Below are 57,671 nucleotides of genomic sequence, written 5' to 3' on the forward strand. Positions count from 1 at the left end.
AACGGCTTCATCGAAAGCTTCAACGGCCGATTGCGGGACGAGCTGTTGAACGAGACGCTGTTCTCCAGCCTGCCCCAGGCCAGAGCCGCTCTCGCCAAGTGGCAGCTCGACTACAACACGGCCCGGCCGCACTCCAAGCTCGGATGGCAGACGCCAACGGCCTTCGCCTCAACGTTCCACCCGCGGCGGGATCAGACGATCCTCACCATCAACGGCTCCGCGTCTGCCCCCGCCGCTCCGCACGCCCGACAGGGCAAATCCAACCGTCAGAACGAACTGAAAGCTGGATAGAAGTTGGGGGCAACGTCAAGTTTTCCTGACGATCTGCACGAAGGCGAATTTGCTCGTCCGATCAATAGCGACATAAAGATACCGCTTACCCTCGGCAGTATGCACTTGGGGTAGTCGTCGAGCGGCAGCAACGTATGCTGGCGGAAGGCGATGATTAGGGCCTCTTCCTCGACCGACAGAACCGTCGATGTCGGCTCCCTCGGGCCGGCCGGCGGATCAGCGACCGAGGCCCGCTTCTTCCACTTGGCAACGGTCTTTTGATTGACCCGTTACGCTTCTCCAACGTCCTGAGGCGTTCTTCCATTAAAGCCCGCGATCAAACACCTGATCATTGCCGCCCCAGATACGCGTGGCAAGAATATCGGCGACACGTTTGTGCCCGTCCCCCGAAAGGTGCCCCGCTGCATCCAGGAAATACATTCGATCGGACGGCAACGCGCCCGAGAGATTGATGAACTCTGGCAGGTCGAGCTTGTTCATTTCCTCTTGATATCGGCTGTATATAGGTCTCATCCTGGTAAGGTTTGCCTTGAATTTCGGGTCGTTCAAGAGGTTGTCGACATTGACGTCCGCGTCATAGGGCGTCGGGAGATAGACGACATGAAAAGGGGTTCCCTGCTTACGTCCGAACGCAACCGCGCTCTCTATACTCATGATCGAATGACGCACGGCCAGATCAAGGCTTTCATTCGACGAACAGGGTGCAGCCGCATTGTTCGAAAACGTCTCCACAAACAACTCAGCCAGAAAAGGAAGCATGCGTTTTTTTGACGTTGCCGCAGGGTTGAGCATGCAGTCGTGGTATAATTGATAACCGGCACCAGCTATGATAACAAAATCCGGCTTCGCTTTCTTCTTTTGCAAATCATACCAACGTAGAACGCTGTCGGCGACAGGTTGCGCGACGCCGGCATAATTCTCGACGCGGACGTTCTTTAGGCGTTTCTCGAGATGGGCCGCAACTGTCTGGTTGTCGGCGACTCCAAAGCCGAATGCCGTCGATGATCCGAGCAGAAAGCCAACGGAGCTCGCCTTTTCCGGCGTGAGTTGTCCGTTGGAGCGCATGCCATCGGGCTCCACATTGGTGGCCACCGATTGATACGCGTTGACAATCCCGCGTATTCCCGGTTCGTCATAGGATGTAATTTTCGGTAATGGCCGCAGGATATCCTGAGTCGATCCTGGTTCGACTTCTTCAGAATTGAAAGCTAAGGATATCTTGTTGCCGATGTAGTTTTTAGAGATGATTAATAAAGGGTATGAAATATCCAAGAATCCATTGATCAGGCATATAACGATAAAAATCTGAAATAGACGGACCGAGGTTGAGCGGATCCTTGATGTGGTCGTCGGCTCAGGCGAACGATCACTCATATCAGTCCATCTCATGACGCGAAATATAGTCGGTGGCGAGCGAGGGGTCCTGATCGGCCTTCAGCATCACGGCGTTGCCGACCACCAGCCGGTCCATGCCGGTGGCCATGAAGCACTGGAACGCCTCGGCCGGGGTGCAGACAATCGGTTCATTCCGGACATTGAAGCTTGTGTTGATCAGCATCGGGCATCCGGTCCGTCCCTCGAATGCCTTGATGAGGGCGTGATAGCGGGGGCTGTGCTCGGCGTGAACGGTCTGCAGCCGGGCGGAAAAGTCGGTATGCGTCACCGCCGGGATGGTGGAGCGAAGGAGATGTTGATCCTTCAGCCCGTGCTGCACTGCCGCTTGCTCCGGCGATATCCTGCGGTGCTTCTCCGCCACCGTCGTCACGGTCATCATGTAAGGCGAATCCGGCGTGGTCATGTCGAACCAGTCAGCCGCCGCTTCCGCCAGAACCGAGGGGGCGAAGGGCCGGAAGCTCTCGCGGAACTTGATCTTGAGATTGAGGGTCTTTTGCATCTCCGGGGCGCGGGGGTCGCCTAGGATGGAGCGTTGACCGAGCGCCCGCGGGCCGAACTCCATGCGGCCCTGGAACCAGCCGACAACCTCGCCCGCCGCCAGCGCGGCGGCGGTCTCATCGAACAGCCTCTCGTCCGGCACGAGGGTGAACGCGGCGCCGGCGGCCGCAAGCGCGGCGTCGATCGCGCCGGGCGAGAAGTCCGGGCCCAACGCGCTGGCGTGCATGGCGTCCGGCCGGCGCGGCTGGCGCGGCGCCTTCGCGTGCAGATGATACGCGGCCAGCGCCGCGCCCAGTGCCCCACCGGCATCGCCGGAGGCGGGCTGCACCCAGATGTTCTCGAACGCGCCTTCAGCGGCGATCTTGCCATTGGCCACGCAGTTGAGCGCCACGCCGCCTGCAAGGCAGAGGTTCCTTTGCCCGGTTTCCCGCGCCAGCGCCCGCGTCAGGCGCAGCATGATATCCTCCGTCACCTGCTGGATCGAGGCGGCGATGTCCGCATGAAAATCCTCGAGCGGGCTCTCCGGTACGCGCGGCGGGCGGCCGAACAGGGCATGGAACCGGGCATTGGTCATGCTGAGCCCGGTGCAGTAATTGAAGTAGCGCTGGTCCAGCCTGAAGCTGCCATCCTCCTTCACGTCGACCAGATGCGTGCGGATCAGCTCGGCAAAGCGTGGTTCACCATAGGGGGCGAGGCCCATCAGCTTGTATTCGCCCGAGTTGACGCGGAAACCGGCATAGGTGGTGAAGGCGGAGTAGAGCAGCCCCAGCGAGTGAGGGAAGGCGAGGTCTCGGATGATCTTCAGATCGGCGCCGCGACCGATCGCGACCGACGTGGTCGCCCATTCGCCTACCCCGTCCATGGTCAACACCACAGCCTCCTCGAAGGGCGAGGGGTAGAAGGCGGATGCCGCGTGGCTGAGATGGTGCTCGGAGAACAGCAGCGCGTCCGGCGCGAAGCGGCCGGGGGCGAGGTCGTTCAGTTCCTTCATCAGCAGCGAGCGCTGGAACAGCTTCTCCTTGGCCCATATCGGCAGGCCGGCGCGGAAAGTGGCGAAGCCTCTCGGCGCGAAGCTGAGATAGGTCTCCAGTATGCGCTCGAACTTGAGCAGCGGCTTGTCATAGAACACGACATGGTCGATGGCCCCACCCGCCGCCGCCTCAAGGCAGAAGCGGGCTGCGGCGCGGGGAAAATCCGCGTCCTGCTTCTTGCGGGTGAAGCGCTCTTCCTGTGCGGCGGCCACAACCACGCCGTCGCGGATCAGGGCGGCGGCACTGTCGTGATAATAGGCGGAGAGTCCAAGAATCTGCATGGGGGGCTTCGGTCAGAAGGGGCGGGTGAAGTCCGTCTCGGCGGGCTCGCGCTCCGTCCAATAGGTGCTCATCTTGCGGTCGAAACCCTGGGAGATCGTGTTGCGCCCGCACAGGCGCAGCAGCGCGGCTCCGGGCGTGAAGAAGAAGTAGTAGAGCAGGAACAGCGCGACAAAGCTCGTCACGGCATGCATGGCCTTGCCGAACCGGGTCCAGAGCCGGTTGGGAACCGCCAGCACGCGCGGCGCGGCGATGGCGATCACGGCGAGAAGCAGGGCGGCAAGAACCAGCGGTACATGAGGTGCCTCGCCGCGCCACAGCGGCAGAAAGGCGAAAAAGCTGAGGATGCCGCACCAGGCGAAACCGAAAATCCTGTCGCTCACGTCGCCTCTCTCGCCAATGTGCATGCCCAGCGTCGGGCGCGGTGGGGCCTAACCCTGGCCGGGTGGCGCAAATGCGGCTCCAGCCGTCGACCCCGAGCGATGGAGGACCTTTTAAAGGGTAACAAAATCTGAGTATACACCCAAGCTTGCGGGGTCGAGATGTTCGGCGGGGGTGGTATGACGTTTTTCAACGATCTGTTCGGGTTTCTCTTCAGCAAGAGATCCCGGCTTGTGCTCATTCCGTTTCTGGCGGTGATCCTGCTGTTCGCCGCCGTGTTCGTCGTGCTGGCCAACTCCGCCTGGTCGCCTTTCGTGTACGCGGTCTTCTGACCGTGACAGCGCGAAAGCCTCCGCTGGTCCGCTTTCTGTCCGCAGCCGGGCTGGTTCTGTGCGGCCTCTTGCTGGCCTGTGTCGCCGGCGAGGTTTTGGTGCGTGTCGCCACGGCCTCGCAACAGAATTATCTGATCGAGATGTGGCGCTACGCCACGCTGCTCAAGCGACAGAGTGCCGACCCGGCCATCGGCCACGAGCACGTTCCCGGCGCCTCCGCCTCGTTGCAAGGGGTCGACGTGTCGATCAACTCGCTCGGCATGCGTGGACCCGAGCCGGATCTGGCGACGCCCGGCAAGCAGAAGGTTGTCATCATCGGCGATTCCAACGCCATGGGTTGGGGCGTGTCGGAAGCAGACACCCTGCGCGGGCAGCTGGCCGCCGATCTCGGCCCTTCGGCCGAGGTCATGACCACCGGCGTCGGCAACATGAACATGACGCAGATCGTCGCCAACTGGCTCCGCTACAGCGGGACGGTCCGTCCTCAGACTGTCATTCTGCTCGCAACGGTGCGGGCCCCCGCGGTTCAGGAGGGCGAGGGGGCGGGCTGGCTGGTCCGTCACAGCCAGCTTTACGCGCTGCTTGTTTCATTCGTGCAGATCGCGATGCAGAACACTCCTGGCAAGGAGGCGCTTGTGGACCATTACAAGACGCTCTGGTCGGGCGGGCGGGGTTTCGTGGCGATGGAGGCGGCGCTAGACCGGCTGAAGGCCAACCAGGCGACGGAGGGCTACCGCGTCATCGTCATGCTGGTGCCTGAGCCGCACAGCTACCAGCCCTATCTGTTCGGCTTCACCAGCGATGTCATGCGGAGCGAGGCCGAGAAGCGCGGCTGGACCTTCATTGATCCGCTGCCCGAGCTGGCGCAGAGGCCGGCCGAGAGCTACTGGGTGACCAATAGCGATGTGCATTTCAACGCTGACGCTTTCCATATCATGGCGGAGCTCCTGAAGCCCTATCTGGCAGCCCCGCGCGAGTAGCCATACATGCTGTTCCAGCTGCCGTCGTTTCTTCTGTTCTTCCTGATTTTCTGTGCCCTTTTCGCCTTTTGCCCCGCCCGCTTTCGGCTCAGCTTCGTCACTGTCGCCAGTCTGATTTTCTATGCTTGGTGGTATCCGCCCGCCGTGCTGCTTCTGATTGCGTTGATCGTCGGCTGTTGGCTGATGCTGCGTCTGGTCTGGCACGACCGGCGCTGGCTGGTGCTGTGCGTGGTCGTGGCGCTGATCCCGCTCGCCCTCTACAAATACGCGGACTTCCTCTTTGCGACCGTCGAGAACCTGACCGGCATTCCCACGCCGCGCCTCGGCTGGGCGCTGCCGCTCGGCATCTCCTTCGTCACCTTCACCATCATCAGCTACGTGGTGGACACCGCCCGCCAGCCGGAGGAGAAGCCGCCGGCCTTCTGGCCGACGGCGGTTTATCTCACCTTCTTCCCCCATCTCATCGCCGGGCCGATCCTGCGGGCGCGCCATATCCTGCCTCAGCTGCCGCAGCTGAGGATCGCGCGCGCCGACCTGATGCCGAACCTCGCCCTGTTCACGGTGGGGATTCTGAAGAAGGTGCTGGTGGCCGATCCCGTCGGCGCTTATGTCGACAAGGCCTATGCCGCGCATGCCACCCTGTCGGGTTGGGAGGCGGTGGCGGCGATCTTCGGCTTCACCATCCAGATCTACTGCGACTTCAGCGCCTATTCCGACATGGCGATCGCGCTGGCCGGCATGCTTGGCATCGCCTTTCCGGAGAATTTCCATTCGCCTTATGCGTCCACGTCGCTGACCGAAATCTGGCGGCGCTGGCACATGACGCTGAGCTTCTGGCTGCGCGACTATGTGTTCAAGCCGCTGCACAGCCGCTTGCACAAATACGCCCGCCACCTCTCGCTCGTGCTCACCATGGTGCTGTCCGGCCTCTGGCACGGGGCGGCGTGGACCTTTGTGTTCTGGGGGCTGGCGCAAGGGCTGGTCATGATGGCCGAGACGGTCACTGGCTATGGCCGCTTCGCCGCCAAGGCGGTCGGCTGGAAGCGGGGGCTCTGCATCGGCCTCACCTTCCTGGTGTGGACCTATCTGACGGTGTTCTTCCGCTCGCCGTCGATGTCGGTCGCCTACGACATCGGTGTCGCCAGTTTCGGGCGCGGCGGCTGGGACCGTTGGCCGGAAGCGGCCACCGTGCCGGTTCTGCTTGGCCTCGGTCTGCTGCTGCTGCACCCGCTCGACCAGATCGACAAGATACGCTCGTCGGCGGCGCGGGTGCCGGTGGCGCTTGCCGCGCCGGTGCTGCTCATGCTGTGCCTGGGCTGCGCGGTTATCGCCTCGATGCAGCCGACAAATTTCTACTACTTCGATTTCTGAGAGACAGTTTGAGAACAGGTTGAAGCAGCCGGCTGTGCGTGATTCACGTTCGAATCTGGACCTGAGAGAGCCGTGGCCGGATGACTGGATTTGAGCGGCGAGCCAAGCGCTACCCGACCGATTTGACGGACGAGGAGTGGCGGGTCATCCAGCCTTTCCTGCCATCAGTTCCGAAACGCGGACGCAAGCCGACAACCGATCTGCGCGAGGTGCTCGACGCATTGCGCCACCTTGCCCGGACGGGTGGCGGCTGGTGGATGTTGCCGAACGACTTTCCGCCCTAGCGGACGGCATATTGGTGGTTCCACCGCTTCGCGCGCCGCTTGCTGTTCCGCACGATCCACGGCGTCAGGCTGAGGCTCCACCGCGCGTGCGAAGGGCGCGAGCAGGGCCCGTCCGGTAGCGCTGGTTCGCGATGACGGGCAGCGCCTCGACGTCTGCGAGGCCATGATCGATGTGGCCCTCGGTAGCCGCATGTTGTGCCGGATCGTCCACCTCCTCCTCACGGGGAGGGGGCGCTCGCACCGTTGACGCGCCTGGACCTGCGCGTTTGGTTCTGTCGCCAAGATCAGGCCCCACGACGCCCGACGACCAAGCGATGTGCCGTGCCATCCAGCGGCACGCGAAACACGCCATCGACGCGCTCGATTGGTACGCCGTCGAGCCGCGCGGCGACGTTCGTACGGTCGTCCTCCGCCGGTCCGACCACAATGTCGTAGGGCGTGCCCGCAATCGTCACCCGCGCCTCGAATCCCGACCAATCCTCGGGAATGCATGGCGACACGGTGAGGTTCACGCCTTCCTTCCGGATTCCGAGAATGCCCTCGATGCCGGCGCGGTACATCCAGGCGGCCGAGCCGGTGTACCAGGTCCAGCCGCCGCGCCCGGCATGGGGCGCGACGGAGTAGACGTCCGCCGCCAGTACATAGGGCTCGACCTTGTAGGTGGCGACCTGCCCCGGTGAGGTGCCGTGGTTTATGGGATTGAGCAGCGCGAACAGGTCGTGCGCCTTCGTGCCGTCGCCGAGCTTGGCGAAGGCGAGGATCGCCCACATGGCGGCATGGCTGTACTGCCCGCCATTCTCCCGCAGGCCCGGCGGGTAGCCCTTGATGTAGCCGGGGTCGCGCGGTGTGTCGTTGAAGGGCGGCGTGAACAGCAGAGCGATGCCCTCTTCGCGGCGCACCAGATGCTGCTCCAGCGAGGCCATGGCCTGCATGGCGCGCACCGCATCGGCAGCGCCCGACAGCACCGCCCAGGATTGGGCGATGGAATCGATGCGGCACTCGTCGCTGCCGCTGGTGCCGAGCCACGAGCCATCATCATAGGTGGCGCGGCGGTACCATGCGCCGTCCCAAGCCTTGCGCTCGATCGCCTCGCGCACGGAGGCTGCATGCGCGCGCCAGCGCGCGGTGCGGACGGGATCGCGCGCCTCGGCGAGCGGCGCGAACATCTCGACCGTGCGGATGAACAGCCAGCCCAGCCACACGCTCTCGCCCTTGCCGCCCTCCCCAACCCGGTTCATGCCGTCGTTCCAGTCGCCGGTGCCGATCAGTGGCAGGCCGTTGGCACCGGTGAGTTCCACGCATTGGTCAAGCCCGCGCGCGCAATGCTCGAACAGCGAGGCGCTCTCATGCGATTGCATCGGCTGGAAGAATGCGTCGTGCTCCCCGGCTCGCAATGGCGGTCCCTCCAGGAACGCCACGTGTTCGTCCAGAACCGGCGCGTCGCCCGCCGCGGCGATATAGGTGGCGGCGGCATAGGCCAGCCAGACCCGGTCGTCGGAAATGCGTGTACGCACACCCTGGCCGGAATGCGGCAGCCACCAATGCTGCACGTCGCCCTCGACGAACTGCCGGGCGGCGGCGCGCAGCAGATGGCGGCGGGTCTCCTCCGGCTGCGCGAAACTCAGTGCCATGCCGTCCTGCAACTGGTCGCGGAAGCCATAGGCCCCGCTCGCCTGATAGAAGGCCGAGCGTCCGCGGATCCGGCAGGCGATGGTCTGGTACAGCAGCCAGCCATTCAGCATGATGTCGGTGGCGCGGTCCGGCGTCTTGACCTGCACCGCGCCAAGCAACCGATCCCAATGGTCGGTGACGGTCTTCAGCACGGCGTCAAGATTGGTCGCGCGGTAGCGGGCGATCAGCACGCGCGCCTCGTCCGCTGTGCGGCATTGGCCGAGCGTTGCGACGATTTCCACAGTTTGTCCGGGTTGCAGCACAACGGTGCTCTGAAGCGCCGAGCAGGGATCCAGCCCGGCGCCGGTCTTGCCGGAGAGCGGCACCTTGCCCATCAGCGCGGCAGGCGCCGAGAGCTCTCCATTCCGGCCGAGAAACTCGGTGCGGTCGGCGGTCCAGGCGGTCTGCATGCCGCCGAGATCGGCAAAGGCCACACGCCCATGGCTGATCGCGCTCCACGCGTTTCGAGCAAACATTGCGCCGGTGGCGACATCCATCTCGGTGGCGATAAACGGTGCCGACGCGCCGCGCATGGTGCCGAGCACCCATTCGACATAGGCCGTCACCGTGAGGCGGCGCACCCGGTCGGAGGTGTTGGTCAGCTTCAGGCGCGCGATCTTGATCGGGTCGGCCAGCGGCACATACTGCAACAGGTCCAGCGCGACGCCGTTGACCTCGTGCGAAAAGCTGGAATAGCCGAAGCCATGGCGGGCGATGTAGCTGCCGCCGTCGCGAATGGGCAGCGCGGTCGGACTCCAGACATCGCCGGTCGCCTCGTCGCGCACATAGATGGCCTCGCCGATAGGGTCGCCGACCGGGTCATTCGACCATTGCGTCAGCTGATTTTCGCGGCTGTTCTCCGCCCATGTATAGCCGCTGCCGTCCGCCGAGACCTGGAAGCCGAAACCGCTGCCGGCGATCACGTTGATCCACGGCGCCGGCGTCGTCTGCTCGCCGCTGAGCTGGACGACATATTCGCGGCCGTTCTTGTCGAAGCCGCCCAGCCCGTTGAAGAACTCCAGCGATAGCTCGGCCGGTGCCGCCATCGGCGCCGGAGTGCGGCGGCGGGGGGTGACCGCCGGGCGCGTCGCGAAAGCCGGAATATAGGTCAGCTGGTTGGCGATCGAGCCACGACGCGCCGAGAGCACGACGCGGGCGACCGATTGCAGCAGCCCGCGCCCTTCCAGGCTCATCAGGTCGGTGCGCAGCACATGAACCGTACCCTGCCCCTGCTCGTCTCCAAAGCGTGGGCGCGACTGGCTGGAGCGCACGGCGGTCTCGATGGCGATCTGCAAATCCTGCACATAGGACGACGCGTGCTCGTTGAGGATTACCAGATCGACCGCCAGCCGCTTCATGCTCCAATATTCGTGGGCGCGCAGCAGTTGGCGCACTTGCGCCATGTCCTCGAGATCGTCGATGCGCAGCAGCACGATCGGCAAATCGCCGGATATCGCATGCTGCCACAGCGACGACTGCGGCCCGGCGCCGCGCACGATGATGTCAGAGGGCACGCGGAACCGGGAATCGGCGTAGATGATCGGCGCGGCAAGCCGCTGGAAGTCGGCGGCTTCCTCGGCTTTCACGTCGAGATGGCGCAGTTGCACCTGCGCCTGCGTCCACGCCAGCGTCTTCGCCCGCTCGAAGGCGTTGCGGTCATGATGCTTGTCGACGAGGTTGAGCAGCTCCTCGCGCGAGGAGGCCGCCAGCGTCCAGAAGGCCACGCGCACGGTGCGGCCGGCGGGCACCTTCACGCGGTGGCGCAGCGCAAACACCGGGTCGAGCACGGTGCCGACCGTGTTGGATAGCGGCGCCCCCTCGCGGATGACCGCCGCTTCGCCCGGCTCGCGGTTGCGGCCGAGAAAGCGGGCGCGATCGGTCTCATATTGCGGCGGATCCAGCATCTCGCCCTCGATGACGGCGAAATGCGCGGCCCAGATTTCTGCCTCATGCGGCGAGCGCCGCCGGCGGGTGGCGATCAGCGCGCCGAATTCCGGGCGGTGCTCGGTCTCGACGAACATCTTGGCAAAGGCCGGGTGCGCATTGTCGGTCGCCGGCGTCGCCAGCACCAGCTCGGCATAGGAGGTGAGCTCGATCTCGCGCGCCCTCCGGCCGGTATTGGTCAGCGAGACACGCCGCACCTCGCCATCATCCTCGCCGGAGACCAGCAGATCCATCGTGGTGGTGAGCGAAGGGCTTCGGTGGATGAACTCAGCGCGGTCCTCGGAGAACACCACCTCGTCATGCTCGGCGGCAACGCCGAAGGGCTGGGCGCCGGCCGACCAGAGATCGCCGCTCTGGCTGTCGCGCAGGAAGATGTGCGAGCCTTGCGCGTCGCGCGTCGCATCCTCGCGCCAGCGGGTTACGGCGATGTCGCGCCAGCGGCTGAAGCCGGTGCCGGCGGTCGTCACCATCACCACATAGCGGCCATTGGAGAGCAGATGCGTCACCGGCGCGCCGCCCGATGGCGGCTTGAGCGAGCGCACGTTCGGCGTCTCATTGGCCTCACCCCTGGCGGAGGCCTTCACCTCTTCGGCGCGGGGATAGGCGACGATCACGTTGCGCGGCATGCGCTCCTGCAACAGCAATTCGCTGGCCTGGATAATCGGCTCGCGGTGGAAGCGCGCGCGCATCGTTCCACCGTGGAGCACATTGGCGATGGCGACGATCGTCATGCCCTGGTGATGGGCCATGAAGTTGCGGACGATGGCGACGCTGGCATCGTCCGGCCGGCGGGCCGGCGTGAAGTCCAGCGCCTCGTAGAAGCCGTAGCGTCCGTTGGCCCCCATATCGGCGAGCCGGTCGAAATTCGCCCGCGCCCCTGAGGGGTCGATCATGGCCGCCAGCCCCGTGGCATAAGGCGCGATCACCAGATTGTCCGACAGGCCACGCTTCAGGCCGAGGCCCGGCACGCCGAAATTCGAGTACTGGTAGGTGAATTCGAGATCGCGTGCGTTATAGGCGGATTCCGAGATACCCCAAGGCACGCCGAGCCCGTGCGCATAGCTCTGCTGGCGCGCCACCACCAATCGGTTGGTCTGTTCCAGCAGGCTGCCGGTCGGCGCGCGCATCACCAGCGAGGGCATCAGGTACTCGAACATCGAGCCGGACCAGGACACGAGCGCGGAACCGCTGCCGAGCGGCGTCGCGGTGCGTCCGAGCCGGAACCAGTGCCTTGTCGGTGCATCGCCCTTGGCGATGGCGAACAGGCTGGCAAGCCGGGCCTCAGAGGCCAGCAGGTCGTAGCAACTCGGGTCGAGGCAGTTTTCGGGAACGCTGTAGCCGATGGAAAGCAGCTTGCGATCGGGATCGAGCAGGAAGGCGAAATCCATTGCCAGCGCCATGTCGCGCGCGGTTTGGGCGATGGTGCGCAGGCGGTTCCGCAGGGTGCGGGGCGCATCCGCGAGATAAAGCCGATCGCGCTCGTGCTCGGCCACTGCCACGCGCAGGCGCTCGGTCCAGAACACAAGATCAGGCACGCCGCTCTCGTCGGCGGTCGGCGCCAGGTCGGCAGCCAGACGCGACGCCTTCTCGGAGAGCCGTATCAGTGCCGGCGTCGAGGCCTCCAGCCCCTGTCCGCCGTGCAGCAGCTCGGTGATCTCGCCGAACAGGCCGTCCAGCTGGCCGGCGCGCTCGTCGGCCGCTATCACTGGCGTCGTGCCCAGCGCTTTGTGTGCCAGCGCGATGGCATCCGCCATGCCGGCTTCGGCCTCATGCGAGAGAGGTGCGGCGATCCACTCCTCGCAGGCGACGGCGACGACGAGAAGATGGCCGGCGAGATTGCCGCTGTCGACCGAGGAGACATAGGCCGGCTCCAGCACCCGCAGGTCGCGCGTGCCGTACCAGTTGAAGAAATGACCCCTGAAGCGCGCCAGGCGCTGCATGGTCGAGAGCGTCGCCTCCAGGCGCTCGACCGTCTCCATCGTCCCGGCCCAACCGAAGTCGCGCGCCGCTACCGAGGACATGAGGTACAGCCCGATATTGGTCGGCGACGTGCGGTGAGCGACCACTGGCTTGGGGTCCTCCTGGAAATTGTCCGGCGGCAGCATGGTCTCGGCCGGGGTGACGAACGTCTCGAAAAAGCGCCAGGTGCGGCGGGCGATCAGCCGAAGAGCGCGGGCATCAATGGGTGAGACCGCCAGCGTCCTGGCGATGGGCGGCGAACGGCTCGCCCAGAAGGCCAGCGCGGGCGCGGCCAGCCACAGCGCGGCGAAGGGGAGGATGACCGGCCACGACGCCGGCGCCCAGGCGAGAGCGCCAAGCGTCATTGCCAGCCCGAGCGCGGTACCGCCCTGCATCCCGCGATAGAAGCCCATGAGATCGAGGCGCGGCTGCGCGCCCGCTACCGCCGCCGTGGTCCATTCCAGCAGGTGCTTATGGCTGACGAACAGCCGGAAGAGCGTGCGTACCACCGCATCTCCAAGGCGCCAGCTTTGATCGGGGAGAAAAGTGAAGGTGAACACGGTCTGCAGCAGCGCGATCCGCAGATCGTCCACCAGCGCCGTCACATGGCTGAGCAGCCGGATTCCGACCCCGCGCGGCAGGATGGAGAACAGCGCCGGCAGAAAGGCGGGGATCGCGATCGCCGCGATGAGCGCGAGCACGGCATGAACATTCCACGGCGCCGGCGCCAGCCAGCTCACGCCCAGCGCCGCCAAGGTGAACGGCGCCACCAGCGAGCGGCGCAGATTGTCCAGCATCTTCCAGCGGCCGAGCGCCGGCACCGCATGCGCGCCGGAACGAAGGCCAAACACCCAGGGCAGCAACTGCCAGTCGCCGCGGGTCCAGCGGTGCTTGCGCTTGGCGATCACGTCGTAGCGGGAGGGAAAGTCCTCCACCACCTCGACATCCGACGCCAGACCCGCGCGGGCATAGATGCCCTCGAACAGATCGTGGCTCAGCAGCGCGTTTTCCTTGATGCGCCCGGCGAGCGAGGCCTCGAACGCGTCGACATCATAAATGCCCTTGCCGGTGTAGGAGCCCTCGCCGAACATGTCCTGATAGACGTCCGACACGGCCGCCGCATAGGGGTCCATGCCGCCGGGGCCGGAATAGACGCGCTGGTAGAGCGAGCCGTCACGCCCGATCGGCAGCGAGGCCGTCACGCGCGGCTGCAGAATCGCGTAACCGCCTGTGACGCGCTGCTCGGCGACGCTGAACAGCGGCCGGTTAAGCGGGTGGGCCATCTTGCCGACCAGCCGCACCGCCGCATCGCGCGGCAGGCGGGTGTCGGCGTCGAGCGTGATGACGTAGCGCACGTCGGCCGGGGCCTGTGGCGGCTGGCCGTTGAGGGCGATGAAGCTCGTATCGGTGGCGCCGCGCAGCAGCCGGTTCAACTCATGCAGTTTGCCGCGCTTGCGCTCCCATCCCATCCATTTGCCTTCGCCCTGGTTCCAGATGCGGTGGCGGTGCAGCAGCATGAAGCGGGGCCCCGACAGTGCCGGCCCGTAGCGGCGATTAAGCTGCGCGATCGCCGCCGTGGCGGTGGCAAGCAGGGCCTCGTCGCCCGGAACCGTTTCCTGGTCGGCATCCATGCCGTCCGACAGCAGCGCGAAGGCGAGATCGCCGCTGGAGCCGGTGAGATAGTGGACCTCCAACCGTTCGATCTGCTCAAGCAGATCGGCTTCGCTGGTGAGGAGCGTCGGCACGACCACCAGCGTGCGCAAGGAGGTCGGAACCCCGGCCGCGAGTTCAAGCCCCGGCAAGGGCGAGGCACCGAACGAACGCGCCACACCCCGGTTGACCAGAGCGCTGGCCGCATCCGACGCCGGCAAGAAGGCCAGCAGTGCCAGCAGCAGCCAACCGGCGGGGGCCCCGGAAACGCCGAGCCAGAGGCCGGCGATGAGAAGTAGGGCCAGCGTGGTGAGCAGCACCGCCACCGCGTAGCCATGCACACCGAACGGCGCGTTCAGCCGGGCAATCCACAGCTGTGCCGGGGGGCGAAAGCCGATGCTCCTTTCCAGCGCGACGCGACCTTCAGCGATCAGGTGATAGCCGGGATCGCAGGCGCTCGGCGCCGCGCCGGTTGCACGGGCTTCGGCCCGGGCCCGACCCGCGCTAAGGGCACGGTGCGCAACGTCCAATTCGCTGACATGGGAGCCGCGCGCGAGTTGCTCGATGGCGCTGCGGTAGAGATTGCGGGTGGCGAAATCCATCTCGTCGAAGCCGCTGGCGCCTCTCAGCGTTTTGTCGACCAGGCTGACGCTCTCAAACCACTCCGCCCAATCGATGTCGGAGATCGAGCGCATGCTGGTGATGACATTGCGCACCGTGACATTCGACGCCCCCTGCCTCTGCTGGGCGTGCTGGACCACCTCGTCGATCGAGGAACCCTGCAATCTCAAACGCTCATCGAGCCATCCGAGCGCCGGGGTCGTGCGCGGGTCCTGGTCGCGCAAACGCTTGGCGAGTTGCGCCGCGAACAGTTCCGACAATGGCTCGCACGAGCGGGCCACGATATCGCGGTCGTGCGCGAAGCCGGCAAATCCGGACTCCAGCACCCGGTTGGCCAGCGCGTCGGCCTGCGCCCGCGCCTCACGGCCGACCATGATTTGGTCGGTCAGCCGGCGCAGGTTCTCGATCAGCACGATCCGCAGCGTGATCGCCACCGCCCAGAGCTCGCCGATCGAGAGCGGCTCGACGGTTTGATAGGAGGCAACAAAGCGCCTCAGAGTGTTTGGATCGACGTGGCTGTCAGTGTGAGCGACAAACGCCCAGGCGAGGCCGAAGACACGGGGGTAGCCGGCGAACGGGCCTGCGGCGAGCTTGGGCAGCTGGCGGTAATAGCCCGGCGGCAGGTCGTCCCGGATCTCGCGGATCTGCTCCTCGACGAGGTGATAATTGTCCAGCAGCCACTCGGCTGCCGGCACGACCCCGTTTCCCTCCTCCAGTTCGGCCGCGCTGGCGCGATAGGCGGCCAGCAGCACCTTGGCGTTATCGTTCAGGCGGCTTTGCAAGGAGACGACGATCGGCGGCCGCGGCGAGACCGTTTGAGCAACCGCAAGGCTTTCGGCATGCTGTTCCAGCCGCTCGACGCCGAACAACTCCTCCCGGACAGGCGCAGTGTCGCTCCAGGGTGCGCACGGACGGCGGTCAAGGACCGCGCGGAGTTTTGCCAGCATGATCGCCTTTCGGCCCGGCATCGCGCCAGGGAGAACGGGGCGGAACGGGACCATGTCTTTAAGCCGGAGCCTCGGGTGAGGTTCCGGTTAGGCGAGTGAGGGGCGGTGTGATTGTCGCGGCGCCACGTTACAGCATTTCGCCGGGTCGTGGCGAAGTCATCGCCGTCGGCTTCGCCGCATCCGATATCCGCCTCGGGAATGGCGGGAGGCACTTGCCCCCTGGTCGAATTGGGCGAACACGGATCGCCAAAGCTCTGGCCCCTGTCGACGGCCGTGGAGACACCGGGCCGGCAGGAATGGCCTCCTCGGGCGCGGCGTCGCGGCCGCTCAGCTTTGGTCTCATCCGTCCGCAGGCACGCGGGGGCCGGCCATGAGGCAATCCACGAGATGGCCTGCAGCGTCGGTGCCCGGCGTTCCAAGGTCCGCCATGACGCTCATATGGTCGGTGCCGGCGAGCGTGCGTTGACAAACGCGGCTGTCGGCGGCGATCGCCAGATGCGAGCCGAAGGCGTTCATCTGCTGGTGAAACGGCGCCGTTTCCAGCTCCCCGACCAACAGCCGGATATCTGCACCGGCCGTGTAGGTCCGGGCCAGCGGGCTGAAGGCGCGGATCTCCTCGTCGGTGAGGTCGATCAGATCCCGCAGGAACGAGTGCTTCAGCGGTGCGAGATCGTAGATGCCGCTGATCAGAACGGCACCGGCGACCGAACCCGCCGGGGCGCTCGCGTCGAGCAGCAGGGCGCCGAGTTGGGCACCGGCGGAATGGCCGCTGATGGTGAGCCGTGAAGCATCGCCGCCATAGGCGCCGATATGCGCTGCTATCCAGTCCCGGGCCTGACGGATCTGCGCGACGAGCGTCGCCATCCGCACGGAAGGCATCAGGGCGTAATCGACAATCACCGCGATCGCCCCCGCCCGCGTCACTGTCTCGGCGACGAAGGAGAAGTCCTCCTTGGCGAACATCCGCCAATAGCCGCCATGAATGAACATGTGCACGGCGCCGGTCGCCAGATGCGGCGGCGGCAGGAACAGATCGAGCCTCTCCGCCGGGGAGGGGCCATAGGCGATATCCGGGTGCATCGGCAGCCGTGCCCGCGTCACGGCGCTGCGCGCCGCATAGTCGGCCACATGACGGTCGAAATCCGGCACGACGTCGCGGGTTCGAAAGGGATCGGCCATGGCGGCGCATTTTCACTTTCAGGAGGAGGCGGCGAGACCAGGCGTGCCGGGCCATTCTGGCGGCGGCCGTGGCCTTGGGTCGCCCAGCTGTGCACGGGCGGTCGGCATCGGGACGTGACGTCGCGGCCGGAACCGGCGAGCGCGCCGCGACGGGCGCGGGGCCGGCGACGGGACATGATCGGCTCCACTCCACCGGTCAGGGCGCCGTGCCCCCTCGCGCGGCGCAAGGGGCTGGACTCGGCCGAATAGACCTTCGTGCGCCACCCGGGTCGCCGAGACGTCAGCCAAAAGCCCCTCCCATGTTTCTGGTATAATGTATTCTTGCTGATCTATTCGCCTAGATAAAATCGTATATGATATCGTATTGAGTGGTGGAGAGGATCGTGCTAGCTGTTGATCTCTGTCAAGGGGCAACGCATGCGCAGTTCGAAACCTCACGCTACTTCCCGCTACCTCGCCGGAGACGGGGGATCGACGCCGGCGGTGCATCGCGGTGCCGGTCTGGCCGATGAAGTCTATGAGGCGATCTTCGCGCGTCTTATGGCGCTGAAGATTCCGCCCGGCGCCCGCATCACCGTTGATAATCTGGTGCGCGAGCTGGACGTGTCGCAGACGCCGATCCGGGAGGCGCTGGGACGGCTTGAGGGCGAGGGCCTCGTCGTCAAGACGCATCTGGTCGGTTACAGCGCCGCGCCGCAGATCACCCGCGCCCGCTTCGAGGAGCTCTACGATCTGCGCCTGCTGCTGGAGCCGGAAATGGCGGGCCGCGCCGCGTCATCCATAACCGAGCCGGCGCTCCAGGCGCTGACGGCTGCCGCCGGCGTCAATCTGCGCGGCGGCGGCAAGGATGAGCGCGCGCGCTACCCGCAATTCGCCCGCCAGGATGCCATCTTCCATGACATGATCCTTGAGATCGGCGGCAACGGCCTGGTGCGGGAAACGCTGGCGCACCAGCACACTCATTTTCACATCTTCCGCCTGATGTTCCATGCGCTCGTGACCGAGGAGGCGCTTGACGAGCATGAGGCCCTCCTCGCGGCCTTCGCCGCCCGCGATGTCGACGCCGCACGTCATGCGATGCGCGCCCATCTCGAGCGCTCGCGCGACCGCCTGTCGCCGGCCTTCGACCAATGAACGCCGCTCAAGCCCATGTCCCCGCGCCCGACGGCGGGCCGGTGCTTCGGGCCGAGCGGCTCGGCAAGGCATTCGGCGGCGTCACGGTGCTCTCGGAGGTGACGCTGGACATCCGGCCCGGCGAGATCCACGCCATCATCGGCGAGAACGGCGCCGGCAAGTCCACGCTCATGCGCCTGCTCTCCGGCTATCTCCAGCCGAGCGATGGCGAACTGCTGATGGATGGCGCGCCGATCCGCTTCCACACGCCCTCGCACGCGCAGTCGGTCGGCATCGCGCTGGTGCACCAGGAGATCCTGCTCGCAGAGGCGCTGACCGTCGCTGAGAACATCTTCATCGGCCGCGAGATCGCCCGCTTCGGCCGGCTCGACGAGCGCGCCATGCGCGAGGCCGCCGCCGCGCAGCTCGCCGCCATCGGCTGCAGCGTGTCGCCGCGCGCGCGGGTCGGCGACCTCTCCATCGCCAATCGGCAGCTGGTGCAGATCGCCAAGGCGCTGCTCGGCACCCACCGCGTGGTGATTTTCGACGAGCCGACGGCCGTGCTGACCCATGAAGAGGTCGACCCGCTGCTCGACATCATTCGCGCGCTGAAGCAGCGCGGCGTCGCCATTCTCTATATCAGCCACCGGCTGGACGAGGTGGAGCGGCTGGCCGACCGCGTCACCGTTCTGCGCGACGGCCGCATGGTCGGCACCTATGAGGCCGAGGGCCTCACCCCTCAGCGGATGGCCAGCCTGATGGTCGGGCGCGAATTCGCCAGTCTCTATCCGCCCAAGCTTGAACCGGAACTGGGCGAGCCTGCGCTCGAGATCGCCCACGCCCATGTGCCGGGCTTCGTCAACGACGTGTCGCTCACCCTGCGCAAGGGCGAGATTCTCGGCCTTGCCGGCATGATCGGCGCCGGGCGGACCGAACTTTTCGAAGGGTTGCTCGGCCTGCGGCCGGCCAGCTTCGGCGAGGTGCGCCTGCACGGCCGGCCGGTGCATTTCCGCTCCCCGGCCGAGGCCGCGCGGGCAGGGCTCGGCTATCTCACCGAGGACCGCAAGGGCAAGGGCCTGCTGCTCGGCGAGCGCCTCGCGCCAAATCTGACTCTGGCGGCGCTGGACCGGGTGCACCCCTTTGCCCGGCTCGACCTGGCGGGCGAGGCGCAGCAGCTCGACCGGGCCGTGCGCAGCTACGACATCCGCCTGCGCAGCCGCGACGCCCGCGCCGGCCAGCTCTCCGGCGGCAACCAGCAGAAGCTGCTGCTCGCCAAGGTGATGCTGAACGATCCCACTGTCCTCGTCATCGACGAGCCCACGCGCGGCATCGACATCGCCAATAAGAGCCAGATCTACGCCTTCATCCAGTCGCTGGTGCGGGAGGGGCGCTCCTGCATCGTCATCTCCTCGGAGATGCAGGAACTGATCGGCCTGTGCGACCGCATCCTGGTTATGCGCTCCGGCCGGATCAACGGGGAACTCTCCGGCGACGCCATGTCGGAGAGCAATGTCGCGCTTTACGCCACCAGCAGCGTGGCGCGTGAACGCGCCTTAGAGGAAAACGCCCATGGCTGATGTCGCCGCCGCGCCCCCGCGCGCCCAGCATAACTGGTCCATCGGCTGGGGCGATGCCGGCCCCTTCCTGGCGCTCGCCGCGCTGGTGGCGATCGGCTACCTCATCAATCCCGATTTCCTGTCGGCCAACAACATCGCCAACGTCGTTACCCGCAGCGCCTTCATCGCCATCATCGCGATCGGCGCGACCTTCGTAATCTCGTCCGGCGGGCTCGATTTGTCGGTCGGCTCGATGGCGGCCTTCATCACCGGGGTGATGATCCTTTTCATGAACACGGTGGCGCCGAGCGTCGGTACGGCGGCGATTCCGCTCGGCATGGCGGTGGCGCTTGTCACCGGCATCGCCTGCGGCCTGCTCAACGGCACCATTGTCACGGTCGGGCGCATCGAGCCTTTCATCGCCACGCTCGGCACGATGGGCATTTTCCGCGCCCTCATCACCTACATGACCGATGGTGGCACGGTGGCGATCGACCGCAGCCTGCGCGATGCCTATCGCCCGGTCTATTTTGGCGACGTGCTTGGTGTGCCGATCCCGATCCTCGTCTCGCTCGCCGTCGCGCTGGTCGCCGCCTATGTGCTCTACCGCACGCGCTATGGACGGCGCTGCGTGGCGGTGGGCGCCAATGAGGACGTGGCGCGCTATTCCGGCATCTCGGTCACCCGCATCCGCATCACCGCCTATGTGATCCAGGGCGCCTGCGTGGCCATCGCCGCCATCTGCTACGTGCCCCGGCTCGGCGCAGCGACGCCGACCACCGGCCTGCTGTGGGAACTTCAGGTGATCACCGCCGTGGTCATCGGCGGCACCGCGCTACGCGGCGGGCGCGGGCGCGTCTGGGGCACGGTGGCCGGCGCGGTGATCCTCGAATTCATCGCCAACCTGATGGTCCTTTCCGATTTCGTCTCCGAGTACCTCGTCGCCGCGGTTCAGGGCGTCATCATCATCATCGCCATGCTGATCCAGCGGATGTCGAAGAGGTAGCGGACTGAGAACCGGGGCGCGCGAGGCAGCCGCGACGCGCCGGGCAGCAATCAAGACTGCCGCACCTGGTGGAGGAAACACATGCTCAGGAATGCTCTCATTGCCGCTGGGGTGACGGCCGCGCTGCTGGCGACCGGCCCGGCTTCAGCCGCCGAGAAGAAGGTCATCGCCGTCTCCATTCCCGCCGCCGACCATGGCTGGACCGCCGGCGTGGTCTACCACGCCAATGCCGCCGCCAAGGAGATCAACAAGGCCTTCCCCGGCATCGAGGTGATCGTGAAGACCTCGCCCTCGGCCAGCGCGCAGGTGAGCGCCATCGAGGACATGTCGGCCACGCGCAAGATGGACGCGCTGGTGATCCTGCCGCACAGCTCCGAGGAGCTGACCACCCCGGTCAAGACCATCAAGGAGAAGGGGACCTTCATCACCGTGGTCGACCGCGGCCTGAACGACCCGCACATCCAGGACCTCTATGTCGCCGGCGACAATATCGCCGTCGGCTTCAACACCGCGAAGTTCCTCGTCGAGAAGATGGGCGGCAAGGGCAATCTCGTCGTGCTGCGCGGCATCCCGACCGTCATTGATGACGAGCGCATCAAGGGCTTCCAGGACGGGATCAAGGGTTCCGACCTGAAGATCCTCGATATCCAGTACGCCAACTGGAACAGCGACGAAGCCTTCAAGCTGATGCAGGACTATCTCGCCAAATACCCGCAGATCGACGCGGTGTGGGCCAATGACGACGACATGCTGCTCGGCGTGCTGGAAGCGATCAAGCAGTCCGGCCGCAAGGACATCAAGTTCGCGCTCGGCGGCAACGGCATGAAGGAGATCATCGAGAAGGTGAAGGCGGGCGACGCCATGACCCCGGTCGAGACGCCCTATCCGCCCTCGATGATCAAGACCGCGATCTATCTCACGGCCGCGCATTTCGCCGGCCACGCCCCGGTGCGTGGCGCGCTCAAGCTCGATGCGCCGCTGATCACCAAGGACAATGCCGAGGAATACTACTTCCCCGACTCGCCGTTCTGACCCTTACCCCATCGGCCGGGCGGGCAAGGACCTTGCCCGGCCCCTCACAATGAGCGGAGGTACTCATCATGCCGGGCAAGAAAATCCTGATGCTGACGGGCGAATTCACTGAGGAATACGAGATCTTCGTGTTCCAGCAGGGCATGGAAGCGGTCGGCCACACCGTTCACGTCGTCTGCCCCGACAAGAAGGCCGGCGACAAGATCCAGACCTCGCTGCACGATTTCGAGGGGCACCAGACCTATATCGAGCGCTATGGCCACCTCGCCGACATCAACAAGACCTTCTCCGAAGTAAAGCTCGACGAGTATGACGCCGTCTACTGCGCCGGTGGGCGCGGGCCGGAATATATCCGCACCGACAAGCGCATCCAGGCGATGGTCCGGCACTTCCACGAGACCGGCAAGCCGATCTTCACCATCTGCCACGGCGCGCAGATCCTGATGGCGGTGGACGGGGTGCTGACCGGCAAGCGGGTTGGGGCGCTCGGCGCCTGCGAGCCGGAAGTGAGGCTGGCGGGCGGCATTTATGTCGACCTCTCGCCCACGGAGGCGCTGGTCGACGGCAATATGGTCTCCGCCAAGGGCTGGACGGCGCTGGCCGCCTTCATGCGCGAATGCCTGAAGGTGCTCGGCACTGAAATCCGCCATTCCGACAACGTGCCGGCGGTCGCGACGCGGGCGGCGTAGCGTCCGCGAACCCCGGGCGCTCGGGAAGGCGCCCGGGGTTCGCTCGATCTGTCGCCTTCCATATCGTTGAACGTGAGCCGATGAAGCGCCTTTGACGTCCCGGCCCGTGTCGCGGGGCGCGGCTCTTGCGGCAGCGGCGGCTTTGAATCGCGGCACCCCGCGCCGGGCGGGATGTTTCAACCCGCCGTGTCGCGCGGCTTACGCCGAAGGCGGGCCGAAGACCTCCCGCAGGCTCGCGGCAATGTCGGGCACCACCTGCGCCAGCACGACCGCGCCTTTTTCCGCCGAGGACGATTTGGCGGAGGACAGAACGCCGGTGGGCGGGATCGGGCGGGTGTCGAAGGGATACACGTCGTAAGGCGGGAAGACGGCGGCGGGATCGTCGGGGATGCTGTCCTGCCGGACCAGGTCGGGCCGCACATGCAGCATGATCGAGGTTTCCATGACCGCGGCGTGTTCGAGTTCCCAGCTGGGAAACCCGTCGGGAAACAGCACCGCCTCGGTCGCCTTGTTAATGAAATCCCAATAGCCGAGCTTGACGATCTTCACGTCGGTGCGGCCCAGCATCGCCTGGTCGCGCAGCGCGAGGTCGGCCGCTTCGACCAGGAACCAGGCATTTTCCATATGCCCGTCGAACAGCACGATCTTGCGCGCGCCATGGCGGACCAGCTCGTTGACGATGTTGCGCACCAGAGCGATGAACACGCTGGCGTCTAAGCTCAGCGTGCCGGGGAAATGGTTGCCGCCGCCGGATTTCGGCTGCGACTTGTAGCCATAGCTCACCGCCGGGGCGACCATGCCGCCGACCTCAGCCGCCACCGCCTCCGCGACGCTGACGGGCAGGATCACATCGGTCAGCAGCGGCAGGTGTGGGCCGTGCTGCTCGACCGAGCCGGTGGGCAGGAAGACGATGGGGTTCTCCTTCACCCGGTCGGCGAATTCGTACCAGGTCATGTCGGCGATACGGACGGTGGGGGTGCTCATCGCGGGGGCTCCGTCGGGGGTCATGCCGGCCACATGTCGCTGGTGCCGACCAGACGGTGAATGCCGAGGTCGACCTGGTTGCAGCGGCGGTGGATGGCGTCGAAAGCCGGGGCGAAGGCGCGGTTCGCCGCCTCGACGCCGGAATGGTAGTCATTAAAGGCGGGCATCAGCGAGCGCAGCTCGGCCAGCAGCGCCTTCTCGTCGATCTTGGTCAGCTGGCCGTTCTCGACCACGATCTCGCCATTGACCATCACCTTCTCGATCGACGAGCCGTTCTCGCTGTAGACGAGGTGGTTGAGGATGTCGTGGCGCGGGGTGAAGCACACCGTGTCGAGGTTGATGACCAGCAGGTCCGCCTTCTTGCCCGCTTCCAGCGAGCCGGTCTCATGGCCGATCAGCGCGCTCCTGGCGCCCGCCAATGTGCAGGCGTGCAGCACTTCGGCGGAGCTGAGCCACTGGGTGTAGTCGGGCGTCGTCACCTTGTGGATCAGGCCGCAGGCATGCATCACGTCGAACATGCGCGGCGTGTCGTTGGTGGAAATGCCGTCCGAGCCGAGCGCGACATTGACCCCGGCGCTGAGCAGCTGGCGCACCGGCGCGACGCCAGCGCCGAGCTTCTGGTTGGAGATGGTGTTGTGCACCACCGACACGCCGGCCTCGCCCATCAGGCCGATGTCGTCCTCGCTCACCCAGATCGAATGGGCGATGGTGGTGCCTGCGTGCATCAGGCCGAGATCGGCCATGTAGCGCATCAGCGACTTGCCATACATCGCCGGGCCGGTGACGCCCTGCACCTTGGTCTCGACGATATGGGTGTGGAACGGCACCTGCCATTCCAGCGCCAGCGCGTTCACCGCCTGCATCAGCTCCGGCGTGCAGCGCTGCGGCGCGGAGGGGGCGAGCATGAAGCGGATGCGGCCCGAGCGGCCATGGAACTGGGCATAGGCCTCCTTGGCGAAGGCGAGGTACTCGTCGGTCGTCGGCGGGGTGAGCTTGGCCACTTCCGCCTGCAGCTCGGCCGAGACATGCTCGCGGGAGAACGGGATGGAATCGAGGAAGTCGCGGTCCATCACATGGCCGGAGACGGTGGCGCGGATGCCCGCATCGTCATAGGCCGACACCGCCGCGCCGAGTTGGGCGAGCGACTGGCGCGGCGCCTCGAAAATATCGTCGGTCAGGCAGGTGACGCCGGTTTTCAGCGACTCGATCGCCACCACCATGCTGCGCAGATAGATCATGCGCTCGCTCAGCGCCTTGGCACCAAGGATCGGGTAGGCGTAGAGCATCCACAGTTCGAGCGGCAGGTTGTCGTAGCGGCTCTTGAACAGCGCCTCGCCCGAATGAAGATGCGCGTTGACGAGGCCCGGCATCACCAGCTTGCCGCTGCCGTCGACGACCGTGGCGCCTTCCGGCACGGGCAGGTCGGCGCCAATGGCCTTGATCCGGTCGCCCTCGACATGGACATCGCCGAGGAAAGGGGTGCTGCCATTCGGGCCGCCCATGGCGAGCACGGTGGCGCCGCGGATGAAGGTCGACATCGCATTCACTCCATAAATCAGGCAGGCAGAAAGAAGCCCTGGCTTGGCGACCAGCGGGCGACGACCGGCTGGCCGACGGCCAGCGGGGTGTTTTCCATCTCGTGCAGCGAGCGCTGGGCGCGCAGTTCGCCGCCGCCCTCGGTCTCCAGGAAGACGGTGACGGTCGAGCCGACGAACTCCACCGTGACGACGCGGGCCGCCACCTCATTGCCGCTGCCGGTGCTTTCTGCGGCCAGTTCGATCCGGTCGGCCGGCACCACCAGCGTGGCGGCGGCGCCGGTGACGATGCCGGCCTCGGTGGGGGCGGGCGCATGAACCGTGCCCACCGGGCCGACGAGGGCGATCGAGCCGTCCGCCTCGACGCACGCCGTGCCGGTGAAGATGTTGTTGCCGCCGACGAATTCGGCGACAAAACGATTGGCGGCGCGGCGGTGGATCTCGCGCGGCGCGCCGATCTGCTGGATGCGCCCCTCATTCATGATCACCACCCGGTCGGCCATGGCGAAGGCCTCGGAATGGCTGTGGGTGACGCAGATGAAGGTGATGCCGAGTTCGCGATGCAGCCGCACGAGTTCGGACTGCATTCGCACCCGCAAATGCGGGTCGAGCGCGCTGAGCGGCTCGTCCAGCAGCAGCATTTCCGGCTCCAGCGCCAGCGCCCGGGCGAGCGCGACCCGCTGGCGCTGGCCACCGGAAAGCTGGTCGACGCCGCGCTCGGCAAGGCCGGCGATGCCGAGCCGTTCCATCCACTCATCCGCCTTCTTGCGGCGCTCAGTGGCGGGCAGCCGGCGCTGCTTGAGCCCGAACTCGACGTTCTTGCGCACGGAGAGGAAGGGGAACAGCGCGTAGCTCTGCCACACCAGCGGCGCGTCGCGCTCCCAGGGGGCGTCCTCGTTGAGGCGGCGGCCCCAGAGCCGGATTTCCCCTGAGGTCGGCTGGTCGAGGCCGGCGATCATCCGCAGCGTCGTGGTCTTGCCGCAGCCGGAGGGGCCCATCAGCGCGATGAACTCGCCCTTGTCGATGGTGAAGGAGACATCGGCCACGGCGGCGTGGTTGCCATATTGCTTGGCGACACGGTCGATCTCGATCATGGGGGCGGCCATGCGCGTCATCCTTTCTTTCGGGCGGCGCGGCCGGACATGCGTCCGAGCAGCATCTGGGCAAGCACGATGAGGGTGATGCTGACGCCGAACACGATGGCGCCGATGGCGTTGATGCGCGGGCTGACCTGCCCCTGCAGCATGGCGAGCACCCGCACCGGCAGCGTCTCGTTCACCCCCGAGACGAACCAGGCGATCATGAACTCGTCGAAGGAGACAGCGGCGGTGAGGAAGATCGCGGCGAGGATCGCGGGAGCGCAGAACGGCACGATAACGCCGAACATGGTGGCCCAGGGCGAGGCGCCGAGATTCCACGCCGCGCGCTCGATATCGGGGTCGAGATCGGCGAGCCGCATCCGCACCAGCGCCATGGCGAAGGGCGTGCTCAGCACGACATGGCCGACAATGATGCCCGGAAGGGTCCCCGACAGCCCGACCCGGCCCTCGAAGGTGAGCAGCGCCACGCCGAGAATGACCACCGGCACGGTCGGCGGCAGGGCGGCGAGGGCGAGATAGACCGACTTGCCGAGGAAGCGGTAGCGGTAATCGACATAGGCGGCGGAGAAGCCGAGGAAGGTGGCGATGACGCAGGTGACGCCGGCCACAATGAGGCTGTTGATCAGCCCGCGCTGGATGGTCGCGTCGGCGAAGATCGCCTCGTACCATTGCAGGCTGAAACCGCCCCAGGGCAGGCTGGGAAAGCGGTCGGCATTGAAGGAGAACACGATGGTCGAGACGATGGGCGCGAAGATGAAGGCGAACACCACGCCCGTATAAGCGAGGAGAAGAAGGCGGCGGAGCGCGGCCATGCTCATGGCCTCTCCTTCCGCCGGCCATAGGCGAGGCCGATCATGACCAGCATCACCACCATCAGCGTCACGATCATCATCACCGCGACCACCGAGGCGCGCGGCCAGTTATTGCCGGATTTCACCTGGTCGGCGATGAGGATGCTGAGCGTGGGGGGCCGGGAGCCGCCGAGATAGGTCGGCGCCACATAGTCGCCGAAGGCCAGCACGAAGGCGAAGGTGCCGGCGACGATCAGGCCGATGCGGGCCGAGGGAATGATCACCGTCCCGATGGTGCGAAAGCGGCCGCAGCCGAGATTATGCGCCGCCTCGATCAGCGTGCGCGGCACATTGGCGAGCGCGAAGGTCTGCAGCAGCACCACCAGCGGCAAAGTGAGCACGAGATAGCCCACCACCGTGCCGGTCGGCGTGTTCAGCACCTGCAGCGGCCCGAGCCCGAGCGGCGCGAGGACGGTGTTGATGATGCCCTGCGGGCTGAAGAAGATCTGGGTGGAATAGATCCGGACGGGGTAGCTGGTGAAGAACGGTACCACCAGCATGAAGATCATGAAGCGCCGGGTCGCCGGGCTGACCTTGTAGGCCAGCGTATAGGCGGCCGGAAACGCCGCCACGCTGGCAATCACCGCCGTCAGGGCGGAGAGCCAGAAGGTGTAGACATAGGCGTTGCGGAAGAAGCCGGCGTTGAGGATGAAGGTCCAGTTGGCCAGCGTCGCGTCGGGCGTCAGGCGGAAACTCTTCACCGACCAGAAGGTCATGGCGACGAGGAAGCCGAGCGGCACCAGGAAGAACGCGGCCTGCCACAGCGCCGGCGGCGCCCCCCAGAACATGGCGAAGCGGGCCGCTGTCGCGCGCCGCGACGTGGCCGTGAAGGGGGCGGTTCCGGTGTCCGGCGTGGGCAAGGGTTCGCTCATGAAGGCTTCGGGAGGCGTGCAGGAAGAGGGGGCAGGCGGCGCATGGCCGCCTGCCGCGCGCATGGGCTACATCGACTTGAATTCGGACCAGACGTCGTTCCACTGCTCGATGCTCTGCTGCACCGGCGTCTTGCGGATGTAGATCTTGCCGTCCTTGTACTCGTCCATGACGTTGCGGGCGTCGAAGGTGTGGCGCAGCGCCTTCGCCTCGGCCTGATGGTCCTTGTTCAGCAGCTCCCAGCCCTTCTTGTTGGGGATGGAGGCCCAGTAGGCCGGCATGATCGAGGAGCGCACCTGGCCTTCCGGCGAGGACATGTACTGGATGAAGGCCTTGGCGAGGTCCTTCTTGGTCGAGGACGAGACGATGGACATCGACTCGGTCCACTGGATGCCGCCCTCGTCCGGCACGGTGGCCGAAACAGGCACGCCGCTCTTCTGCAGCAGCAGCACCACCCAGTCGCCGACGCCGGGAATGGCGGCGGCGGTGCCGTTGGTCAGCATCGAGAACTGGTCGGCCATTGAATAGAAGCCGGCGGTCTGCGGCTTCAGCGAGAACAGCGTCTCCTTCAGCTTGCCGAAGGCGGCGTCGGAAATGTCGAAGGGCGGCTTGTTGCCGTCATAGAGGCTGAGGCAGCCCATGGTCGGCAGGTACCAGTCGAAGAAGCCGAGCTTGCCCTTGATCTTGGGGTCCCACAGCGCCTTGTAGGACTTCACGTCGGCTTCCGAGAGCACGTCGGTGCGGTAGGCGATGCCGAGATAGCCGAAGCGGATCAGCACGGAATAGAGATCCTCGCCGACCCAGTGCGGCTCGAACTTCTGGAACTCCGGCCAGTAATCGGCGAGTGGGTAGTCGGCCGGGTTCATCTTGTCGATGAAGCCGCCCTCTTTTAGCATGTGGATATATTCGGCATCGGCCAGCACCACGTCGAAGGAGCCGGGAGGCGACTGGTTCATCAGCGCCAGCATCGGCTCGCCGCCGACATATTCCTTGGCGACGACCTTGACGCCATACTTGTCCTCGAAAGGCTTCACCACCGCCGGGTCGGCATGGCCGGGCCAGGAGAGCAGGTTCAGCACCTTGTCCTGGGCATAGGCCGGCTCGGGGGCGGTGGCGGTCACGCCGAGCGCGGCGGCGCCGGCGAGCACGCTGGCGCCCTGGAGCAGCCGGCGGCGGTTCATCGGGTGCAGCAGCGCCCGGAAATCGGTGATCGGGCCGTCGAACTCGTTCATGTCGTCGTCTCCATCGGGAAGGTCGTTTTGATTGGGCCGGCACTCACTGGAACGAACTGAAGCCCGGCGAGGCCGCCCATTCGTCGAGGACCTCGCGCGCCTCGGTGGGGAGCAGGCGTTCGGCGGTGAGGGTGCGTTCGTGCAGGTCGCTGCGGACCATGTTGGTCAGCGGTTCCAGCTTGAAGCCGATATCCGCGCAGTCCTTCAGCGTATTGGCGTAATAGAGCCGGCTGATCTTCGCCCAGAACATCGAGGCGACGCACATCTCGCAGGGCTCGCAGGTGGTGTAGAGATCGCAGCCGCTGAGGTCCCAGCTCTTCAGGTTCCGGCCGGCGTCGCGGATTGCCTCGACCTCGCCATGCGAGGTGGCGTCGTGATTGTTGACGACATTGTTCACGCCTTCGCCGACGATCACCCCGTCCTTGACGATGACGCAGCCGAACGGCGCCGATCCGTCCGCCCGCATCTTGTCGCGGCTGATCTCGATGGCACGGCGCATGAAGGTCTCGTGAGTGCTCATGATAGGGCCTCGCTGGACGGGAAGGGGCGGCGGAAGGCGGGAGGGACGAGGTCGACGGGGTCGCGCACGCGCTCGATGCCGGATGCCACGCGCACCACATCGGCCTCGCCGAGCGCGCGGCCGACGATCTGCAGCCCAACCGGCATGCCGTCGCTCGCCAGGCCGGCGCAGACCGAGGCGGCCGGCTGGCCGGTCAGGTTGAACGGGTAGGTGTAGAACACCCAGCTGACGAGGTTGCGGTCGGACAGATGCGCCGGCATGTCGACCCCGGCATCGAGCGACGTCACCGGCAGCACCGGCGAGACCAGCGCGTCATAGCGCTCGAAGAACCGGCGCATCTCCTCCCGCAGCGCGTAGCGGTCGAACACCGTGTCGTAATAGGCGCGCATCTCCTGCGCCAGCGCCGCCGCCAGCACGGCGGCGACGGCCGGGTCGAGCAGGTCGCGCTGCGTCTCCAGCACGCCGCGCAGCCGCGTGCCGACGCCGGCATAGAATTCGGCGATCCAGAGATCGGCCGGGTCGGTCGCGAACACGGTGTCGACCTGTTCGACGATCGCGCCGAGCTCTTCCAGCCGGCGTACGACCGGCTCGATGACGCGCAGCACCTCCGCGTCGGGCCGGGCATAGCCGAGGGTCGGGCTCCAGGCGATGCGCAGCCCGGCGAGGTCGGCCCCGACGGCGCCGAGCACGTCCGGCACCGGGCCGGCAACGCTGGCCGGGTCGCGCGCGTCATAGCCCGCGATCGCCGCGAACAGCAGCGCGGCATCGGCGATATCGCGGGCGATCGGGCCGACATGGGCCAGCGTCGGCGTCGCCGAGGTCGGCCACACCGGAACGCGGCCGAACTGGCCCTTGATCCCGGCAAGGCCGGTGAAGGCGCAGGGAATGCGGATCGAGCCGCCGCCATCGGTGCCGAGGGCGAAGGGGGTGATGCCGGCGGCGACGGAGGCCGCCGCGCCGGCGCTTGAGCCGCCGGGCGTCTTGTCGAGATTCCAGGGGTTGCGGGTGATACCGGTCAGCGGGCTGTCGCCGACCGGCTTGCAGCCGAACTCGCTGGTCGTGGTCTTGCCGATGAGGATGGCGCCGGCCGCCCTGGCGCGGTCCACCGCCGGCGCGTCGACCTCTGCGACAATGTCGGCCCTGGCGCGCGAGCCGGAGGCGTAGCGCTGGTCCTTTACCGCCATCAGATCCTTGGCGGAGAAGGGCAGGCCGTGCAGCGGACCCAGCGGCTCGCCGCGCATGACGGCCTCTTCCGCCCCCCGCGCATCGGCCATCGCCTCGTCTTCCATGATGAGGAAGAACGCGTTCAGCGTCCCCTGCGTCGCCGTCGCCGCGTCGAGCGCATGGCGCGTCAGCTCCACCGGCGAGACCTGGCGGCTCGCAATGAGGCTGCGCAACTCATGGGCGCTCGGCAGGTTGTGGGCGGGCACGGGGCCTCCGCGGGCGGCTTGCGGGATCAGTTGAGGATGGCGAAGGCGCGCACCGGCGAGCCGGACCCGCCCTTGAACTTCAGCGGCGCGCCGAAGAACTGGAACTCGCCCTTGCCGATGAGCGCCTCAAGGTTCACCAGCCACTCCCAGTGGCTGATGCCGAGGTCGCGGCACAGGCGATGCTGGGCGAACAGGTTGTCGGAAGGCTTGTCGGTCGAGGGGCCCTCGACGCCATGCATTTTCGAGCCGCGCGCATGGAGCCAGCGCGTGGCTTCCACCGTCAGCAGCGGGTTCTTCCACACGGAATCGAGGCCGGGATAGGTGCGCTGGTGAAAGCCGGTGCACAGCAGCACGATGTGCCCGTCCACCTTCACGCCGGCCTGCGCCTCGGCCTGCTCCATGTCGGCGACGGTGATGTCGCCGAGATCGGGAATGTGGCGCAGGTCGAAGCACACCGCCTTGCCCATGAACATCTCGAGCGGCATCTCGTCGACCGGAATGCCCTCGGGGTTCACATGGCGGAAGGCATCCACATGGGTGCCGACATGGTCGAGCATGGCGATGAAGTTGGTCTGGAACGTCATCGCGTCGCCGGGCACGCCGAGGCCGAGCGACCGGGTGTTCTCATGGCTCATATGCGTGGTGATCACCGGCCGCTGGAACAGCTTGTGAGCCGGCATATTGTCCTCGATCAGCAGGCTCAGATCGACAACACGGGACATGGGCGCTCCTTAGAAGCTGCGGAGGTGCCCGCGCGCAGCCGAGCGTCTCCGTCGCCGCCACAGGCTGGCAGCGCCGGGATCGTGCGGACGGCATTGGCATATCTCCCGAAGCCACGGGTTGCGGGGGGCTCTGCGTGGCTCGACGATGCGGAGGCTAGAGACAAGCAGCCGGCATCGGCAAAGACGATTTTCCGATCACATATATAGGTTGAGCCTATGGTTTTTATTTATAGGCAGCAATGATCAATCGGCGATTTACGTAACACCTTGTTCGAAAATGAGTATTGGAAAATTGCTGCCCATAGATTATGCAAATGATGATTTGTTAGTCAGTTTGACAATTGGGCAATGGCGCGCAGAGTTGCCGCGTGAGCCGGGGTGATCCATGGATCTTCGTCAGCTGAAATACTTTGTGCAGATCACGGAAAGCGGCAATTTCTCACGCGCTGCCGAAATGCTGCGGATCGCTCAACCCTCGTTGAGCCAGCAGGTGAAGAACCTTGAAGAGGAACTGGGCGTCGACCTGCTTCTGCGTCACGCGCGCGGCGTGACCCCGACCGATATGGGCCAGCAGCTCTACGACCATGCCCGCCGCATCCTGGAAGAGGTCGAGCGGGTCAAGGATGTGGTGCGCTCGCAATCGGTCACTCCGTCCGGCCGGGTCGCGATCGGGCTGCCGACCTCGGCCTGCCGTGGCCTCTCCATCCCGTTGATCACCGCCATGGCCGAGCGCCAGCCCAACATCACCCTGCGGGTGGTGGAGGCGATGACCGGCTATCTCGACGAATTCCTGCAGATGGGCCGGCTCGACGTCGCCCTGCTCTATGACCGCCGCGCCTTCGAGACCGTCGCCTGGACCGAAATGATGGTCGAGGAGTTGATGCTCTTCGTGCCGCCGGGCCATCCGCTGGCCGCCAGCGGCGGGGTGACGCTGCGCGGGGTGTTCGAGCACCCCATCGTTCTGCCGGGCGCGCCCAACGTGCTGCGCACCGTCATCGAGCAGTTCGCCGCCCGCCACGATATCAAGCCGGTGGCGATGGATTGCGACAGCCTGCCCGCCATCGCCCAGCTGGTGCAGCAGGGCCGGGCGCTGGCGGTGATGCCGCATTTCGCCTTCATCGACGAGATGCGGCGCGGCGAGATGATCGCCGTGCCGATCCTTGACCCCACGCCTTCCTGGCGCCTGTCGGTGGTGGTGTCGCCGCGCACCATGAACCCGCGGGGCAGCGACGCGGTAGCGAAGGTGCTGGCCGATGTCATCGCCGGCATGGTCGAGGCCGGCACCTGGCGCGCCCGGCTGCGCCCCGACAAGAGCCGGGGCGAGGCGGGGCGGGCCGTGGCGCGATGAGCCGGCGGCGCCGTCAGTCGCTGTCGGTCCCGGCCGCCCGAGCGGGGCGCGGCGCGTCCATGCGTGACAACTGGTCCCAGACCGTGGCTTCGACGGGCGTGGCCTGATTGGCCAGTCGCACGGCCGTGACGTCGAGATCGCAATAGGGCAGGCTGGCCGAGAGATCGGCGAGATCGCCGGCCTCGATCCGCGCGCGGGCCAGCGTCGCCGGCACCCAGGCCACGCCGATGCCGTTCGCCGCCAGTTCCAGCGCCGCGAGCGTAAGCTCGGTCTCCACCTTAGGCACCATGTGGCTTGCCCCCTGTATGGCCGGCAGCACGATCCGGTCCATGACCTCGCCGAGGAAGACCTCGGACGGGTAGGCGATGAACGGCACTTCGCCATGGGCGAACTGCCGGTTGAGACGTGCGCCATAGGCGCGGGCGAAAACCGGGATCAGCCGGTCGCGGCCGATGATGGTCGTCTCGATGTAGTTGGCGGCGATCGGGTGCTCCTCGCCGATCCGCCGGTACACCACGGCGATGTCGGCCTGCCGCGACAGCAGGAAGGCGAAGCACTCATCGAGATTGGCCGATTTCAGCTTCAGGAAAATATCGGCGTTTTCCGATTGGATCGTGTCGATGAAGCGCGGCGCCCAGGAGGCGGTCAGGGCATGCTGGCTGGCGAGGACCAGGCGGTTGCCGGCGGTGCGGTCGCCCCGGCGTAGATCGTCCGTCAGCTGGCGCAGCGTGCGCGCAAGCCGGGCGATCTGGTCGCGCTGCTCGGCGGTGGTCGGGCGCAGCTGAACCGGCTTGCGCGAGCGGTCGAACAGCGCCACCCCGACATGGTCCTCGATATGCTGCACCCGGCGCGAGAAGGCCGACTGCGTCAGCCGCCGCCGCTCGGCCGCTTCGCTGAAGGAGCCTGTCTCCGCAACCGCGAGAATATCCTCCAGCCATTCCAGTCGCATCCGAACCTCCCAACATGCACAATATGCATCTTAAGTGAATAATTTCGCATTTGAAGTGCCGAAGACGATCTGCAAACATCGATATACGCAAGTTGAGGATTGTTTCATGCACTTCGCCCGCTTCCCCCGCATCCGTCTCGCGCATCTGCCCACACCGCTGGAGCGGCTCGATCGGTTGAGCCAGGAACTGGGAGGGCCGGAGATCTGGATCAAGCGCGACGACTGCACCGGGCTTTCCACCGGCGGCAACAAGACCCGCAAGCTGGAATTCCTCATGGCCGAGGCCGTGGCGCAGGGCGCCGACATGGTGATGACGCAGGGCGCGACCCAGTCCAACCACGCCCGCCAGACCGCTGCCTTCGCCGCCAAGCTCGGCCTCGCCTGCCACCTGCTGCTGGAGGACCGGACGGGCTCCAATGATCGCAACTACAAGACCAATGGCAATGTCCTGCTCGACCATCTGCACGGGGCGACGACCGAGACCCGCGCCGGCGGCGTCGACATGAACGCCGAGATGGAAGCCGTTGCCGAGCGTCTGCGGGCCGAGGGGCGCAAGGTCTATACGATCCCCGGCGGCGGCTCGAACCCCACCGGCGCGCTCGGCTATGCCAATTGCGCGCTGGAGCTGATCAATCAGGCCAATGAGATCGGCCTTGCCATCGACCATATCGTCACCGCCACCGGCAGCGCCGGCACGCAGGCGGGGCTGATCGTCGGCCTCAAGGCAATCAATGCCCAGGTGCCACTACTCGGTATCGGTGTACGCGCGCCCAAGCAGAAGCAGGAGGAGAACGTCTTCGCCCTCGCCGAGCGCACCGCGCAGAAGCTGGGCTGCCCCGGCGTGGTGCTGCGCGAGGATGTGGTGGCCGACAGCAACTATGTCGGCCGCGGCTACGGCATTCCCGGCCTGGACACGCTGGAGGCCATCCGAATGTTCGCGGAACTGGAGGGGATTCTTCTCGATCCGGTATATTCGGGCAAGGGTGCGGCTGGTCTCATCGACTATGTCCGCAAGGGCATTTTCAGGAAGGGCGAGCGCATCGTCTTCCTGCACACCGGCGGCTCGGCGGCGCTGTTCGGCTATGACGCCTATTTCGCCGACGACCAGCCCGCGCACGCCACGGCCTGACCCATGCGCGCGCCCCGCTTCACCGGCAGTTTCACCCAGCAGCTGCCACTCCCGGAGGACGCCATTGCTGCCGCCGAGGCCGTGATGCGTTCCGGCCGGCTGCACCGCTACAATGTTGCGCCCGGCGAGGTGGCGGAGACGGCGCGGCTGGAGGAGGAATTCGCCCGGTGGCAGGGCGCGCGCTACTGTCTCGCCCTGGCCTCCGGTGGGCAGGCGATGCAGATCGCGCTGCGCGCGGCAGGGGTCAAGCCGGGGGACCGCGTGCTCACCAATGCGTTCACCCTCGCCCCCGTGCCGGGAGCGATTGCCGGCGTCGGCGCCGTGCCGGTTCTGGTGGAGACGACGGACGATCTCGTCATCGATCTCGACGATCTCGCCGCCAAGGCCACGGCCTCGGGCGCGACTGTGCTGCTGCTGTCGCATATGCGCGGGCATATCGGCGCTATGGACAAGCTCTCTGCGCTGGCCGGCGAACACGGCCTGCGCGTCATCGAGGACTGCGCCCACACGATGGGCGCCCGCTGGAACGGGCGAAAATCGGGCACCTTCGGCCTTGCCGCCTGCTTCAGCACCCAGACCTACAAGCACCTGAACTCCGGCGAGGGCGGGCTGCTGACCACCGACGATGCCGATCTGATGGCGCGGGCGGTGATCCTGTCCGGCTCGTACATGCTCTATGAGCGGCACGGCGCGGCGCCGCCGGCCGAGGCGTTCGAGCAGGTACGGCTCGACACCCCCAACATGTCGGCGCGGATGGACAATCTGCGCGCCGCCCTGCTGCGGCCGCAGCTGGCGCGGATCGAGGACAGCCTCGCCGGCTGGAACGCGCGCCATGACCATCTCGCCGCGCGTCTCGCCGTGCATCCGGCGGTGCGGATGCCTTCGCGGCCGCCGCAGGAAAGCTATGTCGGCTCCTCGATCCAGTTCCGCGTGCCGGCGCTCTCGGCCGGGCACTGCACGGCCCTTGTCGCGGCGGCGGCCGAACGGGGAGTGGAGCTGAAATGGTTCGGCGCGGCCGAGCCGGTCGGCTTCACCTCGGCGCATACGTCGTGGCGTTACATCGCCCGGCACGACCTGCCGCAGACCGAGCGCGTGCTGGCCACGCTGTTCGACATGCGTATCCCGCTCACCTTCACGCTGGAGGATTGCGACCTCATCGCCAGCCATATTCTCGGCGCGCTGGATGAGACGCTGGCGGAGGACGCACGCTGATGCCGCGCCGGGTCGGTATATTGGGCGGCATGGGGCCGCAGGCGACGGTGCTGTTGATGAGCAAGGTCATCGCGGCGGTGCCGGCGGCGGATGACCGCGACCATGTTCCGCTGCTGGTCGACCAGAACCCGCAAGTGCCCTCGCGCATCGCCCGGCTGATCGAGGGCACCGGCGAGGACCCCGCGCCGGTGCTGGTCGCCATGGCGCGGCGGCTGGAGGCGGCGGGCGCCGAGGCACTGGCCATGCCCTGCAACACCGCCCACCATTTTGCCCCGGCGATCGCGGCGGCGGTGGGCGTTCCCTTTCTCGACATGACGGCGCTCTCGGTCGCCCATGCCGCGCGCCTCGCCGGCCCCGGCGGGCGCATCGGCGTGCTGGCCTCGCCCGCGCTGCGCCGCATCGGCCTGTTCGACGGCAAGCTCGCCCGGGCGGGGCTGACGGCGGTCTATCCCGAGGACGAGGACGCGCTGCTCGGCGCCATCCGCCGCATCAAGGCTTTGGGCGCCGATGCCGTCGCCCGCGACAGCTTCCACCGCGCTTCCCTGCAGTTGCTGGAAGCGGGCGTCACCACCCAGATGATCGCCTGCACCGAATTCTCGCTCATTGCCGACAGTGCCGCCGAGGGCGCCCGCGCCTTCGACACGCTGGATGTTCTGGTGAGCGCCATCGTCGATTTCGCGCTCGCGCGGGACGCTTGAATTCACGGGCCCACAGAAGGCCCGGCAACCACGACCGACCTGACAGAGGAGTTAAGGGACATGAGCAAGACCATGCGAGGCCTGATGGCGGGTGCTGTCGCCCTCGTCCTTTCCGCCGGCTCCGCCTATGCGGAGAAGATCGTCATCGGCCATTTCGGCAATCCCACGCCGATGCAGGTGGCGCGCGCCGAGGGCCTGTTCGAGAAGGCCACCGGCTGGGAGATCGAATGGCGCAAATTCGCCTCCGGCGCCGAGATCATCGCCGCCATGGCCTCGGGCGACGTCAAGGTGTCGGAGCTCGGCTCCTCGCCGATGACCATCGCGATGAGCCAGGGCGTCGACATCCAGATGTTCATGCTCGCCATCGTCATCGGCCAGGCCGAGAGCCTGATCGCGCGCGACGGCTCGGGCATCACCAGCGTCGCCGACCTCAAGGGCAAGCGGGTGGCGGTGCCGATCGGCTCCACCGCGCATTTCTCGCTGATGGGCGCGCTGCAGCATGAGAAGGTGCCGGTGAGCGAGGTCACCATCATGGGCATGCCGCCGGACCAGATCGCCGCCGCCTGGGAACAGGGCGCCATCGACGCCGCCTTCATCTGGGAGCCCGCCCAGAGCCGCATCATCAAGACCGGCAAGCGCATTCTCGGCGCCGACACCACCGCCAGCTGGGGCTTCCCGACCTTTGACGGTTGGGTGGTCGACAAGGAGTTCGCCGCCAAGAACCTCAAGCAGATGGCCGCCTTCGCCAAGGTCGCCGACGAGGCCAACGCCGCCTATCTCGCCAACCCGGCCGCCTGGACCGCGACCAGCCCGCAGGTGCTCACCATCGCCAAGATGACCGGCGCCTCGCCCGACGAAATTCCGGACTCGATGAAGGGCTACACCTTCGTGCCGCTGGTCGAGCAGCTCAGCGACAAATGGCTCGGCAGCGCCCCGGCGACGCTCAAGTCCACCGCCGAGTTCCTCAAGAGCGCCGGCCGCATCGAGAAGGTGGCGGAGAGCTACGCCCCGTTCGTGAACACCTCCATCGCCAAGGCCGCCACGGCCAAGTAAGGCCCGGATCTTGACGCCGGGCTGGCGGTGAAACGCCGGCCCGGCGATTTGGAGGACATGCAATGGTGCTCATCGTCGACGACGTGTCCGTCGTCTATCCGGCCGCCAATGGCCGACCGCCGGTCGAGGCGCTGCGCAAGATCGACCTGACGATGGACCGCAACGATTTCGTTGTCGCCCTCGGCGCGTCGGGCTGTGGCAAGTCGACCCTTCTCAACCTGCTGGCCGGATTTCTCTCGCCCAGTTCCGGCTCCATCCGGCTCGACGGCCATGCCGTCACCGGGCCGGGCGCCGACCGTTCGGTGGTGTTCCAGAAGCACGCGCTGATGCCGTGGCTCAGTGTGCGCGACAATGTGGCGTTCGGGCTGCAGATGCAGGACGTGCCGCTGCGCGAGCGCCGCGCCACGGCCGAGAAGTACATCGCCCTGCTAGGGCTGGACGGCTTCCAGAACTCGCCGGTTTACCAGCTGTCCGGCGGGATGCAGCAGCGTGTGGGTATCGCACGGGCACTCACCTGCGACCCCCGTCTTCTGTTGATGGACGAGCCGCTGGGGGCGCTCGACGCGCTCACCCGCGAGAAGGCGCAGCAGCTGATCCTGCGGGTGTGGAACAGCACCGGCAAGGCGGTGTTCTTCATCACCCATGATGTGGAAGAGGCGCTGTTCATGGGCACGCGGCTCATCGTCATGTCGCCGCGCCCGGGACGCATCGCCCATCGCTTCGACCTGCCGTTCTCCCGGCGCTTCCTGGATGGGGCGTCCGCGCGCGAGGTCAAGGCCTCCCCCGAATTCATCGCCCTGCGCGAAGAGGTGCTGGGCATCATCTTCGCCGACGAGGAAGCCGCCGCATGAGCCCCGTCGATCACATCAGCCCGGTCGAACCGAAGCCGCGCCCGCGGCTGTCGTCCCGGCTGGCCGCGCTGGCCCGGGGCCGCTCGGTCAAGCCCGGCCAGGCCTATGGCGTGCCGGGCGATGGCGACACGCTCTGGCTGTCGCTGCTCTCGATCGGCGTGCTGCTCTTCGTCTGGTGGCTCGTCACCGAGATGGGCTGGATCAAGCCGCTGTTCCTGCCCTCGCCGGGCGCGGTGGTGCAGAAGTTCCTGGACGTCGCCCGCGACGGCTTCACCAACACGCCGTTCTGGCAGCACATCGCGATTTCCGCCGCGCGGGTGTTCGGCGCCTTCCTGCTCGCCTGTGTCATCGGCATCCCGCTCGGCCTCGCCATGGGCATGAGCCCGGCCATGCGCGGCATTCTCGATCCGCCGATCGAGTTCTACCGGCCGATCCCGCCGCTGGCCTATCTGCCGCTGATGATCATCTGGTTCGGCATCGGCGAATTGTCCAAGGTGCTGCTCATCTTCCTCAGCGTCTTCGCCCCGGTGGCGCTGGGCGCGCGGGCGGGGGTGAAATCGGCGGCGATCGAGCAGATCCACGCCGCCTATTCCTTCGGCGCTTCGCGCTGGAAGGTGCTGCGCTACGTCATCCTGCCGGCCTCGCTGCCGGAGATCCTCACCGCGATGCGGATCGGCATCGGCTTCGGCTGGACCACGCTGGTAGCGGCCGAGATGATCGCGGCGACCGAAGGGCTCGGCTACATGGTGCTGTCCGCCAGTCAGTTCCTGCAGACCTCCACCGTCATCATGGGCATCGTCGTCATCGCGGCGATCGCCTATCTCTTCGACATGCTGATGCGCCTGATCGAACGCCGGATTGTGCCCTGGAAGGGCAAGATGTGAGCCCTGCCATGACCGTGACCTATCTCAAGAAAGCCACCCGCACCGCCCATTCCGACGAGGGCGACGTGCGCGACGCCGTCGCCGCCATGCTCGCCGCCATCGACGCGGAAGGCGAGGCCGCCGTGCGCCGCTTCTCCCGGGAGTTCGACAAATGGGAGGGCGAGATCGTCCTCTCGGACGCCGCGCGGCAGGCGGCTATCGCCCGTGTGCCTGACAAGACCAAGGACGACATACGCTTCGCCCATGCCAATATCGCCCGGTTTGCGGAGGCGCAGAAGGCGACGGTGCTGGATTGCAGCATCGAGGTGATCCCCGGCCTGATGGCGGGGCAGAAGCAGATCCCGGTCGAGGCGGCCGGCTGCTATGTCCCCGGCGGGCGCTATTCTCATATCGCCAGCGCGATCATGACCATCACCACGGCGCGGGTGGCCGGCGTGCGACATGTCGTTGCCTGTTCGCCGCCCCGGCCGGGGTTTGGCATTCCCCCCGAGATCGTCTTCGCCATGGATCTGTGCGGGGCGGATGTGATCCTCAATCTCGGCGGCGTGCAGGGCGTGGCGGCGATGGCCAACGGGCTGTTCGGCCTGCCGAAGGCGGACGTGCTCGCCGGACCCGGCAACCAGTATGTCGCCGAGGCCAAGCGCATTCTCTATGGCCGCGTCGGCATCGACATGTTCGCCGGGCCGACCGACAGCATGATCCTCGCCGATGAAAGCGCCGATGCCGAGTTCATCGCCAATGACCTGATCGGCCAGGCCGAGCACGGCTATAATTCGCCGGTCTGGCTGGCGACGACCTCGGCGGCCCTTGCCGAGGCGGTGATGGCGCGCGTGCCTGATCTGATCGAGGCGCTGCCGGAGCCGAACCGCTCCAGCGCCCGCGCCGCCTGGGCCGACTATGCCGAGGTGATCCTGTGCGGCGATGCCGAGGAGATGGCCGGCGTCGCCGACACCTACGCTCCCGAGCACCTGCATGTGCAGGCGGCCGATCTCGACTGGTGGCTGGGGCGGCTCCAAGCTTATGGCTCGCTGTTCCTCGGAGAGGAGACGACGGTGGCCTTCGGCGACAAGACGTCGGGCCCCAACCATGTGCTGCCGACCTCGGGCGCGGCGCGCTACACCGGCGGGCTGTCGGTGCACAAATTCATGAAGACGGTGACGTGGCAGCGCGCCACCCGCGCGGCGGCGCGCGACCTTGGCGTGGTCACCGCCCGCATCTCGCGCAAGGAAGGCATGGAAGGCCATGCCCGCAGCGCCGATGTGCGTCTCGCCCGCTTCTTTCCGGGCGAGACCTTCGATCTCGCGCCGGCGGAGGACTGAGGCTTGCCCCTCGCCAGGAGGCGGTGAACGTCCTCGCGCACAACGGCGCGGGGACGGCCATTCTCCGTCGCTGATGGTCGATCGCGCTGGGCACGGCACGAGCGACAGCAGCGTGTCGTTTCGCCCATGGCCAGATCCGCGCGGCTGCGGCAAGGTCGCCGCCACCTGCGTTGAGAGGGGAGCGGCGGAATGGGCGTGTTGCGCGTGATCCTCGGGGACCAGTTGTCGTCGCAGTTGGAGATCGTGGCTGGCGCCGACAAGGGCCGTGACGTGTTCCTGCTGGCCGAGGTGATGAGCGAGGCCAGCTATGTCCGCCATCACGTCAAGAAGATCGCCTTCCTGTTCTCCGCCATGCGCCATTATGGCGACGCGCTGAAAAGCGCCGGCTACACGGTGCGCTATGTCGCGCTCGACGAGGCGGGTAACAGCCAGAGCCTTGAGGGTGAAATCCTCCGCGCGGTGGCGGCGCTCGCGCCCAGCCGCGTCGCCGTCACCGAGCCGGGGGAGTGGCGGCTGCGCGAGGGCTTCGAGGCGCTGCGGCTGGCGCTTCCCGTTCCGCTCGACATCCTGCCCGACACGCGGTTCCTCTGCTCACACGCCGCCTTTGCCACCTTCGCCGAGGGCCGGCGCGACCTGCGGATGGAGTTCTTTTACCGCGAGATGCGCCGGCGGCACGCCATACTGATCGAGCCCGACGGCACGCCGTCCGGCGGGCGCTGGAACTACGATACGGAGAACCGCAAGCCGCCCAAGGCCGGGCTGCAATTTTCGCCGCGCCTCAGCTTCCGCAAGGACGCCACCACTCTCGCGGTGCTCGATCTGGTGCGCCGGCGGTTTCCGCAGGGCTATGGCCGGCTGGAGCCGTTTCATTTCGCGGTGACGCGGCGCCAGGCCCTGCGTGAGCTCGACCATTTCATCGCTCATATCCTGCCCGGCTTCGGCGACTATCAGGACGCGATGGTGCGGGGCGAGCCCTATCTCAGCCATTCGCTGCTGGCGGCCTATCTCAATGCCGGGCTGCTCTACCCCTTGGAGATCTGCCGCAAGGCGGAAGCCGCCTATCGCGACGGGCGGGCGCCGCTGAACGCGGCCGAGGGCTTCATCCGGCAGATTCTGGGCTGGCGCGAATATGTACGCGGCGTCTACTGGCGCTTCATGCCCGGCTATCTCGAGCGCAACGCGCTTGACGCCACCGAGCCGCTGCCCTGGTTCTACTGGAGCGGTGAGACCCGCATGGCCTGCCTGCGCGAAGCGCTCGCCCATACCTATGACCACGCCTATTCGCACCACATCCAGCGGCTCATGATCACAGGCAATTTCGCGCTGCTGGCCGGCATCGAGCCGAAGGCGGTGCATGAATGGTATCTCGCCGTCTATGCCGATGCCTATGAGTGGGTGGAAGCGCCCAACACGCTCGGCATGGCGCTGCACGCCGATGGCGGGCTGCTGGCGTCGAAGCCCTACGCGGCCAGCGGCAATTACATCAAGCGCATGAGCAATTACTGCGCGGGCTGCGCCTACGACCCCACGGTGTCGGTCGGCGACCGCGCCTGCCCGTTCAACGCGCTCTACTGGGATTTTCTGGCGCGCCACCGCGACCGCTTCAGCCGCAATGCCCGCATGCCCTATGTCTATGCCAATTGGGACAAGATGGGTGGCGAGAAGCAGGCGGCTCTGCGCGCTCAGGCGCAGGCACACCTTCTCGCCATGCGCGAGGGGCTGTTGTGAGCGGCAAGCGCGTGGCGAAGGCGAACCTGCCGACCAGGACCTGCACCGTCTGCCAGCGCCCGTTCACCTGGCGCAAGAAATGGAGCCGGGTCTGGGACGAGGTGCTCTATTGCTCGGACGCCTGCCGTCGCCGCCGCCAGCCGAAAAGCCAGCCCATTACCGAGCCGCGCGGACGGGAATGAAGGTCAGAGCGCCGATGGCCGGTCAGCAACTCGTCGCCACCAGCACCGGCGCCATCGTGTAAAGCGTGGCGACCAGGCCGATCCACAGGCCGAGCCGGGGAATGCCGGCCTCTGGCCCGAGCGCCGTGCTCACCCGCGCGAGCAGCACGAGGCAGAGCAGGATCGCGGCGAGGGAGGGCAGGGCGATGGCCACGCGCTGCAGGCTGACCGGGCCGAGGCTCAGCGCCGGCCAGCCCAGTTCGCAGCCCAGCCCGTGCAGGCCGTAGGCGACGGAGAAGGCGGCCGCCCACGCCGTCGGCCCGGCAATCAACCAGGCGAGCCAGACCATGCCCCCGACGCGCCTCATGCCCCCGCCTCCTGCGCCCACAGCGCCGCCATCGCCAGGGCCGCCGCCGCCAGCGTGTAGCGCTGCCACAGTCCCCAATTGCGCAGCGCGCCGGGGCTGGCGGGCGTGAGTTCGCCCCGGCGTGCCTGGTCGAGCGCGAAGGCGCTGAACAGGGTGGCGATGGCGATGTGCAGGCCGACATAGGCGACAAGGGCGGCGCGCACCGCGTCGCCGGCATGGCGGGTGGGAGCGGGAAGCCAGAAGGCCAGCGCGGCGAGGCCGGCAAGCGCCAGCAGATTGACGATCACCGCGCCGATGAGCACTGCCCCGGCGGGCCGGGCGGCCTCGACCCGGGCCAGCGCCCAGCGCGCGCCGAGCGCCCCTGCCGCGAGGAGCGCCACCACGGCGGCGGCGGCCAGCAGCACCGTTCCGTCCGCGTGCCATACCGGCCGGGGCGGGCCGGGCGAGACCAGCGAGATAAACGCCAGGCCGAACAGCAGCGAGGCCAGGAACGTTCCATTGGCGAAGAGGAGCCCGGTCAGCCCGCTCTGCGTCAGGGTGGCGCCACCCTCGGGGTGGACCGGCAGAAACTGGCCGGGCGCGATCTCTACCGGCGCCGCGTCGACGGCGGCAACGGCCCGCCGCGCCCAGGCCCAGATCAGGCCGACCACGGGTATCAGCGCCACCGGCGCCACCGCGTAGAAGCCGGCCAGCATCAGCAGCACGAAGGCACAGATGGCGAGCGCCAGCACCAGCGGCAAAGCGGTGTTGAACGGCAGCAGCGCCACATGCTGGGGCCGCGCCGCGCCGACCGAGGTGACGAGGATTTCGCGCCGTCCGCGCGGGGCGCCGGGCAAAAAGCCCTCGCCGCGCGCCAGCTTCAGCATGGCGCCGGCGGCGCCGGCCTGCTGCAGCTCCACGCCGGGCAGGGACGCGAAATTGTAGTTCGGCGGCGGCAGCGCCATCGCCCAGTCCAGCGAGGGCGCCTGCCACGGGTCGCGCACGCTGCGCTTGCCGAACCCCGCCTGCAGGATCAGGTCGATGGCGAACAGGGCGAAGCCGATGGTCATGACGAAGCCGAAGAAGGAGGAGGAGAGGTTGAGGCCCATCCATTCGGGATTGTCGGCATAGGTCGGGATGCGGCGCGGCATGCCCATCAGGCCAGTGAGGTGCATGAGGAAGAACGTGCCGTGGAAGCCGATCAGGATCAGCCAGAACGCCGCTTCGCCCAGCCCCTTGATGCGCCGTCGTCCGCTCATCAAGGGCATCCACCAGGCGACGCCGGCCAGCATCGGGAAGACGAAGCCGCCGATCAGCACATAATGCAGATGCGCGGTGACGAAGGCGGTGTCGTGCGCCTGCCAGTTGAACGGCACCACCGCCAGCATCACCCCGGTCAGCCCGCCCATCACGAAGGTGAAGAAGAAGCCGAGAATATACAGCATTGGCAGCTTCAGCTCGGGTCGGCCGCGCCACATCGTGCCGATCCAGGCGAAAATCTGCACGGCGGTCGGCACCGCCACCAGCATCGAGGCGGCCGAGAAGAAAGCCAGCGCCAGATGCGGGATGCCGACCGTGAACATGTGGTGCACCCAAAGCCCGAAGCTCAGGAACACCATGCCGAGGATCGCCGCGACGATGGCGCCATAGCCGACGATCTTCGTGCGGCACAGCACCGGAATGACGGTGGAGAGCACGCCCGCCGCCGGCAGGAAGATGATGTAGACCTCCGGATGGCCGAACAACCAGAACAGATGCTGCCACAGCAGCGGATCGCCGCCGCGCTCGGGGTCGAAGAACGGCCAGCCGAAGGCGCGCTCCATCTCCAGCAGCACCGAGCCGAGGATGAGCGGGGGAAAGCCGGCCAGCATCATCGCCGCCGTGCCGAGGATGTACCAGGCGAAGAGCGGCATCTGCGTCAGCGTCATCCCCGGCGCCCGCAGGCGCAGGATCGAGACCATCAGTTCGATCGCCGCCGCCAGCGCCGAAATCTCGACAAAGGTCACGCCCAGCAGCCAGACATCGGCATTGATGCCGGGCGAATAGGTTTTCCCCGACAGCGGCGTGTACATGAACCAGCCATCCGCCGGCGCGACCCCGGCCAGAAGTGCGGTGATCAGGATGCTGCCGCCGAGCAGGTAGCACCAGTAGCCCAGTGCCGAGAGCCGGGGAAACGCCAGGTCGCGCGTGCCCAGCATCTTCGGCAGCAGGTACATCGCCAGCCCTTCCAGCATGGGAATGGCGAACAGGAACATCATGATGCTGCCATGCATCGTGAAGATCTGGTTGTAGAGCGCGGTGTCGAGAAAGGCGCTGTTCGGTGTCGCCAGCTGCGCCCGGATCAGCATCGACAGAAGGCCGCCAATGCCGAAGAAGACGAAGGCGGTGGCCATGAAACGCAGGCCGAGCGTGGTGTGGCTGACGCTGGTGACCTGTCCCCACAGGCCGGGGCCGTTGCGCCAGACCCGGTCCAGCTCCCGGTGCAGGGGAAGCGCCCGGCGCGGCGGATTGGCGGGGATTGCCGTCATGTCGGGCGGGCTCATGGGCGCGAGCCCTCCATGGTGGGCAGCGGTGGCCAGGCGGCGGGGTCATGCGCGATCACCTCGAAGCGCATGGAAGCGTGTTCAAGCCCGCAAAATTCGGCGCAGAGCCCCTCATAGGTGCCGGGCCGGGAAGCTTCGATGCGCAGCCGGTTCTGGCGGCCGGGGATGGCGTCCATCTTGCCGCCCAGCTGCGGCACCCAGAAGGAATGGATCACGTCGGACGAGGTGATGAGCACGTCTACCGGCTGGCCGGCCGGTATGTGCAGCACGCCCTCGCTCTCGGTCGGGCCCGTCGCGCCGGGATGGGTGAAGGTCCAGGACCATTGCCTGGCATGGGCGTGCACTTCCAGCGCCGGCCCGTGCGGCAGGATGCGCTCGCCGACCCACAGCGCGCCGGCGAGGGTCACGGTGAGCACCGCCAGCGAGAACCACACGCCCATCCCGAAGACCCAGCGCCCTTCCGCCACCTCGCGCGGCCGGCCGAAGCCGAGGGCGACCAGCACGAACACCATCAGCGCCAGCAGCGCCGCCCCGGCCAGTAGCGCCCACCACAGCCAGGCGATGTCCTGCGCAATGGGTCCCGACGGCGTCAGGGTGGAGAGCGGACCCGTGCATCCCGCCAGAACAAGGGGAACCGTAGCCAGGGCTGCGCACTTCACCCGGGAGACCGACCGCCACGCGAAGGGAACCCGATGGACACGCGCCCCGATCTGTTCGATCCGCTGGAAGAGCGGCGTGCCTTGCAGGACACGGAATCGAAGATCGCCATTTCCGGCCACCCGCTGCACGCCATGCTGGTCGCTTTCCCCATCGCGCTGGCCTTCAGCACGCTGGGTGCCGATCTCCTCTACATGTGGACCGGCGCCAGCTTCTGGTCGCATGTGGCTGCCTATGCGGTGTTCGGCGCCTTCGCCATGGGGGTGCTGGCGGCGATCACCGGCACGGCCGAACTGCTTCTGGTGCGCGGCATCCGCAACCGCTCCTCGAGTTGGACGCATTTCATCCTGGCGGTGATGCTGCTCTCGCTCATCGGCACCAACTGGATCATCCGCATCGGCGACCCCGATGGCGCGGTGCTGCCGGTCGGGCTGGCCTTGTCGCTGGTCATGGCGGGCATGACCGCGCTGACCGGGTGGCATGGCGGAAAACTCGTCTTCGATTATCAAATCGGCACCAAGGCGGCAGGGAGCGAACGGTCCTGAGGCGTGGTCAGGGCCTGCGGCAGCGCATCGATCAGCGGCTGCAGGTCCGGCTTGGCAAGGACGAGGTAGAGCACCGCGCCCATGCAGAGCAGGCTGGCCGGCAAGGCGAGCAGCGCGTGCGGCATCTGGTAGGTGCCGCGCCCTTCGGACGCCTCCACCGTCAGGTGGCCGAGCCAGGCATGGGCCAGCACCATGCCCACCACCGCGACCAGCTTGGCCACCAGCCAGGGCTGGGTGAGCCCGACGGCGAAGATCAGCCCCGTGCCGGCCGCGATGGCGATGATGGCGGCGGGGGTGACGATGCGCGTATAGGCGGCGTGCATCAGCAGCCGGAACTCCGAGAAGCCAGCCTGCGTGCGCACTTCCTCGCGTCGTCCATAGACCTGCAGCACGATCGGCATCGCCACCAGCCCGGCGCACCACAGGCTGAGCGCGGCGATGTGCACGGCCTTGAGCAGCGCGATCATGTCAGGCTCGCCTCGCGCCAGCCGCGCCGCAGCAGCAGCGCCCCGAGCAGCGCGAGCGGCAGCATGCCCGGCACCCACATCACCAGTCCGGCCAGTTGCTGGTCGGCCAGCGCGGCGAGTCCATAGGCCTCGGTGACGCCGAGATGCTGGAGGTAGAGAAGGCGCGGCGAGAAGGTGAGGATGGCGGCGATCAGCCCCATCTGCCCGGCGAGGGCCAGCACCATGCCGACCGAGGCAAGGCGCTCCGCCGGCCGCTCGGCGTGGAACACCTGCGACCAGAACGCGAAGGCCGAGCCGAGCAGCCCCGCCTGCATCAGCCAGTAGATCGCATGGCTGTTCCAGGCCAGCGTATAGGCGGCGGGCAGGTGCCACAGCCACAGGAACACCGAGAGACCGACAAAGCCGCCGGTGCGCGCGAAGGGCAGGCGGTGCGGCCAGGCCAACGCCAGCGCCGGCGCGGCGACCAGCACGAGCACGAGATGATGCAGCCCGCGCGCGGCGAACAGCGCCACGGTCAGCGCGCAGAGCGGCGAGACGAAGGCGAGGAACAGAGCCGCGCTGGCCAGCAGGGCCGGACCGCGCGGGATGTCGCGGCGGAAGGCGGCCAGCGCCAGCGGCGCCGCGCACAAGGCGAGCGGCAGCGGCGCGAGGTTCCACGCCGTCAGCAGGCTCTCGGGGGGAGGGCCGCAATAGGGGAGGATCGGATCCAGCTGCGGCCTCCTTTCAGGCATTCATCGGTCGCGGCCGCCGCGCGGCGTCCGGCGCCGGACGCGGCCTTGCCGACAAGCCCTCCGCCGCCGGCGAGGCAGCCGCGGGAGGCCCGGCCGGCGGCGCGGTAGCGGGCGACGTAATCGAGGGGTAACGCGCTGCCGGGGATCGGGTTCCTGCAATAGCCGCCGGCTCGTGACGGCTAGCATGGCTCAGTCCGGGCGCACCCGGATCGGCACCGACTTGGCGGCCGGCGTCTTGCTGCCCTCGGCATAGTGCCAGAGCGGGATCAGCGCGTTGCATTCGGGGAAATAGGCGGCGCAGGTGCCGGGTGGCAGGTCGTAGTCGATCACCTGGAAGCCGCCCATGGCGCGGTGAATGCCGTCATCGACCGCCGTCACCAGCCGTGCCCTGCCGTCCTCGGTCAGGCCGAGCCGGATCCGGTCGTCGCGGTTCATCATCACGATGAGGCGCGAACCGTGGATGCCCCGCAGACGGTCGGCATCGCCATAGACCGTGGTGTTGAACTGGTCGTTGGAGCGTAGCGTGATCAGCCGCAGCACATCGGCGTCCAAATCGTCGTCGAAGCTCGCCGACAGCGCCTTTGGCAGCTTGAAATTGGCCTTGCCGTTCTCGGTTTCCCATCGGCGCTCGCGCGCCGGCACCGGGCGGGGAAAGCCGCCGGGCGTGTCGAGCCGGGCGTTGAAATCGCGGAAATCGTCGGGGAAGCTGGCTTCGATGGCGTCGCGCACCGTTGCATAATCCTCCACCCAGCGCTCCCACGGCACCAGCGGGTTCGGCGGCAGGGTTGCCTTGGCGATCTCGGCGACGATGCGCGGCTCCGACAGCAGCGTCTCCGCCGCCGGCTGGAACTTGCCGCGCGAGGCGTGGATGCAGGTGGTTGAATCCTCGATGGTCACGATCTGCGGACCGGTCGCCTGCTCGTCGATCTCCGAACGCACGAGGGTCGGCAGCAGATAGGTTTCATTCGCCGTGACCAGATGGGTGCGGTTGAGCTTGGTGGCGATCTGCACCGAGAGGTCGATCTCGCGCCACTTCTCCTCCATCAGCTCCCGCTCGGGGATCGCCCGCACGAAATTGCCGCCGAGGCCGATGAAGGCGCGGATCTTCCCCGCGATCACCGCCTCGCACACTTCCACCGTGTTCAGCCCGTCCTCGCGCGGCGGCTCGAAGCCGAACTGTTCGGCGAGGCGGTCCAGCGGCACCAGCTCGGCCTTTTCGGCGATGCCGACCGTGCGCTGGCCCTGCACGTTGGAATGGCCGCGCACCGGGCAGATGCCGGCGCCGGGCTTGCCGATATGCCCGCCCATCAGCAAGAGGTTGATCAGCGTCTGGATGGCGTCGACGCCCAGGCGATGCTGGGTCAGGCCCATGCCATAGATGGCGATCACCGCCCGGGCCCGCGAGAAGGTGAGGGCGGCCGCTTCCAGTTCGGCCTGGGCAAGCCCGGCATTGCGCTCGATCTCCTCCCAGGACGTTTCCCGGACGTGGACCTCGAAGGCGGGAAAACCGTCCGTATGCTCGGCGATGAAGGCGTGGTCCAGCACCCGCTCGCGGCCCGTCGCCTGCGCCTCGTCATCCAGCGCCAGCAGCGCCTTGGCCATGCCGATCATGGCGGCGATGTCGCCGCCGGCGCGCGGCTGGTAATATTGGGTGGCGATCCGGGTCGGCTCATTGGTCAGCATCTGGCCCGGCCGCTGCGGATTGACGAATTCATCCCACCCCTTCTCGCGCAGCGGATTGAACACGACGATCGGCACGTCGCGCTCGCGCGCCACCTGCAGCGGGTGCAGCAGTCGCGGCGCATTGGTCCCGACATTCTGGCCGAAGGAGAAGATGCAGTCGGTGTGCTCGAAATCCTCCAGCAGAACCGTGCCCACCGGGGTGCCAATGCTCGGCGGCAAGGCCACGGACGTGGTCTCGTGGCACATGTTGGAACTGTCCGGCAGGTTGTTGGTGCCGTAGAGCCGGGCGAGCAGCTGGTACATGTAGGAGGTTTCCAGCGACGCCCGCCCCGAGGCGTAGAACACCGCCTCGTCAGGCGCGTAGCCGCGCAGCTTCTGCCCGATGGCGTCGAAGGCTTCCTCCCATGTCACCTCGACATAGTGGTCGCTGCCGGCGTCATAGCGCATCGGATGGGTGAGGCGGCCTTCCTTCTCCAGCTCGTAATCCGACCAGCCGAGCAGCTCGGAAACCGTGTGGCGGGCGAAGAAGTCGGGCGTCGTGCGCTTGGAGGTGACGTCCCAGAAGGTGGCCTTGGCGCCGTTTTCGCAGAATTCCGCCGCGTGTGGCTCGGCCGGCTTGGCCCAGGCGCAGCTGGTGCACATGTAGCCGCCGGTCTTGTTGTGGTCCGTCACCAGGGCGGCGAGGGCGGAGACGGCGTGCTGTTCGGTCGAGTGTTTGAGAAGAGACTTTGCCGACCCCCAGCCGCCGACGGGTTGATCATAGTTTTCGTGCCGGGCGCGCTCGGTCATCTCGGTCTCCTTGGCTGTGAGACGCTAATGACCCGGTCGCCGCTTCGGTTCCGGCGCGTGATGCATTGGCCGACACATCGCGTGACGGCGGCGCGACTAAGCTATGCCGTGCCATGCATTTAACAGCGCCTTCACCGGGCGCCGGTTTGGGCCGGGCCCCGATTTCTCGATAAATTTGCCCCTCGACGGTCGCTTCCGCTGCGGAAGTGGGTTAGCCTTTTGTCGGGTGTCAACGTCGCGCTCGGCGACCGAGACAGGTTTTTGCGCAGGTCGGGCCGCCGCGCGGGAGCCGCGCCTATGCCACGACACCCCCTTTCCCATCTGCGGCGCAGCTGCGCCTTTCCCGCGGGTTTCGACGCGACGTGTGAACGCGCGCGCCAGGACGATCCGGCATAGAGCCTGCCCTGCGGGGCCGAGCAGCTGGCGGCTGAGCCTGGTCTCCGTCACGTCTATCCAGGTATTATTTTATGTATAAACGTTCGAAGTGAAAGTAATAGAAAGAACATAAAGTGAACATATAAATATAGAATCTAAGTAACACTCACGATTGCGTGAACTATTCGATTCTGTAGTTCGTGCCTTAGGTCGAATGGATTAGTTATAAGGTATGCCACGCCCCGAGAAGGCGTGCGCCAAGGAGAACAACACCTGCCACACCTGATGTTCGGCTCGGCAAGCCGAGGAGAGGAAACGCCACATGAATATCGTTACTGACGCGGAAAACGCGCAGACCGGGGCCACGCCGCACGCGCCAAAGACCATTCGCCTTGAGGCGCCGGGCCTCGGCGCGGCCAGCACCTGGCGCAATATGGGCCCCGGCATCGCCGCGGCGATGACCGGCATCGGTGCCAGCCACATCATGCACGCCCCCACCGCCGGCGCCCAATATGGCTATGCCCTGCTCTGGGTCATTCCCTTCGCCTATATCCTGAAATACTGCGCCTTCGAGTTCTCCCACCGCTACACGCTGGTGAAGGGCGAATCCGTCATGGATGCCTATCACCGCATCGGGCAGGGCCGGGGCAACTGGCCGCTCTGGTACCTGATGTTCCAGGGGGTGGCGAACACGTTCGGCATTGCCGGGCGCACGCTGGGCTGCGCCGCCATGATCTGGGCCGCCTTTCCCTTCCTGTCGCTGGAACTCTGGTCGGTCGTCATTCTCCTCGTCACCGTCGGCATTCTCTGGCTGGGCAAATATGCCGCCGTGGAAGCGGTGGTGAAGCTGCTCATCATCGTCTTCGCTCTCTCGTGCTTCATCGCCTTCGTCCTGCAGGCGCCGCCGCCGGGCGAGTACCTGTCCCGGCTGCTGCCGACCCTGCCGCCGATCGGCGCGGCGCTGCTGTTCGGCGCCATGTGGGGCTATTTCCCGACGACGCTCGAAGTGGCGCCGATGCAGTCCAACTGGGCGGTCGACAAGAAGTCCGGCATGGTGAAGGTGCACGACCTTCGCCGCCAGGGCTACGAGGTGGAGCTGGCGCCGAACTACCTGCGCAACTACTTCATCCTGTTCAAGCGCGACATGAACATCAGCTACATCATTTCCGGCATTACCGGCGCGATCTTCCTGATCGTCGGTGCCGCCGTCCTCCATCCGATCGGGCTGGTGCCGGCGAGCCGTGAAATGGGGCTGACCATCGCCCGCATCTACACCGACACCTTCGGCGCGTGGATCTTCCCGGTCATCATCTCAGGCGGTGTCGCGGCGCTGTTCTCCACCGTCTTCACCTATTATGACGGGCAGGCGCGGTTGATCGAGGAATCGGCGGTGCGGCTGCACGCCTCGCTTGATACGCCGGAGCGCCGCAAGCTGATCTATCGCGGCTTCCAGGTCTTCCTCACCGCGGCCGGCATCGGCATCGTCTACGGCCTGCCCAACCCGATCTTCGTGGTGCAGATCGCCTCCTTCGTGGCGCTGCTGTTCTCGCCGGTGCTGTTCTGGCTCAGCATCCAATCGGTGAAGCGCAACTTCAAGACGCCCGAAGAGCTCGAATTCATGCCCTCGAAGCTCATGTTCGCCTGGGCGTGGGTGGGCACGATAGGGCTGGCGCTGATCAGCGCCTACGTCATCTGGTTCGAGTGGCTCTGAATTCCTCTCCCTAGGGCCTGAGACACTCGCGACTGCCCCGCCTTCCAGCAAGGCGGGGCCTTTTTTGGCGACACCACCCGATGCGCCTCAAACGGCGTGACAAGAGCCGCCCGATCCATTAGAAAAGCCGCAGGGTGCTTCTTCTCTTCGCAGTAGAGGCAGGTTTTGCGTCGGTCGGGCCGCCACGCAGGAGCTGCCTTGCATGAGATCATCTGACGTCCATTTTCCGTCTTCTCGCTCTATTAGGTCGCATCGCGACATGCCCGCGAGCGTTCGGCCCATTGCGTTTTGCCTGAGCTTTGCCCCGCTCGCATCGGCCAGCCACTAGTCTTATCGAAACTGCGGCGGAACAGGATTGTCACGATTGTCTCCGAAAGATTGTGATTTCAAGGGTTTGGCCGGGGTGTGCGGCCGCCATCCGCGCCGCGCCCGTGGCCTTCGGCCCGCCATGCGTCCGCCGCAGGGGGCGCGCGGCGCGTCCGTCGCCCCGGCGCGGCACGGGCAGCGCATGGATGGGTTGGCAATCTGCGGGATGGCCGTCTGATGGTGCTCTGGCTCATTCCCCTGCTGCCGCTGATCGGTGCCATTCTGCCCGCGCTCCTCATCCGCTCGGGCCGCGATGTCTGCGCCAGCGCGACCGGCTTCGTGTCGCTGGCGGCGCTCGGCCTGCTGCTGTCGCAGGCGCCGGCGGTGTTCGCCGGCGAGGTGGTGCGCGTCAGCCTGCCCTGGGTGCCGCAGATCCAGCTCTCCTTCTCCTTCATGCTGGACGGACTGGGTTTCTTCTTCGCGGCGATGATCCTCATCATCGGCCTGCTGGTCATTCTCTACGCCCGGTTCTATCTCGACCGCGCCGACCCGATGGGGCGCTTCTACGCCTATCTCCTGCTGTTCCAGGGGGCGATGCTGGGCGTGGTGCTGTCCAACAACGTCATCCTCCTGCTGGTGTTCTGGGAACTCACCAGCCTCACCTCCTTCCTGCTGATCGGCTTCTGGCGCCATCTCGCCGAGGCGCGGCAGGGCGCGCGCATGGCCCTCATCGTCACCGGCGGCGGCGGGCTCGCTTTGATCGGCGGGCTGCTGCTGCTGGGCAATATCGCCGGCAGCTATGAGATCTCCGAGATCCTGGCGCGCGGCGACCTGATCAAGGCCTCGCCGCTCTATCTGCCGGCGCTGGTGCTGATTCTGCTCGGCGCCTTCACCAAGAGCGCGCAGTTCCCGTTCCATTTCTGGCTGCCGCATGCGATGGCGGCGCCGACCCCGGTCTCGGCCTATCTGCATTCGGCCACCATGGTGAAGGCGGGCATCTTCCTGCTGGCGCGGCTGTGGCCGGCGCTGGCCGGCACCGAGGCGTGGTTCCTCATCGTGGCGCCGGTCGGGCTCGCGACCATGGTCATCGGCGCGTGGATCGCCAATTTCCGCACTGATCTGAAGAGCCTGCTGGCCTTTTCCACCGTGAGCCATCTCGGCCTCATCACCATGCTGCTCGGCCTCGGCACCAAGATGGCGGCGGTGGCGGCGGTGTTCCACATTCTCAACCACGCCACCTTCAAGGCGGCGCTGTTCCTCAGTGCCGGCATTGTCGACCACGAGGCCGGCACGCGCGATGTGCGCCGGCTCGGCGGCCTCGCCGGGCTGATGCCGATCACCGCGACGCTGGCGATGCTGGCCACCGCCTCGATGGCGGGCGTGCCGCTGTTCAACGGCTTCCTGTCGAAGGAAATGATGCTGGAGGAGGCCGCCCACACCTCCTATGCCGGCATCACCTGGCTGTTCCCGGTGCTGGCGACCGTCGGCGCGCTGCTCTCGGTCGCCTATTGCGCGCGCTTTGCCATCCGCACCTTTCTCGGCCCGGTCCGGCACGATTATCCCCATCACCCGCACGATCCGCCGGTGGGCATGTGGCTGCCCGTCGCCTTGCTCATCGTGCCGGTGATCGCCATCGGCCTGTTTCCCGGCGCGGTGGCGGGCGCTCTGGTGGCGCTCACCGCCGGCGCGGTCATCGGCGGGCCGCTGCCCGATTACTATCTCGCGCTCTGGCACGGGCTGACGCCGGCGCTGGTCATGAGCGTCCTCGCCTTTGCCGGCGGCGCCGTGTTCTTCCTGACGCAGGCGCGGGTGGACGCGCTGCGGCGGCACTTCCCGCGGCCCGAGGCGCGCGACATGTTCGAGGCCGCCTCCAACGCCGTGGTACTCGCCGCCCGCCGCCTTACCGCGTGGGTGCATGACGGTTCGCTCGCCTTCTATCTCAGGGTGATCCTCGCCGTGCTGATCGCCGCCGGCATCTTTGCCATGGCGAGCGCGCCGCATGCGGCCGGGACGCGGGCGATGCTCCCGGTCACGCTGCCGGCCCTGGTCGCCTGGCTGGCGCTGGTGGTGGCGTGCCTCGCCACGATGATGCGCCACAGCGACCGGTTGCTGGCGCTGATCCTGACCAGCGTGGTCGGGTTGATCGTGGCGTTGGGCTTCGTGCAGTTCTCGGCGCCCGACCTGGCGCTGACCCAGGTCTCGGTCGATGTCGTCACCACCATATTGATGCTGCTGGCGCTCAATCTTCTGCCCAAGACCAGCCCCCGGGAATTCAGCCTGCCGGCGCGCTGGCGCGACGGCGCGCTCGCCGGCATTGGCGGGCTAGGCATTGGCGGGCTCGCCTATGCGGTGATGACGCGCGACGGCACCTCGATCGCCGACTATTTCCTCGCGCAGTCGAAGCCGGGCGGGGGCGGGACCAATGTGGTCAACGTCATCCTGGTCGACTTCCGCGGCTATGACACCTTTGCCGAGATCATCGTGCTCGGCATTGCGGCGGTGGCGATCTTCGCCCTGCTCGATCCCAAGCTGCCGGCCGGGGCGCTGCGGCGGGTGCGGGCGCTGCAGCCGAAGGTGGAATCGGGCGACGTCCATCCGCCGATGCTGGTCGTGGCGGCGCGCGCCATGCTGCCGCTGGCGCTGGCGGTGGGGGTGTTCATCTTCCTGCGCGGGCACAACCAGCCGGGCGGCGGCTTCATCGCCGGCCTCGTGGTGGCGATCGCGCTGATGCTGCAATATATCGCCTCCGGCTATCGCTGGGTGGCCGATCGCAAGCGGCTGGATTCCCAGGCGATGATCGGCGCCGGAATCGGCATTGCCGGGCTCACCGGCATCGCCGCCTGGGCGTTCGGTCTGCCCTTCCTCACCAGCAATTTCGGCTATTTCACTTTGCCGGTGGTCGGCACCTTCGAGCTGGCCTCGGCGCTGCTGTTCGACCTCGGCGTCTTCCTCACCGTGGTGGGGGTGATGGTGCTCTCGCTGGCGCAGCTCTCGCGCGTCGGCCAGCATGTGGACCCGCTGCCGACGCCGGAACAGCCGATGGACCTGCCGCTCGCGGCCCCGCCCCCGTACCACCAGCCGAGGGAGGCCTGAGCCATGGAGATCCTCGTCGCCAGCGCCATCGGCCTGATGACCGCGACCGGCCTGTTCCTGATCCTGCAGGGGCGCAGCTTCCCGGTCATTGTCGGCCTGACTTTCCTCTCCTACGCGGTCAACGCCTTCCTGTTCGCCATGGGCCGGCTCACCGTCGACCTACCGCCGATCATCACGCCGGGAGCGGCCTATACCGACCCGCTGCCGCAGGCGCTGGTGCTCACCGCCATCGTCATCTCCTTCGGCATGACGGCGCTGATCGTGGTGCTGGGGCTGCGTGGCTTCCTGGAGACCGGCTCGGACCGCACCGATCTCAGCCTCGCCGACGCGGCCGAGGAACATGTTCCCGCGCCGGAAGGCGAGGATGCCGGCCGCGAGCGCGGTGGGGCGGCACGGGCATGAACAACTGGATCATCATGCCGGCGGTGCTGCCGGCCTTCACCGCGGCCTTCCTGCTGCTGACGCTGCGGCACCGGCTGGTTGCCCAGCGCATCGTCTCCATCGTCGCCACCGCGCTCGGCCTGCTGGTGGCCGTCGGCCTCGCGGTGCAGGCCTCCGACGGGGTGCCGCAGGCCTATCGGCTGGGCGACTGGCCGGCGCCCTTCGGCATCGTGCTGGTGCTCGACCGGCTGTCGGCGACCCTGCTGGTGCTGACCGGCGTTCTGGCCCTGTGCGTCGTGCTCTACGCTGCCGCCGGCTGGGACCGGCGCGGGCAGCATTTCCACACCCTGCTGCAGTTCCAGCTGCTCGGCATCAACGGCGCCTTCCTCACCGGCGACGTGTTCAACCTGTTCGTGTTCTTCGAGGTCATGCTGATCGCCTCCTATGGGCTGATGCTGCATGGCGGCGGCGCGGCGCGGCTGAAGGCGGGCTTCCACTATGTCGCCATCAACCTCATCGCCTCGGCGCTGTTCCTCATCGGCGTCGGGCTGATCTATGCCGTCACCGGCACGCTCAACATGGCCGATCTCGCCATGAAGGTGCCGGAGGTCGCGCCGGCCGATCAGGGCCTGTTGAAGGCCGGCGCGCTGCTGCTGTTCCTGGTGTTCGCCACCAAGGCGGCGCTGGTGCCGCTGCACTGGTGGCTGCCGGCGACCTATGCCGCCACCTCGGCCCCGGCCGCCGCCATCTTCATGATCATGACCAAGGTCGGCGCCTACGCCATCCTGCGCGTCTATGGGCTGGTGTTCGGCGCGGAGGCCGGCGCACTGGCGCTGGTCGCCGCGCCCTTCGTCCTGCCGGCGGCGGTGGCGACGCTGCTGCTCGGCACGGTCGGCGTGGTCGGCAGCCGCAGCCTGCGCAGCCTGTCCGCCTTCGCCATCGTCGCCTCGATGGGCACGCTGCTGATCGCGCTGGGGCTGTTCGACCAAGCCGGCGTCTCCGCCGCGCTTTATTACATCGTCCATTCCTCGCTCGCCGGGGCGGCGCTTTTCCTGCTCGCCGGGCTGGTGCTGGAAGGGCGCGGCACCATGGGGGATCGCCTGCTGCCGGGGCCCGCCATGCGCGGCGAGGTGCTGGTCGGCGGGCTGTTCCTGCTCTGCGCGGTGGCGATGGTCGGCCTGCCGCCGCTGTCGGGCTTCCTCGGCAAGGTGATGATCCTGGAGGCGGTGCGGTCCTCGGCCAGCTGGCCGTGGCTCTGG

46 protein-coding genes and 1 pseudogene (1 of these 47 running past the window's edge) are annotated in these 57,671 nt (G+C 66.9%); 25 read left to right on the top strand and 22 right to left on the bottom strand.

Going from position 1 to position 57,671, the window contains the following annotated elements; all coding sequences use genetic code 11:
- A partial coding sequence (locus BLO63_RS00005; protein ID WP_143007038.1) for an integrase core domain-containing protein occupies positions 1 to 291 on the top strand: 291 nt, incomplete at its 5' end.
- Between the two features lie 21 nt (positions 292 to 312).
- Here BLO63_RS00005 and BLO63_RS00010 read toward each other — a convergent pair.
- From BLO63_RS00010 to BLO63_RS00025, 4 genes and pseudogenes are all read right to left on the bottom strand, one after another.
- Positions 313 to 592: pseudogene (locus BLO63_RS00010) on the bottom strand (IS481 family transposase); the annotation flags it as partial.
- Between the two features lie 2 nt (positions 593 to 594).
- Positions 595 to 1,665, bottom strand: a complete 1,071-nt coding sequence (locus BLO63_RS20860) for a hypothetical protein (RefSeq protein ID WP_143007039.1) — start codon at positions 1,663 to 1,665, stop codon at positions 595 to 597.
- A 1-nt stretch (position 1,666) separates the two neighbouring features.
- Positions 1,667 to 3,496: a carbamoyltransferase family protein gene (locus BLO63_RS00020; RefSeq protein ID WP_091435676.1), complete on the bottom strand. Its 1,830-nt coding sequence runs from the start codon at positions 3,494 to 3,496 to the stop codon at positions 1,667 to 1,669.
- A 12-nt stretch (positions 3,497 to 3,508) separates the two neighbouring features.
- Entirely contained in the window at positions 3,509 to 3,877 is a 369-nt protein-coding gene (locus BLO63_RS00025) for an SxtJ family membrane protein (protein ID WP_091435677.1), read from the bottom strand.
- 177 nt (positions 3,878 to 4,054) lie between these two features.
- On the opposite strand from BLO63_RS00025, the gene BLO63_RS21030 reads away from it, so the two are divergent.
- The 4 genes from BLO63_RS21030 (at position 4,055) to BLO63_RS00040 (ending at position 6,842) form a co-directional block, all read left to right on the top strand.
- Positions 4,055 to 4,207: a DUF5989 family protein gene (locus tag BLO63_RS21030; protein ID WP_162841740.1), complete on the top strand. Its 153-nt coding sequence runs from the start codon at positions 4,055 to 4,057 to the stop codon at positions 4,205 to 4,207.
- 98 nt (positions 4,208 to 4,305) lie between these two features.
- Complete coding sequence (locus tag BLO63_RS00030) at positions 4,306 to 5,187, top strand: SGNH/GDSL hydrolase family protein (RefSeq protein WP_205409231.1); 882 nt, start codon at positions 4,306 to 4,308, stop codon at positions 5,185 to 5,187.
- 144 nt (positions 5,188 to 5,331) lie between these two features.
- Positions 5,332 to 6,558: an MBOAT family O-acyltransferase gene (locus BLO63_RS00035; protein ID WP_205409232.1), complete on the top strand. Its 1,227-nt coding sequence runs from the start codon at positions 5,332 to 5,334 to the stop codon at positions 6,556 to 6,558.
- 80 nt (positions 6,559 to 6,638) lie between these two features.
- Positions 6,639 to 6,842, top strand: coding sequence for a transposase (locus tag BLO63_RS00040; protein ID WP_091435679.1), 204 nt, complete (start codon positions 6,639 to 6,641; stop codon positions 6,840 to 6,842).
- A 284-nt stretch (positions 6,843 to 7,126) separates the two neighbouring features.
- Here BLO63_RS00040 and BLO63_RS00045 read toward each other — a convergent pair whose 3' ends face one another.
- Positions 7,127 to 15,634 carry a GH36-type glycosyl hydrolase domain-containing protein gene (locus tag BLO63_RS00045; protein WP_091435680.1) on the bottom strand — a complete coding sequence of 2,836 codons (8,508 nt, stop codon included), beginning with the start codon at positions 15,632 to 15,634 and terminating at the stop codon, positions 7,127 to 7,129.
- Between the two features lie 339 nt (positions 15,635 to 15,973).
- Positions 15,974 to 16,813 carry an alpha/beta hydrolase gene (locus BLO63_RS00050; protein WP_091435682.1) on the bottom strand — a complete coding sequence of 280 codons (840 nt, stop codon included), beginning with the start codon at positions 16,811 to 16,813 and terminating at the stop codon, positions 15,974 to 15,976.
- A 483-nt stretch (positions 16,814 to 17,296) separates the two neighbouring features.
- On the opposite strand from BLO63_RS00050, the gene BLO63_RS00055 reads away from it, so the two are divergent.
- The 5 genes from BLO63_RS00055 to BLO63_RS00075 all read left to right on the top strand — a co-directional run bounded on the left by BLO63_RS00055 (position 17,297) and on the right by BLO63_RS00075 (position 22,209).
- Positions 17,297 to 17,947 carry a GntR family transcriptional regulator gene (locus BLO63_RS00055; protein WP_091435683.1) on the top strand — a complete coding sequence of 217 codons (651 nt, stop codon included), beginning with the start codon at positions 17,297 to 17,299 and terminating at the stop codon, positions 17,945 to 17,947.
- Positions 17,944 to 19,503, top strand: coding sequence for a sugar ABC transporter ATP-binding protein (locus BLO63_RS00060; protein WP_091435685.1), 1,560 nt, complete (start codon positions 17,944 to 17,946; stop codon positions 19,501 to 19,503). Before BLO63_RS00055 ends, BLO63_RS00060 begins: the two co-directional genes overlap by 4 nt.
- Positions 19,496 to 20,488, top strand: a complete 993-nt coding sequence (locus BLO63_RS00065; protein WP_091435686.1) for an ABC transporter permease — start codon at positions 19,496 to 19,498, stop codon at positions 20,486 to 20,488. Before BLO63_RS00060 ends, BLO63_RS00065 begins: the two co-directional genes overlap by 8 nt.
- 81 nt (positions 20,489 to 20,569) lie before the next feature.
- Positions 20,570 to 21,520 (top strand): substrate-binding domain-containing protein, encoded by a 951-nt coding sequence (locus BLO63_RS00070; protein WP_091435688.1) that lies wholly within the window; start codon positions 20,570 to 20,572, stop codon positions 21,518 to 21,520.
- Positions 21,521 to 21,588: 68 nt separating this feature from the next.
- A complete protein-coding gene (locus BLO63_RS00075) occupies positions 21,589 to 22,209 on the top strand; it encodes a DJ-1/PfpI family protein (protein WP_091435690.1) in 621 nt (206 codons plus the stop codon).
- Positions 22,210 to 22,407: 198 nt separating this feature from the next.
- Here BLO63_RS00075 and BLO63_RS00080 read toward each other — a convergent pair whose 3' ends face one another.
- The 9 genes from BLO63_RS00080 to BLO63_RS00120 all read right to left on the bottom strand — a co-directional run bounded on the left by BLO63_RS00080 (position 22,408) and on the right by BLO63_RS00120 (position 31,453).
- Positions 22,408 to 23,193 (bottom strand): creatininase, encoded by a 786-nt coding sequence (locus tag BLO63_RS00080; protein WP_091435692.1) that lies wholly within the window; start codon positions 23,191 to 23,193, stop codon positions 22,408 to 22,410.
- 20 nt (positions 23,194 to 23,213) lie between these two features.
- Positions 23,214 to 24,731 (bottom strand): amidohydrolase family protein, encoded by a 1,518-nt coding sequence (locus BLO63_RS00085; protein WP_091435694.1) that lies wholly within the window; start codon positions 24,729 to 24,731, stop codon positions 23,214 to 23,216.
- 17 nt (positions 24,732 to 24,748) lie between these two features.
- Positions 24,749 to 25,834 carry an ABC transporter ATP-binding protein gene (locus tag BLO63_RS00090; protein WP_244517523.1) on the bottom strand — a complete coding sequence of 362 codons (1,086 nt, stop codon included), beginning with the start codon at positions 25,832 to 25,834 and terminating at the stop codon, positions 24,749 to 24,751.
- A gap of 5 nt (positions 25,835 to 25,839) precedes the next feature.
- A complete protein-coding gene (locus BLO63_RS00095; RefSeq protein ID WP_244517525.1) occupies positions 25,840 to 26,640 on the bottom strand; it encodes an ABC transporter permease in 801 nt (266 codons plus the stop codon).
- A 2-nt stretch (positions 26,641 to 26,642) separates the two neighbouring features.
- The gene (locus BLO63_RS00100) at positions 26,643 to 27,551 is read right to left on the bottom strand and encodes an ABC transporter permease (RefSeq protein ID WP_244517527.1); all 909 of its coding nucleotides are present in this window, start codon (positions 27,549 to 27,551) and stop codon (positions 26,643 to 26,645) included.
- Between the two features lie 66 nt (positions 27,552 to 27,617).
- Positions 27,618 to 28,781 carry an ABC transporter substrate-binding protein gene (locus tag BLO63_RS00105; protein ID WP_091435698.1) on the bottom strand — a complete coding sequence of 388 codons (1,164 nt, stop codon included), beginning with the start codon at positions 28,779 to 28,781 and terminating at the stop codon, positions 27,618 to 27,620.
- A 43-nt stretch (positions 28,782 to 28,824) separates the two neighbouring features.
- Positions 28,825 to 29,301, bottom strand: a complete 477-nt coding sequence (locus tag BLO63_RS00110; protein ID WP_091435700.1) for a nucleoside deaminase — start codon at positions 29,299 to 29,301, stop codon at positions 28,825 to 28,827.
- Complete coding sequence (locus BLO63_RS00115; protein WP_091435702.1) at positions 29,298 to 30,731, bottom strand: amidase family protein; 1,434 nt, start codon at positions 30,729 to 30,731, stop codon at positions 29,298 to 29,300. Before BLO63_RS00115 ends, BLO63_RS00110 begins: the two co-directional genes overlap by 4 nt.
- Positions 30,732 to 30,757: 26 nt before the next feature.
- Positions 30,758 to 31,453 (bottom strand): cyclase family protein, encoded by a 696-nt coding sequence (locus BLO63_RS00120; protein WP_091435704.1) that lies wholly within the window; start codon positions 31,451 to 31,453, stop codon positions 30,758 to 30,760.
- 385 nt (positions 31,454 to 31,838) lie between these two features.
- On the opposite strand from BLO63_RS00120, the gene BLO63_RS00125 reads away from it, so the two are divergent.
- The gene (locus BLO63_RS00125) at positions 31,839 to 32,801 is read left to right on the top strand and encodes a LysR family transcriptional regulator (RefSeq protein ID WP_091435706.1); all 963 of its coding nucleotides are present in this window, start codon (positions 31,839 to 31,841) and stop codon (positions 32,799 to 32,801) included.
- 13 nt (positions 32,802 to 32,814) lie between these two features.
- Here BLO63_RS00125 and BLO63_RS00130 read toward each other — a convergent pair whose 3' ends face one another.
- On the bottom strand, positions 32,815 to 33,750 hold the full coding sequence (locus BLO63_RS00130) for a LysR family transcriptional regulator (protein WP_091435708.1): 936 nt from the start codon (positions 33,748 to 33,750) through the stop codon (positions 32,815 to 32,817).
- A gap of 106 nt (positions 33,751 to 33,856) precedes the next feature.
- On the opposite strand from BLO63_RS00130, the gene cuyA reads away from it, so the two are divergent.
- From cuyA to BLO63_RS00175, 9 genes are all read left to right on the top strand, one after another.
- The gene (cuyA, locus tag BLO63_RS00135) at positions 33,857 to 34,879 is read left to right on the top strand and encodes a D-cysteate sulfo-lyase (protein ID WP_091435710.1); all 1,023 of its coding nucleotides are present in this window, start codon (positions 33,857 to 33,859) and stop codon (positions 34,877 to 34,879) included.
- Positions 34,880 to 34,882: 3 nt separating this feature from the next.
- Positions 34,883 to 36,091: a DegT/DnrJ/EryC1/StrS family aminotransferase gene (locus tag BLO63_RS00140; RefSeq protein ID WP_091435712.1), complete on the top strand. Its 1,209-nt coding sequence runs from the start codon at positions 34,883 to 34,885 to the stop codon at positions 36,089 to 36,091.
- Positions 36,091 to 36,789, top strand: a complete 699-nt coding sequence (cuyB, locus tag BLO63_RS00145) for a cysteate racemase (protein WP_091435713.1) — start codon at positions 36,091 to 36,093, stop codon at positions 36,787 to 36,789. Before BLO63_RS00140 ends, cuyB begins: the two co-directional genes overlap by 1 nt.
- Before the next feature lie 60 nt (positions 36,790 to 36,849).
- Positions 36,850 to 37,842: a taurine ABC transporter substrate-binding protein gene (gene tauA, locus BLO63_RS00150; protein ID WP_091435714.1), complete on the top strand. Its 993-nt coding sequence runs from the start codon at positions 36,850 to 36,852 to the stop codon at positions 37,840 to 37,842.
- Between the two features lie 62 nt (positions 37,843 to 37,904).
- Positions 37,905 to 38,693: a taurine ABC transporter ATP-binding protein gene (locus BLO63_RS00155; RefSeq protein WP_091435716.1), complete on the top strand. Its 789-nt coding sequence runs from the start codon at positions 37,905 to 37,907 to the stop codon at positions 38,691 to 38,693.
- Positions 38,690 to 39,577, top strand: a complete 888-nt coding sequence (locus BLO63_RS00160) for an ABC transporter permease subunit (RefSeq protein ID WP_091435718.1) — start codon at positions 38,690 to 38,692, stop codon at positions 39,575 to 39,577. The genes BLO63_RS00155 and BLO63_RS00160 overlap by 4 nt, the downstream gene beginning before the upstream one ends.
- An 8-nt stretch (positions 39,578 to 39,585) precedes the next feature.
- Positions 39,586 to 40,896, top strand: a complete 1,311-nt coding sequence (hisD, locus tag BLO63_RS00165; protein ID WP_091435719.1) for a histidinol dehydrogenase — start codon at positions 39,586 to 39,588, stop codon at positions 40,894 to 40,896.
- 189 nt (positions 40,897 to 41,085) lie between these two features.
- Complete coding sequence (locus BLO63_RS00170) at positions 41,086 to 42,624, top strand: cryptochrome/photolyase family protein (protein ID WP_091435721.1); 1,539 nt, start codon at positions 41,086 to 41,088, stop codon at positions 42,622 to 42,624.
- Positions 42,621 to 42,806 carry a DUF2256 domain-containing protein gene (locus BLO63_RS00175; protein WP_091435722.1) on the top strand — a complete coding sequence of 62 codons (186 nt, stop codon included), beginning with the start codon at positions 42,621 to 42,623 and terminating at the stop codon, positions 42,804 to 42,806. The genes BLO63_RS00170 and BLO63_RS00175 overlap by 4 nt, the downstream gene beginning before the upstream one ends.
- A 22-nt stretch (positions 42,807 to 42,828) precedes the next feature.
- Here BLO63_RS00175 and BLO63_RS00180 read toward each other — a convergent pair whose 3' ends face one another.
- The 3 genes from BLO63_RS00180 to coxB are packed head-to-tail and all read right to left on the bottom strand — an operon-like array spanning position 42,829 to position 46,333.
- A complete protein-coding gene (locus tag BLO63_RS00180) occupies positions 42,829 to 43,152 on the bottom strand; it encodes a hypothetical protein (RefSeq protein WP_091435724.1) in 324 nt (107 codons plus the stop codon).
- On the bottom strand, positions 43,149 to 45,674 hold the full coding sequence (gene ctaD, locus BLO63_RS00185; protein ID WP_205409233.1) for a cytochrome c oxidase subunit I: 2,526 nt from the start codon (positions 45,672 to 45,674) through the stop codon (positions 43,149 to 43,151). Before ctaD ends, BLO63_RS00180 begins: the two co-directional genes overlap by 4 nt.
- Positions 45,671 to 46,333 (bottom strand): cytochrome c oxidase subunit II, encoded by a 663-nt coding sequence (gene coxB, locus BLO63_RS00190; protein ID WP_091435727.1) that lies wholly within the window; start codon positions 46,331 to 46,333, stop codon positions 45,671 to 45,673. The genes ctaD and coxB overlap by 4 nt, the downstream gene beginning before the upstream one ends.
- 33 nt (positions 46,334 to 46,366) lie before the next feature.
- Between coxB and BLO63_RS00195 the strand changes: the two genes are divergently transcribed.
- Positions 46,367 to 46,876: a DUF2231 domain-containing protein gene (locus BLO63_RS00195; protein WP_091435729.1), complete on the top strand. Its 510-nt coding sequence runs from the start codon at positions 46,367 to 46,369 to the stop codon at positions 46,874 to 46,876.
- Here BLO63_RS00195 and BLO63_RS00200 read toward each other — a convergent pair.
- The 3 genes from BLO63_RS00200 to BLO63_RS00210 all read right to left on the bottom strand — a co-directional run bounded on the left by BLO63_RS00200 (position 46,837) and on the right by BLO63_RS00210 (position 50,546).
- Positions 46,837 to 47,343 (bottom strand): CopD family protein, encoded by a 507-nt coding sequence (locus tag BLO63_RS00200; protein WP_091435731.1) that lies wholly within the window; start codon positions 47,341 to 47,343, stop codon positions 46,837 to 46,839. The genes BLO63_RS00195 and BLO63_RS00200 overlap by 40 nt on opposite strands.
- A complete protein-coding gene (locus tag BLO63_RS00205) occupies positions 47,340 to 48,074 on the bottom strand; it encodes a cytochrome c oxidase assembly protein (RefSeq protein WP_244517529.1) in 735 nt (244 codons plus the stop codon). The genes BLO63_RS00200 and BLO63_RS00205 overlap by 4 nt, the downstream gene beginning before the upstream one ends.
- A gap of 189 nt (positions 48,075 to 48,263) precedes the next feature.
- Entirely contained in the window at positions 48,264 to 50,546 is a 2,283-nt protein-coding gene (locus BLO63_RS00210; RefSeq protein WP_091435732.1) for an FdhF/YdeP family oxidoreductase, read from the bottom strand.
- A gap of 697 nt (positions 50,547 to 51,243) precedes the next feature.
- Between BLO63_RS00210 and BLO63_RS00215 the strand changes: the two genes are divergently transcribed.
- The 4 genes from BLO63_RS00215 to BLO63_RS00230 form a co-directional block, all read left to right on the top strand.
- Positions 51,244 to 52,632: an Nramp family divalent metal transporter gene (locus BLO63_RS00215; RefSeq protein WP_091435734.1), complete on the top strand. Its 1,389-nt coding sequence runs from the start codon at positions 51,244 to 51,246 to the stop codon at positions 52,630 to 52,632.
- A 543-nt stretch (positions 52,633 to 53,175) separates the two neighbouring features.
- A complete protein-coding gene (locus BLO63_RS00220) occupies positions 53,176 to 56,031 on the top strand; it encodes a monovalent cation/H+ antiporter subunit A (RefSeq protein ID WP_091435735.1) in 2,856 nt (951 codons plus the stop codon).
- 3 nt (positions 56,032 to 56,034) lie between these two features.
- Positions 56,035 to 56,433 (top strand): Na+/H+ antiporter subunit C, encoded by a 399-nt coding sequence (locus BLO63_RS00225; RefSeq protein WP_091435737.1) that lies wholly within the window; start codon positions 56,035 to 56,037, stop codon positions 56,431 to 56,433.
- Positions 56,430 to 57,671, top strand: partial view of a monovalent cation/H+ antiporter subunit D gene (locus BLO63_RS00230; protein ID WP_091435739.1) — the 5' portion only. The gene runs 288 nt beyond the window's last position; only the first 1,242 of its 1,530 coding nucleotides appear in the window; its start codon is at positions 56,430 to 56,432; its stop codon lies beyond the right edge, outside the window. The genes BLO63_RS00225 and BLO63_RS00230 overlap by 4 nt, the downstream gene beginning before the upstream one ends.

The organism is Ancylobacter rudongensis, from assembly GCF_900100155.1.
Classification (GTDB): domain Bacteria; phylum Pseudomonadota; class Alphaproteobacteria; order Rhizobiales; family Xanthobacteraceae; genus Ancylobacter; species Ancylobacter rudongensis.

Bases quoted from the DNA above. Each gene is read 5' to 3' on its own strand.
- BLO63_RS20860 (WP_143007039.1), bottom strand. From the start codon at position 1,665: ATGAGTGATCGTTCGCCTGAGCCGACGACCACATCAAGGATCCGCTCA.
- BLO63_RS00020 (WP_091435676.1), bottom strand. From the start codon at position 3,496: ATGCAGATTCTTGGACTCTCCGCCTATTATCACGACAGTGCCGCCGCC.
- BLO63_RS21030 (WP_162841740.1), top strand. From the start codon at position 4,055: ATGACGTTTTTCAACGATCTGTTCGGGTTTCTCTTCAGCAAGAGATCC.
- BLO63_RS00040 (WP_091435679.1), top strand. From the start codon at position 6,639: ATGACTGGATTTGAGCGGCGAGCCAAGCGCTACCCGACCGATTTGACG.
- BLO63_RS00045 (WP_091435680.1), bottom strand. From the start codon at position 15,634: ATGCTGGCAAAACTCCGCGCGGTCCTTGACCGCCGTCCGTGCGCACCC.
- BLO63_RS00050 (WP_091435682.1), bottom strand. From the start codon at position 16,813: ATGGCCGATCCCTTTCGAACCCGCGACGTCGTGCCGGATTTCGACCGT.
- BLO63_RS00060 (WP_091435685.1), top strand. From the start codon at position 17,944: ATGAACGCCGCTCAAGCCCATGTCCCCGCGCCCGACGGCGGGCCGGTG.
- BLO63_RS00065 (WP_091435686.1), top strand. From the start codon at position 19,496: ATGGCTGATGTCGCCGCCGCGCCCCCGCGCGCCCAGCATAACTGGTCC.
- BLO63_RS00070 (WP_091435688.1), top strand. From the start codon at position 20,570: ATGCTCAGGAATGCTCTCATTGCCGCTGGGGTGACGGCCGCGCTGCTG.
- BLO63_RS00075 (WP_091435690.1), top strand. From the start codon at position 21,589: ATGCCGGGCAAGAAAATCCTGATGCTGACGGGCGAATTCACTGAGGAA.
- BLO63_RS00080 (WP_091435692.1), bottom strand. From the start codon at position 23,193: ATGAGCACCCCCACCGTCCGTATCGCCGACATGACCTGGTACGAATTC.
- BLO63_RS00085 (WP_091435694.1), bottom strand. From the start codon at position 24,731: ATGTCGACCTTCATCCGCGGCGCCACCGTGCTCGCCATGGGCGGCCCG.
- BLO63_RS00090 (WP_244517523.1), bottom strand. From the start codon at position 25,834: ATGGCCGCCCCCATGATCGAGATCGACCGTGTCGCCAAGCAATATGGC.
- BLO63_RS00095 (WP_244517525.1), bottom strand. From the start codon at position 26,640: ATGGCCGCGCTCCGCCGCCTTCTTCTCCTCGCTTATACGGGCGTGGTG.
- BLO63_RS00100 (WP_244517527.1), bottom strand. From the start codon at position 27,551: ATGAGCGAACCCTTGCCCACGCCGGACACCGGAACCGCCCCCTTCACG.
- BLO63_RS00105 (WP_091435698.1), bottom strand. From the start codon at position 28,781: ATGAACGAGTTCGACGGCCCGATCACCGATTTCCGGGCGCTGCTGCAC.
- BLO63_RS00110 (WP_091435700.1), bottom strand. From the start codon at position 29,301: ATGAGCACTCACGAGACCTTCATGCGCCGTGCCATCGAGATCAGCCGC.
- BLO63_RS00120 (WP_091435704.1), bottom strand. From the start codon at position 31,453: ATGTCCCGTGTTGTCGATCTGAGCCTGCTGATCGAGGACAATATGCCG.
- BLO63_RS00125 (WP_091435706.1), top strand. From the start codon at position 31,839: ATGGATCTTCGTCAGCTGAAATACTTTGTGCAGATCACGGAAAGCGGC.
- BLO63_RS00130 (WP_091435708.1), bottom strand. From the start codon at position 33,750: ATGCGACTGGAATGGCTGGAGGATATTCTCGCGGTTGCGGAGACAGGC.
- cuyA (WP_091435710.1), top strand. From the start codon at position 33,857: ATGCACTTCGCCCGCTTCCCCCGCATCCGTCTCGCGCATCTGCCCACA.
- BLO63_RS00140 (WP_091435712.1), top strand. From the start codon at position 34,883: ATGCGCGCGCCCCGCTTCACCGGCAGTTTCACCCAGCAGCTGCCACTC.
- cuyB (WP_091435713.1), top strand. From the start codon at position 36,091: ATGCCGCGCCGGGTCGGTATATTGGGCGGCATGGGGCCGCAGGCGACG.
- tauA (WP_091435714.1), top strand. From the start codon at position 36,850: ATGAGCAAGACCATGCGAGGCCTGATGGCGGGTGCTGTCGCCCTCGTC.
- BLO63_RS00155 (WP_091435716.1), top strand. From the start codon at position 37,905: ATGGTGCTCATCGTCGACGACGTGTCCGTCGTCTATCCGGCCGCCAAT.
- BLO63_RS00160 (WP_091435718.1), top strand. From the start codon at position 38,690: ATGAGCCCCGTCGATCACATCAGCCCGGTCGAACCGAAGCCGCGCCCG.
- hisD (WP_091435719.1), top strand. From the start codon at position 39,586: ATGACCGTGACCTATCTCAAGAAAGCCACCCGCACCGCCCATTCCGAC.
- BLO63_RS00170 (WP_091435721.1), top strand. From the start codon at position 41,086: ATGGGCGTGTTGCGCGTGATCCTCGGGGACCAGTTGTCGTCGCAGTTG.
- BLO63_RS00180 (WP_091435724.1), bottom strand. From the start codon at position 43,152: ATGAGGCGCGTCGGGGGCATGGTCTGGCTCGCCTGGTTGATTGCCGGG.
- ctaD (WP_205409233.1), bottom strand. From the start codon at position 45,674: ATGAGCCCGCCCGACATGACGGCAATCCCCGCCAATCCGCCGCGCCGG.
- BLO63_RS00195 (WP_091435729.1), top strand. From the start codon at position 46,367: ATGGACACGCGCCCCGATCTGTTCGATCCGCTGGAAGAGCGGCGTGCC.
- BLO63_RS00200 (WP_091435731.1), bottom strand. From the start codon at position 47,343: ATGATCGCGCTGCTCAAGGCCGTGCACATCGCCGCGCTCAGCCTGTGG.
- BLO63_RS00205 (WP_244517529.1), bottom strand. From the start codon at position 48,074: ATGCCTGAAAGGAGGCCGCAGCTGGATCCGATCCTCCCCTATTGCGGC.
- BLO63_RS00210 (WP_091435732.1), bottom strand. From the start codon at position 50,546: ATGACCGAGCGCGCCCGGCACGAAAACTATGATCAACCCGTCGGCGGC.
- BLO63_RS00215 (WP_091435734.1), top strand. From the start codon at position 51,244: ATGAATATCGTTACTGACGCGGAAAACGCGCAGACCGGGGCCACGCCG.
- BLO63_RS00220 (WP_091435735.1), top strand. From the start codon at position 53,176: ATGGTGCTCTGGCTCATTCCCCTGCTGCCGCTGATCGGTGCCATTCTG.
- BLO63_RS00225 (WP_091435737.1), top strand. From the start codon at position 56,035: ATGGAGATCCTCGTCGCCAGCGCCATCGGCCTGATGACCGCGACCGGC.